Here is a 56,926-nt window from a genome sequence, read left to right as displayed (position 1 = left end):
TAAGAAATACGCGTTAGAGGCAATGGGTAAGTAATTACCTCTGCTTTGCATGTTTTGAAGCGGTTCCGGCCGCTTTTTTTTTGATCTATCGCAAAATATTATATAATATCAATTGTTCGATCAGCAATTAATCCACATTGTACGCATTTTTAGCAGCAATTTTTTGTATCTCATCCCAATATCTATACCTTCCTTTGAATACTATGATTCTGTCCTTTATTCTGTTTACTATCTTTTATCTATTTTTGACTATCATTGCACAGGTACAACACGTGGTAGCTTGATCACAAGGTCAAGAGGAAAGTCCGGGCTGCTGTAAGACAGGGTTCCATCTAACGGATGGCCGGCGCAAGTCGAGGGATAGTGCAACAGAGAGTAGACCGCCACCTGAAATGTTGAATTGTAAATGTTGAATGTTGAATTTTGAATGAATAAGCAATGTTTGCGATTTACGATGAATACGCTGAATAAGTGTCTATGAAAATGCCGAAAGCATTTTTGTACTTTAGTGGCCATAGCGGCCTCAGCGTAGGAGTAGGGGCTTTTGCTCCTACTCTGTTCAAACAGGTGGTAAGGGTGAAACGGCGGGGTAAGAGCCCACCAGTTCCTTGAGCAATCTTGGAAGCTATGTAAACCCAACCTGGCAGCAAGAAACAGATGGTTAGCGTCTTACATTGCTATTGTTTCGCTGGAGCTATATAGTAATATATAGAGTAGATTAATTGCCACATTAACAGAACCCGGCTTATTGTTGTACCTGCTTATAAAATACCTATTTTGGTTGTTCCTTCCTCTATTTTATTACCATACATTTCTTGATTTCCGTACAAAAAACAAATATTAAATAATATTTATGCACAGATACTTGTATAATGCATCATATATTTTATTAGAAAATATCCAGAATAGTTTGAAACTATTTCAAATTGCATAGTGTTTTAATAAAAATGAGAAAATGGAGTGATGATTTAATGGCAGAATGTAAAAACTGCAGTAAAACATCTTTTTCTAAACGTTGTCCGCATTGTAACGCTGAGCTGGCAGACCGTGTCCTTGGAAGAACAAAGAAGAAAACGTTTTTGGCACTCATAATAACTTTGCTGATTATATCATCTAATTCGAAGGTAGGCTCGATGAAGCTTTTGACTTATGATACAATCTCAAATACTATCGTGTGCTGATACAAAATCCTGAACGGTCTCTTTGAGAGTTTTCTGACAATTAGTAAGTAATCTCCCGCACTTAGAGAATCGTATATGGACGCCTCTGCACCCTGAATCAGGCGCTTTTGATTCTCTCTTATTGTTGAAAACAATACAAGCGTAACGGCTGGTTGCACAAAACCGTACCTGATTCTGTCCATGTTGAGTTTTGTTGAAGCGATTCATTATCATATGCGCTACCGGTAGAACCACTATAGACGGAAGTGCCATGTTGCCATCCTAAACAATCCATCGTTCCATCACTCCCGTCCCCTGTACTCCTAGTTGTTCCATTGGTTCTAACATTTGACCATACTGTATGAGGTGAGCCAATAATAGTGCCATACTCATCGTGATCGATAGGATTCTGAAGGGTACCGTCTGTAAGATCATCCCAGCCGTACGCCACCACTTTTCCGGCTGTGTTTTTGTAGTGCCAACCGCGATAGTGCTTCGCAAAGCGCACATGAGGCGCTGATGTGTCATAATCTGTGGCGAGCCAAGCCTTGAAGCTTCCCTCGAGGCCTGCAGCGTTAGCTGCCTGTTGGCAAATGGTGTCAGCACCCTGAACCCCACCGAGATTTCCTGTGAAAGTTTGCGAAGTTACGAAGACAACTTTATCCATGGAAACGGCTTCACAATACCCGGGAAGGGGTGCTCCGAGGAGAGCGTATATATAACAAATGTCTCCTCGTGCCACAGTGTCAGGCCCTGCCGGTCCCTCTGGACCAACTGGACCTTGCTCCCCCTGATGTCCCTGCGGACCAGCTATCCCCTGAGGTCCTTGTGGACCTGGGATCAATTGAATATTATCGATTTGTTGCTGTAACGCAGTATCAGCAGCCGTCAATCGTGTATCATTTTCATTAACACCGTTCTGTAGTGTACTGAAGTTGGCGTTGACTTCCGACGCTTTGGCTGTGGTGCCGGATTCAAAGGTGTATGGCAGGGTGACCTGACCGCCTGCAAGTGAAGAGGCTGCTAACAGGGAAACAACTGAAGAAAGTGCGCGATTGTAAGTTAATGAAAACATGATTAATCCTTTTTTTAAATTAAAAAAAGTAGTAGCGAATTATCCCCACCGGCCTTTATCCCATTCCATTTTGTCCCATTCTTTGCTTTCGGCGGGGGTGACACTGCTTGAATCTCCGGCCTCTCTGTCGCTACATCCTGTGAACAATGATATCATTGCAACGATCCAGCAAGAGGTTGTCATTTTGATTAAATCCTTCATCTCCATTTCCTCTATTTTTGGACTTTAAAACAGTATAGTCCAACCGAGCTTATAAATAATTTAATATAACAAAAAAATACAATATATATTTCTCGAATCAATACCAAGTTAGATCAATGTTCCTTGCCATAAACATTCATATATTGGCAGAGATAGTAAATTCTGATACAAAGAACAAATTTTACGCAAGCTAATAATTATAAGGTAGGTGTTTTACACACAATCGATGAATTCCTAAAGGGTAATCCCAACCTCAGAAACGGTTACAATAATAAACAGCTTAAAAGCTCGGACGAGGAGTTTGAGCTTTCCATGCCAAGAGACAGAGAATCCACTTTTGAACCCCAGATCGTCAAGAAACATCAGATGACCATTACCGACAAGATCATCGCCCGCGTCAAAGAGTGGTGGCAACGACTGCTAGAAGTTATCTATTCGTTTGTCATGCTCGACGCGATCCATTACAAGGTCAAGGAGAACGACAGGTATACTACCAAGGCTGTCTATATGATCCTGGGGGGGGGATAGGTGTAATGGCAGAAAAGAGGTGATGTGGCTTTACTTCTCCGAGAGCGAAGGGGCTAACTTCTGACTGTAGGTACTGACCGATCTGAACAAACGTAACGTCGGGGATATCCTGATTGCCTCGGTCGATGGGCTCAAGTGCTTTCTCGAAACCATCAACGCCATATTCCCCCAAGACGGAGATACAACTGTGTATTGTGCACAAGATGCGCAATTCGATACGCTGCATCGCCTCAAAAAACCAGAAGGTGTTCATCAGGGAGCTCAAAATAGTCTTGCAGGCTATCTACAAAGAGGCTATTGATGAGCAACTGGAACGGCTCGAAGACAAGTGGGTTCCAAATCGTCATCCAGTTGTGGCGGAACAAGTGGAAAAAACTCTCAAACTGTTTCAATTATCGCGTCGACATCCACCGCATCGTCTATGCGACTAATATTATCAAATCGGTCCATCGACAGATTTCTAAGCTCACCAAGACCAAAGGCGGCTTCCTCAATGAGAATAGCCTTCTGAAGCTTCTATACATGGAAATCCAGAAACAGTCTCAGTTTTTATAATTGTGATCCGCTATGATGTATCAAAATTTGTATTCATATTATTTAATACTATGTTATGGTACTTTTACAATTCTCCAAATCAGATATCAAAAATGCATCTAATCAGCAATCAGTGAATAGATTTAGCGTTACACGCTGCCTGAAAACCGGTCCAGTAAAGCTTAGCGGTATCAAAACCGTTTTGTGAAAGTCCTGCAAATATGTGTTCTCTGTCTGCAGGGTCTAAGACGGTGCCTTTTGAAAGAATCCAGAGTCGTTTTCGATCAGGTGAGGCGATGACACTGTAGCGGTAGTCGCTTGCCAGCATGATAATCCACTGCTCGTACTGTTCAAACCAGTTGTAATATACATCGAATTTACTCGTGTCGGATGCAGTCGCCAGCTTGATCTCTGCAGTATGCTCTCTTTTCAGCCGACCACTTCCGTCGTAACAGTTTCGTGTAAGCTTTAACGCATTGTTAAGATAGCGGTAGGTCAGGGTAGAACCGACGCAGCCACTGTTATGTATGTTTTTATAATAGGCCAGAACATTCCATGTGGTGCTAAAGCGTTGTTGATCAACACTTTCAACACTCTGGAGATGGTGGATGGATTGAGTGCCGCAGGCTGTAAAAAAAAAGAGTGGAATCAGTAAAAAAATCGCATAAAAAACTCTCATATTAACCAATAGTAATGCTTTCCCAAAAAAAGTCTAGATGCTTCTCAAACTGCGTAGATAGGGCAGTCGTAGGTTCATTATCTATCTTTAGCAGGGTAACTTGCAGCCTGAGGTAGAAAAGAGGGCTCAGAAACTCGTTCGCCATCAATTTTGGATCCCCTGAGCGGATAATATCCTCTTGCATCATCACAAAGAAGGCCTCAGAAAGCATTTTGATGTTGTTGTTGTGGAATTCATTCTTAAAACTCTCCCTGATGGTCTTATTCTGCAGCAGTTCAATCATCAGTATTCGAAAAAGACGTTCATTCTTGGCATCAAAAGTCATCAGTTTGTAGCCAACGATAAAGGAGAAGAGGAACTTTTTACCACCTTTGGCACGTTCAGCAATGCTTTTGTCGCTTTGAGAAGGTGATGTCGGCGTCGAGAACAGGGTGGCGGCAACGGCTTTAAAGATCTCTTCTTTGTTGGTAAAGTGGTTGTAGAGAGCACTCTCTCTAATACCTACTTTGGCTGCGATTTTGCGAACCGATGCTGCCTTGTAGCCATATTCGGAGAAGAGCTCCATACTCGCTTTTAGTATCAGATCTTTTGTGCTTTTGCCGCCGCTGCTTTGCTGCATGTTTTCCTCAAGTGAACAGTTGTTAATATGGATATAACTATATATGAACAACTGTTAACCTGCGCTTAAAAGCATATGAACAGTTGTTCATATACAGGTTCTTTTTGCACTCTCGGTATGAACAGTTGTTCATATTTAAAAATCCCTATAATAAGGGATTTATAACAGGTTTAAAAGCTGATATAGAACGATACTAGGGGGCATACAAAAGGCAGAAAAAAGAGGTGAACAGAGCGGCGATTTCCAGATACGTTAAAATAACAGAAGTTCTTATTTTTGAAGGTGGGGATCATGCGGATTTTCAGAGCTGTTCTTTTTACAGGGTTGCTTTCATTTTTAGTGGCCTGTTCGAATTCTTCGATCGGTATGCCAAAGAGTGGTCAATTACTGATCTCTAATGATCAGACGATGATCAACGTCAAAACGCCGATTGTGGAGAAGAGACGTATCAATTTAAGTGCACTCTATATCGATCAAAATATTCTAGCGGTTGATGAAGCACGTTGTCTTGTCTATGAAGATATTACGACTGCCGCAGGTTATCGGTTTAATCATGCGTATAAACGATCAATTGATTTGATCTTTAATGCCTATGATGTAAAAGAGCGTAAGCGCTATGGTAACCTCACACTTTATCGCTTGACCTTGCGGGATGAAAACAGGACCAAACTCAATCTCCTGGCCTTGACAGCTTCAAAAAAATCGCTGAAGCTGCTCTATGGGTTTAATGACGAGGAGTCTGCTGTATTGGAAAAAAGTCTCGATCAAAACAACACAGTTCTGCATTATGAACTCTCTAACAGTACGAATAAAAGAGATCACTGTATAAAAAGCATCTGGAAACCAAAAATTCAGATCATAGATAACCTGGTTGGAAAAGAAGGGGGTATCATACCGCGCATAGGCAAATAGTCTATGGCCCTTTAGGGGGTGCTTAAGCTTTACTCTCTTGTCGTCTTCGCATTTTATCTTTGTAATTCGTTTTGCCTAATGTACCATTGGATGCTTGATCGCACCGTTGTAAAATGGGGTGCATTCGGTCACTTTTTTGGAGATCTCTTTCGGCGTATCGGTCACTTTGGTAAGTGTTTTTTTAGTCGTTTCGCCAACGACCGGCGCATAGGCCGCTACATCGCCGACGACAGTGCCGGTTTTTTTGATGATGCCTGCGCCCAGATCAACAACGCTGCCGACGTTGCCAATCAGAGAGATCGCTGCACCGCTGATGATATTGAACCCGGTTCTTGCCAATTGGACCTGCGGATTGTCAAGGTCGCCCTCGATCTTTTCAACGAAATAGGCGCAGTTGCTGGGGTGGAGCAGACCGACATAGAAATTGTCAAAACGGCGGGAGTTCAAATTGATATTGCCGCGCATTGCTATGAGGTTCTTGTCCGTCGAGAGCGCGCAATCTTTACAGCGGAGCCTGCCCTTGTCGATATCCGTTAGAAAACGCATTGCTTTGAAGTGCGTGCTGTTGAGATCCGGGCCGGTCAGATCTGTTGGGATCTCTTTGAGCGTACGGACGATCGGAAGTTCCGAGAAACTGCCCTGAAACAGAGAGAGGTCCTGTGACTCACGCAGTGTTTTCAGCGATGCATCAAGATGAACGCCTTCGAGTATCATGTCGGAGATATTGATGTCGCTGATGCCGTGCAGAGTCGAGAGATTGCCATCAAGAAACGGCGAACCGGAAACGATGGAGACATTGGCATTGAGTCTGCCTTGCGTAATGGGGAGGTCTTGGGCGCTGAAAGCGATCAGTTTGGCAATAGCGACATTTTCGGCTTCGATTTTCAGTTTCTTATCGGTGAAATAGGCAGTCAGATTGCCGTCGAGCGTACTGCTTTTGAGTGTGGCATAAAGCTCGGGTCTGGTTCTGATATGACCATCGACCTCTGCCGTGCCGCGGTAGGGCGCGTTGGGATACGCTTTTAAGGTCAGTTTGTAACCTGCGGAGAGATTCTGCTCGTCCGGAGCGTAGCGGAGATCGTCGATATCGATCGTCTCCTGCTTGGTATCTATGTTGGCATTCGCTATAAAGAGATACCCCTCTTTGTACTTTCCTGACGCCTTGATATCTGTATCTTTCAGCCATAGCGCGGTTTTGAGTGCGCTGTTGAGTGCAAAGGTGCCGGATTCGGTGTCGAACAGCGTGTCATAGAGCGCCAGTCTGAGCAGACGGTTGCTGAGTGTTCCATCCAGATGAAGCTGCCCCTTCTGACGGTATGCGTGAAATGAAACGTTGGTATCAAGGTAGGTGGCGGCATCTTTGTCGAGTTTTCGGTGCCACTTTTTGGGCAGTTGAAAGGTCAGCAGATCAAGGGTGAAGAGCTGCTCCCTGTTCTGTTCAAATCCGCCGTGGGCGTGCAGCGTTCCTTTAAACTCTTCAGGCAGGATGAATGTGCTTTTGTCGAGGGCCTTGATGTCGAGTGCGTAACGGCTCTTTACCTCTTTGGTGGCAAGATCGGCGGCGAGACCGGTGAATGTGAGTGCCTCATTGGCGGTTTTGATGCTTGCCTGCCCTCTGTATTGCTGATCCTTATATGTGAGCGAAGTCCGGGCATCAAGGGGAAACGGACGTACGGTGCTGTTGTGCTCACCAAGGAGAGTGAGCTTGTCAGAGGTGACTTTTGCTTTGATCGCAGATCTCCCGTAGTGCAGATCATAGGCCAGGTCTCCCTTCATGAGAGGGGGCTGATCGCTCAGGCGCAGCAGCTCCTCTACCGGCAGCTCTTTGCCCGAGACCGTTAGCTGCTCTTTGCTGCGTACCATCGAGAGGCTGCCAAGCTGTTCGCTGATAAGCTTCAGTGTGCTCTTCTGCGGGGTGTAGTGCAGATGGCTTGTTGCGGAAAGCGCATATGTTTTATTAAGTTTTGCGAAACGGTCCAGGCGGTCGATGGTAAAGTCGATATTGCTTCTGATATCGTTTTTGGCATAACGCAGCGCGTTGATGACGACTTTTTCATGGGGTGTTGTCAGTTCTGTTTTGCCGAGTCTGTTCGTCTTTGCATCGAATGAACCCCGAAGGTTGAGACTGGAGGCGTTGTAATGCGGGGTTTTAAGCTTTTTGACATTGATATTAAAGAAGACTCTTTGTGACGATGCGACGTAGTGCAGGGCGCTTTCATTGATTGTCCCGGTATTGCTTTTAAGCGTCGGGCGCAGGCGGACGTCGCCCTTAGCGTCATTTTCGGCGCTCAGTGTCAGGTGTAGGTTATTTTCGAGGGCGATATCTTTGCGGTACCGTAAAGGCAAGGCAAGGTTGTCGCTCTTCAGTGAGGCTTTCCACAAAGGCGTTTCTGCAGCGAGGTCAGCCTGTGCACGGAGGGCGACACTCCCTTCGACAATGACGGGCCGATTAGCTGTCTCTTGAAGGGATTCTAAATTGATATTGTTTGATATTATTTCAATCTTTTTGTCCTGAAACGTAAGTATAACAGGGCCGTTTAGGGACTTTGAAGTCAATGAGAGCTTCAGCACCTTATCGGTATAGTCCACATCTCCGAAAAGGGCGTGGTCGCCCTGGAGATTGAACGGTTCGCGTTGAAGCGAGGTGAGGGTGTAGTCCATCTTGAGAGTGTTCGAAGCAAGATCATAGTGGAGGTCCCTGCTGTCAAAGCGATAACCGTCGGCCTGAAAGGCAAGGGTAGTGTTGATATCGTCCTCAGTGCGTGTACCGTTTAGATCGAGTGTAACGGATTTAAGAGGAACGGTCTTCTGATCGTGGTTCTGCAATGCAAGCTTGAGGGCAAACCGGTTTCGGTCAAAGTCATAGTCAAGGGAGTGGCTCCGAATATCAAGGAGCGCGCTTTTTACACGTAAATCGCCTCTGAAGGCATGGACGTCGACATCTCCTTTGAAGGCAAGTTCAAGCGCTAGAGGGTGCTGAAGTTCAGGAGAGACAAGGGCGGTGAGGTTCTCTTCAAGCTGCAACGCTCTGCTCTCTATATTAAAGCGGAACATATAAGGCGCTTCTATACGGCCGTCTCCTTTGGCCGAAAGCAGGCCTGTCACATACAGCGGTATCGGCTCACGCTGCTGCAGACGATACGAGGAGATGTTGAGATCGCGCAGTTCATAACCGTAGGTGGCTTTCTCGAGATTGATGAAACCGTTAAGCGCTCCCTTGAGTAAGGCGGCCTCGATTTTCACCAGACGACGCTCTGTGTGGAAGGTCGCATTGAGTTCAGTCGTAATGTAGGGAAGCTCTGTTCCTGTAAGTGCCGAGAAAGTGTGGAGATTACCTTCGTAGTGGAGTCTGGCAAAGGCTGAGTTGAAGGAGGTCGGCTTAATGAGCAGATGGAAAGTGTCGTTATTATCAAGCGTGCCGGAGGCATCAAAACCGCTGTAACCCACTCTGGCATAGGTAACGTCTGCATTGACATTTAAATAGCTGTTTACGGCCTTCTGTGTAAGAAGTTTGGTGACACTGGGCACAAAAATGAGAGAAAATGTGAGTGTCAGAATAACAAGAAGAGCAATAAAGAGATATTTTATTATGGGTTTCACAATAGCACTTTGTGTCAATTTCTTTACACTATTATACTCCAACATGCAGGAGGACCCCTGTGCTGCGGGTTGTTCCTTTGTCCCGCGCTATTGCACACTCTTTTTCACTGACTGTTTGTCAGATTTAAGGCTGCTTTTCTGAAGTAGGGCGTAGATATCGGCGATATCGGCTTTGAGGCGGTAGAGCTTTTCAACCTCTCCGCTTTCAAGCACACTGTTGAGTACGGAGAGCATCTGCTGGAGTTTTCCTTCGATACTAATTGATAATCGGTTAGGGGCTGTATCCAGGGAAGCTTCAGAGATGGGCTGTTCGGGCAGGGTGGCGAGCAGCTTTTCAAACTCCTCTTTAATCGGTCCGATGTTGTAGCGGTAGTATGTCTCTCCAGACCGTCCTTCAAATGCCTTGGCGATGCCGTGGGTAATAGCCTGTTCATAGGGGAAACCTTTTTGCTTGCTATGGTTGGCATCGCGGATCTTCAGTTTGTAAAGCAGCTTGCCGACGGTCTTGGCATCTATGTTGTACTCTTTACCGATCTGAGTCATCGTCTGGAACATAATAAACTCCTGTTGTTGAATATTATATATTAACTATAAATATTTTATCTTGTTATCAATATGGCACATTGTCATGTTTTTATAATGTATGAGTTTCGAGAACGTGTAGCAGTCATACGTAAAGTCGAAAGTAACTACAGGTGTTCCTCGCGGGCTGGAAACGGTACCGAGGTATATAAAGGAGGAGGAGCCCGGTGTTGTAAATATAATATTCAAGAGAATATACATTATGTTAACCATAGCACCGTCTTTTTGGAAATGGTACGATTGGTTGACTATATTATCAACCCTTACCGTACCAGCTGTTATTGATTGCCGATTAAACGGAAATGCTCCATAATCAAAACTTTCCGTATATGACTGAGCCCCTCTTGCGTGTATGGAAACTCATGTTTGCTGAAGTCAAGCCAACTGCCGGTGATGCGGCGTTTCAGATGGATGCGAAGCCGATCGCTCTCTTTAAAGATGTCGATACGAGTCGATACTTTGCTCTTGCCGTGATTTTCCGGAAACAACGGATCATCCGTAACATCTTCTATACGGTTAAGATAATGACTCTCCCGTACCCCGCTTCCCGGTTCACCCCATTCGAAATCGTGACGTTTTAACCAATCATAGAGATGTGTCAGGACCTTCTGCTTTAAGATAATCTGATCGTCTTCGACATCACCACTGAGCGATGTCTCCACAAAATGGGTATTGGAGTTGACGTCGATCTCGTTGATCAGTCTTTGTAGCTCTTCTTCCTGTGATACACGGTTGAAAGGGCGTTTAAAATAGAGCCTCTCCTCTTCCTGTTTTTTTACATTGTGCGAATGTGTCGTACTTACAAGCTCCCAGCCGTCAAGACCAAGGTAGTCCATCATAGCCTGCAGATAGGTGTCTCTTGGGTAGAGATCGTCAAGATACGCTATTACCCACCCCTCTTCTTCCGCTTTTATAAGGTTTATAATCATGTATTCAAAACGTTCAGCCATCTTCTCTCCTTTGATATCTTTTATTGAATTAAAATAACCGTACAGATCAAAATTATGTGTAACTATACACTCTTTTATATAGTAGCATAAGATGCAGATTAAGTGTATTGTGAACAAGGGTTTGTGCAATGTTATGTTGCATGATAGCCCAAGCTTTATTCCTGAGTAAACCGCTTTTGTTTTAGCTCACTATTACATTAACTGTGCTATTTTTTACCATAGAGAGCAGCTCTAAAGCAAGAAAGGTTTTAACGTTTCTTGTTAAAGTATTAAAAGGAGAGAAAATGGCAACGGTGACTTTGATCGACAACCGTGACGGCAAACGTTATGAGTTTCCGATATTGAACCCTTCCAAGGGTCAGGATGTGATCGATATACGTAAACTATATGCCGAAACAGGGATGTTCACCTATGACCCCGGTTTTACCTCTACCGCAAGCTGCAGTTCCGATATCACTTATATTGACGGGGAGAAAGGAGAGCTGCGGTACCGCGGTTATGCGATAGAAGAACTTGCAGACAGGAAAAGCTATCTTGATGTCTGTTTTCTTCTGCTTGAAGGGCGTTTGCCTCATCAAAATGAACTGATCGCCTTTGACAATGAGATTAGAAAGCGCTCTTTTATCCATGAAGGACTTAAAAACCTCTTCTTCTCTTTCCCCGACAAAGCGCATCCGATGGCGATGATGGCATCTGCCGTATCCGCCCTCTCTACCTTTCATTACGAGCATCTAGAACTCGAAACCGACGGTGATTACCAGGTGATGTCGAGAAGGTTGATCGCCAAGATCCCCACCCTCGCCGCTTTCACCTACCGCCGCTCGCTGGGCATTCCCTTCATCTATCCCGATATCGAACGCTCCTTTACCGAGAACTTTCTCTATATGATGCGGGCCTATCCGGGAGAGGACCTGCAAATATCCGAGGTCGAAGTACGTGCACTTGACGCCATCTTTACACTTCATGCCGACCATGAACAGAACGCTTCGACCTCTACCGTCCGCGGCGTTGCTTCGACCGGTGCACACCCCTACGCGGCGATCTCGGCAGGTATCAATGCCCTCTGGGGACGTGCCCATGGCGGCGCCAACGAGTCGGTCATCGCGCAGTTGGAGTTCATCGGCTCGCTGGACAATGTGGATGATTTTATACAGCGTGCCAAAGATCCGGAAGATCCCTTCAAGCTGATGGGTTTTGGGCACCGCGTCTACAAGAACTTTGATCCGAGGGCCCGTATCTTGAAGGCACTGCTCGATGAGCTTAAAGATGAGCTGGGCGTGGACAGCGAACTGCTGGCTATTGCCAAAAAAATCGAAGAAGTGGCGCTTAACGACAGCTATTTTATAGAACGCAAACTCTATCCTAATATCGATTTTTATTCCGGCCTTATTCTGACTGCCCTAAAGATTCCAAAAAATATGTTTACCAACATCTTCGTGATCGGTCGTACGGTAGGATGGATCACGCAGTGGATGGAGTTGAAACACGATAAAGAGATGAAAATTGCACGTCCGCGTCAACGCTACATCGGACCGATAAAGGAAATTATATAGATGAGTACAAAAGAAGAACTGATAAAAGATATTGAGACCTTGCTCAACAGCTATGACGGTGAGACGCCCCCGACTGTTATCAACCCCGCGCTTCTCGCGTTTATGGACGAGGAGACGCTTAGAAACATTATTGACTCCCTGCTGCGACAGAAAGAAAATGTCAATAAAGATAATCTGGAGTGGCTGGAACAGTTTAAAAAGTATGATTGATACGAATGACGGTAGGCAAAGAGAAGTATTTTTAGTTTCATTTTGTACTAAATTAAGCAAAATTATGAATTAAATAAAAATTTTAAAGTTAAATATAACAATAACATTTTATAATTCCAACGTAAAAAAACAATGTTAAAAGATACCATCGTTCTGAAATGTTAAAAAACAGAATGTAAACATATACTAAAGAGAGTTACTTATGGCAAATGTAGACTTGGTTCAGTTGACTGAACAGACAAAAAAACTGACAGCGATGGTTGTCGAAGATGAAAAAGTTGCAAATGAACTTTTAAGCTCAACGTTCAAAAACTTCTTTTCCGAAGTTAGTTCCGCCTTCAACGGTAAAGAAGCATTGGAAATGTATACAAAATCTCGTCCTGATATCGTATTTGTCGATATCATCATGCCTGAGATGGATGGTATCGAGCTTGCACGTCGTATTCGTGAGATCGACCCGAACCAGATCGTTATCGTGATCTCAGCATCGAACGATATTCAGAAGATTTCTGAAACTATCGAGATCGGTGTTAACAGCTTTATTCAAAAACCGATCGATACGAAAAAGATAATCGAACTTTTGACCAATGTGACGGCGTTGATCTCCAAAAAGAAAAAGGTCGAGACAAAAACTTTCTCGATCTCGCTACCGCTTGATCTTTATGAACTTGTAGATGCCAATGCAAAGTCAGAAAGCATCTCGAAAAATGCCGTTATTATTCGTGCACTGCGCGATTTTTATAACGAATAGTCACTTATGTGCTCTGCCCTTTCGGCAGAGCTGCTGCAAAAACATTTCTTCTCTTCCTTTTTAAACCCTAATCATTCCGCTTTCATATTGACAATAATGATCTGTTGTATCATATAAACTTTAAGCCGGTCCATTCATTTTATTTTTGATCATATACAGCTGTATCTATTGGTAAGAAAATATTGGCGAGTACTTTTTAGCGAAAGCGCATCCGTTTTTAGCATTATTTAAGAATATGATCTGTATACTTCCGGCCAAGAAGCAATTCTTACTAAATGGCTCCATCATCTAATGGTTAGGATTCAAGGTTTTCATCCTTGCCATAGGGGTTCGAATCCCCTTGGAGTCACCATCTTCAAAATCAAAAACCATCCTTGTTTTTACAACCGACACGCTGTTCAAACAATATAATCCTGCTATCTATTCCTTGACATCTTAAGCACTTCTATCCAACCTTTTATACTCTTAATCATGGATCGTCACAATCGTATTAACATGTCTCCAGAATTTACAATCCCCAAAGGGACGGTTGGCAAGCTAAAGCGTGCAACATACATATGTGTTAAGAATATTTCGCTAAAATTGCTTAAAAAAATAGGATAATTTATGTTACGTTTTGCCCCTAGTCCAACCGGTGATATGCACATCGGAAACCTGCGCGTCGCTCTTTTCAATTACATTGTCGCAAAGCAGCGCGGTGAAGAGCTGCTCGTACGTATCGAAGATACCGACAAAGAGCGTAATATTGAGGGTAAAGACAAAGAAATCCTTGATATCCTTGGACTTTTCGGGATTGAATACACGAATGTTATCCATCAGAGTGAACACTTGCGTTATCACCGTATGATGGCGATTCAGCTGCTGCAGGATAAACATGCCTTTAACTGCTTTTGTACCCCGGCAGAGCTAGAACATAAACGTGAGGTCGCCAAAAAAGCCCATAAACCTTTCCGTTATGACGATGCCTGTACACATCTGCCGCATGAACTGGTGATCGACAATGAAAACCCTTTTACTATCCGTCTACGCCGTCCTGAAGAAGCGGTTGTGGTCAACGACCTGATCAAAGGCGAGATCAGTTTTGCGCCCGAGGATATCGATGCGTTTATCATCATGCGCGCCGAGAAGTACCCGACCTATAACTTTGCCTGTGCCGTAGACGATATGTTAGGTGACATCTCCCTGGTCATTCGCGGTGAAGACCATATGAGTAACACGCCAAAACAGATAGCCGTGCGCAACGCGCTGGGTTATGAGAAAAAGATGGAATATGCCCACCTTCCAATTATCTTGAACGATGAAGGCAAAAAGATGAGCAAACGCGATGACGCCTCATCGGTGAAGTGGCTGCTTAAAGAGGGCTACCTGCCGTCCGCTATTGCCAACTACCTGATCCATCTCGGCAATAAGACACCGCAGGAGATCTTTACGCTTAAAGAGTCACTGGCTTGGTTCGACCTCTCAAGTATTTCCAAAGCCCCTGCCCGTTTTGATATGGACAAGCTCAAGTTCATCAACGGTCAGCATCTGCGCATGCTGGATGCAAAAGAGCTTTCACGCTATGTCGGTTTTGCTGATGAAGCCATCGGTGAAGTGGCAAAGATCTTCCTTGAAGAGGCACGCACGCTAAAAGAACTTCGTCCTAAGATCGAGGCGATTTTCGCAGAGAAGTCGATTCCTGAAGAGTTTACGGAACAGGCGGAGATCTTGCGCAAAGTCATTCTCGATGCACCGTACTTCGAGAGCTTTGACGATTTTAAAAAGCACTTGATGCAAGAGAGCGGCCTCAAGGGCAAAAACTTCTTTAAACCACTTCGACTGCTTTTAAGCGGTGCCGAACACGGTCCGGAGGTCGCTGACCTGTATGTCTATCTCAAAGACTTCCTTGGGGAGATCGTAAAATGAGTACGCTGGCCAGTATTATCATGGGTATCGGCGGTATTATCCACTCGCTGCTGACGATCTATATCTGGGTCATTATTATCGCGGCACTGCTTTCGTGGGTACGACCTGACCCGTACAATCCTATTGTGCAGTTTTTGACACGGATCACGCAGCCGGCTTATGATCTGGTCCGCCGTTTGATGCCGACGACCTTCAACGGCATCGATTTTGCGCCGCTGATCATTATTATCGGACTGCAGGTGATCGATATCATTTTGATCAATCTGCTCAATGCCCTGGCCTCCTCGATCTGATGCGTTTTTTTTCTCTTCTGCTTCTTTTAAATCTTTCTCTCTTTGCAGAAGTGACGCTCGATGCCATTCATGACAAGCCGCCTTCTTTGGCCAAAAACTTTATGATATGGCGATTTTTGCATCAGGACATCACCCCTGCAGAGGCAGACGAGGCTTTTTATCAGTTCAGAGACGTTGATACCCGTCTTTTTAAAGCCTACGCCAAAAAATCAGATCGCGAAGAGGTCATCTATACGGCAGAGTGCCTCTCAATGTCGACGCAGGAACTGTCAAAAAGTAATGATATCTCGTGCGTAAAAATGGCGTTCTCTCCGAGCAAAGCATTTGCGATGCGTGAAGAGGAGCGTAATCGTCTGGCCCGTCTGCTCGATGAGAATCGGACCTATACGTGGATAGAGATGATGGACGATCTGCTGCAGACCAAGCGTATAACGGATCTTAGAAAGTATAAACCTTCCACCTTTATGTATCTCTTTTTAAGCGGCGGCATGAATTTCAGGGAAACTTACCTCAATCGGCCGCTCCCCTCTTCCTACCTGCAGGAGATTCCGAAACATTGGGGGTTTGAGCGTTTCGTGGTTTTAGTGGTGACGGACAGCCGTTACGCAAAACTGCAAGAAGAGCTCTTGAAGGTCGGTGCCGATACGAAGATGAGTTCAGAAGCGCACTTTTACCTGGCAATGAATGCGCTCGAACATGAACAGAAGCAGAACGCTCTGGCGCATCTTAAAAAGGTCCATGAACTGGCCTACTACCGTTCGCACAAAGACAAAGCGCTCTTTTGGCAGTACCTCGTCACCAAAGACAGAAAGATCCTTGAGCAGCTGGGTAAAAGTGTGGACATCAATATGTATTCCCTCTATGCCAAAGAGAAACTGGGCGTAGAGGTCACCAACTTCTATACCCATCTGCCGACGCATGAGAACAATACGACCAAAGCCGATCTGACCGACCCTTTTGTCTGGAATGAGCTGCTTATAGAAGTGAAAAAGACACCCAAAAAAGACCTCAAAAAGCTTGCTGCCAAATATGCCAACGATGAGATGATGCCGCTCTACTCCTTTATCTATGAAAAAGCGACCGATTACAAAGAGATGGGATTTATTATGCCGTACAACAGATACATGCAGGACCTCTCTAATGACGACAAGGCGATCTATTATGCCCTGATGCGCCAGGAGAGCCGCTTCATTCCGGCTGCACTTTCTCGTTCATACGCCCTGGGGTTGATGCAGATGATGCCGTTTCTGGTCAAAGCGCTTGATAAAAGTTTCAAAGACGAACGTCTCTCTTATGATGAGATGTTCAATCCAGAGAAAAACATCGCCTATGCCAAAAAGCACATCAACTGGCTTAAAAAAAGCCTTTACCATCCGGTACTTATGGCTTACGCCTACAACGGCGGCATCGGTTTCACAAAACGTTACATCACGAAAGAGAACTGTTTTGCAAATGAAAAATATGAACCTTTTATGAGCATGGAGATGATGGCCAATTCTGAGAGCCGCGAATACGGTAAAAAAGTGTTGAGCAACTATGTGATTTATAAAAAGATACTGGGCGACAAGGTCTCTATTGTGGCTCTTTTTGATATGTTATTGCAGCCCGCTCAGTGTGATCGCTTTCGAGCACCAAAACAGGCGAAGCGCTAGGCAGTTTGTAGCGCACGTAATAGTAGCGGTTCCAGCCGATGTTGACCGGCATCAGTTCGCGCAAGGGATCGTTCATCTCCAACTCTTCAAAGTAAAGTGCATTTTCGCCGTTTAGCACCAGGGTGTAGTCACCGGCAGCGCAGACGTCTTTCTTGTCAAAACAGAGCGCGCTGTTCTTATCACGGGTGTAAAAACCGATCACAAAATGGGCAGAACCGTCTGCGTATTTCGGATAGACCTGATTGAGAAAGACCGCTGAGAGAACGGTCTGACTCCTGTTGTCGCGAAGCAGCCGCACATTTTTATAGCTGGTCATGACTTTCTCTTCTGAAGTTGAAGGCGTGTAACGCTCGGATGTGCTGCTGCACCCGCTGAAGAGGATGAGTGAAATAGTAAAAAGAGTTGTGAACTGTCTCAAAAAATAACCTGATTTATGGACACTGCCAACGTTCCAGTATGGACTCTATAGAGGATTCTTGGCGGCGCGCTTGTATTGATGACAAAAGTATAACCTATTCAGTATGAAACTCGCTTTTTCGGTCTTAACATACCCCGTTTTAGAATACACAACGGTACATATCCGGAGTAAAGATGCCGTTCTCTTGTTTCAGTTTTGCCGTGTTGAAAATGCCTCGAGCCGCCAATTCAACAGTTTTTTAATGACATTCGTCTATAATCTCTTAAAATTAAAGGGCAGCTCTGAAAACCCGTATGGGTGCTTGGAAGTGCCCTGTAGATGGATGTAGATGTGCGAAAACGTTTAGCAGTCGCTTTTACGGGCCCTTCGAACAGCGGTAAGACTACGTTGATCATTAAAGTGGCGAAAAAGTTGATCAATGAGCATGCAAAAGAGGTGGCGATCATAAAGAATGATCCCAAAGACAAGGCGCATTTTGATGTTCCGGGCAAAGATTCGCACAAGTTTTCGGAGACCGGTGCCGAAGTGGTGGTGACCTCACCGACAAGAACGACGATGTTCTCCCAGCGTCATAAAGAGCTCGACGAGATCATTGCGATGCTGGGCGATTTTGATATTCTTCTGGTCGAGGGTCTGAAAACCCTCCCGCTTCCGCGTATCAGTATCTTCCGCGACAAGATCGATGAGGAGTACTTTCCCTATATGAACGCCCTTGCGATCGATGAGAGCATTGATCTTAACAGCTACGCTTTGCCCAAAGGCGTACCTGTCCTGGATCTCAACAGCGAAGACGACGTGATAGCGTGGATATTAGATAATGCAAAGGCAGTGTAGATGAAAGAGATATTAAGTGCAATAGAACGTGCGGCAATACGTATAAAACATGAGATAGATACCAAAGATATTGAGTATTCACAGCAGATGAACTCGACGGGTGATACCCAGCTGCAGCTCGACATCAAATGTGACCTGGTGGTTGAAGAGGAGTTTACCAAAGCAGAGACCATCAACACCATCGTCAGCGAGGAGCAGGAACACTCCCTCGTAATGAATAAAGATGCAAAATACTTTGTCGCCTTTGACCCGCTTGACGGCTCCTCTTTGATCGATGTGAACCTGAGTGTAGGTTCGATCTTCGGCATTTATGACGGTTCGTTCTCCGTGAAAAACCTTGTTGCTGCCTGCTACGTCGTTTACGGCCCGCGTACCGAACTCGTCTTTGCTCACGACGGCGAAGTGAAGTTCTACCTGCTTCAGGACGGTGTCTTTGTCTTTGTCAAAAACATCGTGCTTAAAGAGAAAGGTAAACTCAACGCACCGGGAGGAACGCAGCAAAACTGGCCGCCGTACCACAAAGCGATGGTAGACGGGCTCTTTCAGGAGGGTTACCGTCTCCGTTATTCGGGTGGGATGGTGCCTGACCTGCATCAGATCCTGCTTAAAGGCGGCGGGCTCTTTTCGTACCCTTCTACTTCCGATAAACCGGAAGGCAAGCTCCGCATGCTTTATGAAGCGCTTCCTTTTGCGTTCATCTTCAAAACAGCCGGCGGGGATCAGACGGATGGGAAAAACGATCTTCTGACGATGGAAGCCAAACATATCCATGATACGACGCCATGTTTCTTCGGTTCGAAATATGAGATCGCCAGAGTCAAAGATGTCTACGCTGGAAACTGATATTTTCGAACAGCGACTTGACGAAGAGATCGTGAGAGTCAAAGCATGCCAGGAAGAAAAGAATGTCAAAAGCTGTAGTTTGTGTGCGTTTTATATAGGCTGTGAAATACGCCAGGCATACGTGCAAGCTGTCTATGACTCGATGTCCAAAGGCGAGACCGGCGGCTTTGAATTTTAAAACACAAGGGGTGTTCCATCCCTTGTTTACGCTGACGCCGATTTACATTCGGCGTGGAGCCCAGGCGCTTTGCGCTTTTGAATTTTACTATTGAGAGAACTTATGAGCAATTATTACACGACCCCGATCTACTATGTTAACGGCGAAGCCCACATCGGTCATGCCTACACTACATTTATCACCGACATGCTGGCACGCTACTCTCGTCTTAAAGGCGAAGAGACATACTTTTTGACCGGCACGGATGAACACGGCCAGAAGATAGAGGAGTCGGCACTCAAAGCCGGCAAGCCGACGCAGCAGTTTGCAGATGAGATATCGGCACTGTTCAAAAACCTCTGGGACGAGTTTGAGATCTCGTACGACCAGTTTATCCGTACGACGGATGAAGCCCACAAAAAAGGCGTGCAGTACGCTTTCAAAAAGATGTTTGATAAAGGCGATATCTACAAGGGTGAGTATGAGGGCAACTACTGTGTAAGCTGCGAGACCTTCTTTCCGGAGTCTCAGCTGATCGACGGCGAGTTCTGCCCTGATTGCGGCCGTACGACTACTACGGTCAAAGAGGAGAGCTACTTCTTTAAACTCTCCGCGTACGAGCAGAAGCTCCTGGACTTTTATGAGGCAACGCCTGACTTTATTCTGCCGAAATCGCGCCGCAACGAGGTGATCAACTTTGTTAAAGGCGGTCTGCACGACCTCTCTGTCACGCGTACTTCATTCAGCTGGGGCGTACCGATGCCCAAAGAGCTCAATGACGACAAACATGTGATGTATGTCTGGCTTGATGCCCTTCTCAATTATGTGACGGCACTCGGTTACGGTCAGGATGAAGCCAAGATGCACCTGTGGCCTGCGCAGATGCATGTTGTCGGAAAAGACATCCTGCGTTTCCATGCGATCTACTGGCCGGCATTTTTGATGAGCCTGGATCTGCCGCTTCCGCGCCATATCGCAGCCCACGGCTGGTGGACGCGCGACGGTGAGAAGATGTCAAAATCCAAAGGCAATGTGGTCTTTCCTAAAGAGGTCTCCGATGCATACGGTGCCGAGAACCTCCGTTACTTTATGATGCGCGAAGTACCGTTCGGCCAGGACGGGGACTTCTCCCAGCGTGCTTTTATCGACCGTATCAACTCTGACCTGAGCAACGATCTGGGTAACCTGCTTAACCGTATTATCGGTATGAGCGGCAAATACAGTGATTTTCTTGTCGACTCTGTTGATGTAGAAAAGTACCATGCTGCCGAGCTTGAGGAGATGTACGAGATATTGGACAATGTCGAGAAGTTCCTTGATGAAGTCCAGACACACCGTTTCCTGGAAGAGCTTTGGAAGGTCTTTACCATCGGAAATAGAGCGATCGAAGCACATGCACCTTGGACAAAAGTCAAAGAGGGAAAAACTGATGAGGCTCTGGCCACGGTGGCCCTGGTAGCGAATGTTTTAGCAAAAGCGTCTGTCCTGCTGCACCCGTTCATGCCTAAAACGACCAATACCATTGCCGATACTCTCGGCTTTACGATCGACACAGAAAGCTATAACAGTCTTCTAAAAGAGAAAAAACTGCTTGCCACCTTTACCATCAAGCCGGTCGGACCGCTCTTCCCTCGTGTTGACGAGCCATTGATCCCCGAAGCGCCGAAGGCGATGATGGAAGCAGAAAAACCGAAAGAGAGCAAAAAAGAGAGTAAAAAAGCTGAAGCGCCGAAAGAAGAAGCTGCCGGGTTGATCACATTCGACGAATTTTTCAACACAACGCTGAAAGTCGGCACTATCGTTGAAGCCGAAGAGGTTCCAAAAAGCAAGAAGCTTCTCAAACTTCAAGTGGATCTTGGCGAAGGTGAACTGCGTCAGATCGTTGCGGGTATCAAAGATTACTACAGCGCAGAAGAGCTGCTTAACACGCAGGTCTGTGTCGTGGCCAATCTCAAACCGGCAAAACTGATGGGTATTCTTTCTGCCGGCATGCTGCTGGCGGCTAAAGACGATGAGGGACTCTGTCTTGTTCGTCCGGAAAAACCACGTAAAGCGGGTGCCTCGATTGGATAACCCTTTCCTAACCCTATGAGACTTGAAAATCTTCTCGCCCTGACTCAGGGAACCCTGCAGAATCAGCCTTTCGTAAGCCGGTTTGAGGGTATCAGTTTCAATGCCAAAAAGGTGAAGCGCGGCAATCTTTTCATTGCTTTCAATAATGCCGAGATCGATGAAGCGATTCTCAACGGTGCCTACGGCATCATCTTTGACCGACCGACACAGATCGCCGATAACGAGATCGCCTGGATCAAAGTCGACGACGTTGACGATGCCCTGATGCGTCTGCTGCGCTTCCATCTGATCCAAAAAGAGCTTAACGTCTATGAGACGGATCTTATTACCATTAAGCTGGCCCGTCAGATCATGACGGACAGTAATCTTTTGGTCCTGGGCCAATCGATCAAAAATGACTTTATGACGCTTTGGAACGCCGATGCCAAGTCGAACGTGCTCTTTTGCCCGAAACTGATTGACAGGGACACTTTTGTCAGCTCGAAAACACTGCCCTCCTCCTATAAAGATGAGATCACGATCGTTGAACAGACGCTCTTTGAGACCTCGTTTATTTTTGACGATGTTTTTTACGAGAGGCAGCTGCTCTCGCCGTTTTTCATCTCCTACCTGGAACGGCTGCTAAACTTCTACAAGATAAACGGGATCGGCTACCGTCTGCGCGCATTTACGCCTATCGATAACTTTGAAGCGGTCTTTACGAACAAAGAGCTGAAGATCAAAGAGTTCGGTGCAAGCGACCGTGTGCTTATCTTTGAGCCGGATTTTGAGCTTGTCCCTTCGCAGATCTCGTTTTTGAAACGTCAGGCCAACTGGGCGAAGATCATCTATATCCTGCCCAAGGCAAAAGCCAAACCGTTTGAAAATATAGAGGGGATATTCACCTATGAGTCACAGCGGGATGTCATAGAAATTCTAAAATCGGCATCCTTCCATTTTGCCCTGATCGCTGAACAGGAGAAGAGCATTTTGCAAAACGGCGAAGTAAGCCGAAACAGTGAACAGTTAACACTTTTCTAGGAGAACATGTATTGAAACCTGTGCCCAGTCGGCGGAGTATTTTATCGACTATCTATGACCACCATGCTACCGCTATTATCGGTCTATTTTTTGCCCTTCTCACCTTTGTATTTCACTATTTAGGCAACCCTTATATGGCGACACTTTTTGCCGCCGTCAGCATCGCCCTGCTCTCGCTCACCGTTGCCGAAGCCGCGGAGGTGCTGGCTGAGCGACTGGATGAGCCTTACGGCAGTTTTGTCCTCACCTTTTCAGCCGTTATTGTCGAGATCATCCTGCTTTTTCTGATTCTCTTGGAAGCCGGGCATAACCCCGATGCGATGGAGACAGTCAAAGGGGGGATCATCTCCGCCGTCATCGTTGACATGAACGTTCTGCTCGGACTGGCAGTCTTCATCGGCGGTCTGGCATTTAAGGCGCAGGAACACAATGAAGACACATCAAGCACCTATACGACCATATTGCTGGTGGCTTCGTCTGCTTTGCTGGTGCCGAGTATTCTGCACTATACGACCGGCAATTCCGACGACCTTGCCAATGCAAGCTTGTTGATCGCAGCGGTCCTTTTTATTTTCTATATCGTTATCTTTATCTTTCAGACCAAGACGCACTCACACTTTTTCAAGGCCACTGCGAGAAGCCGTATTTTCAGGTTTAAAAATCGTCTGAATGAAAACGAGGAAGATGAAGAGGCGGACGAAGACCTTTTTGAAAAGATGAACACGCCCTTCAATTTTGTTGCGATCTTCATGCTTATCGCGATGATCGGCTATATTGCCGAGATATTCGCCAATGAAGGGATGCAGCTGGTTTCTGCCTACAATTTTCCTGTCGGTCTGGCCGGTCTCGTCATTGCGATCATTTCGGTTTCTCCCGAGATCATCACGGCCATCAAGGCGGCCAAAAATGACCAGATACAGCGTGTCGTCAACATCGCAATGGGGGCATCCACCGTATCGATCATGCTGACGGTGCCGATATTGCTGGCGATGTCCTATGCGACAGAGCACCCCTTGACGCTGGATTTCAACACTCTGCAGATCGGGGCGCTGATATTGACGATCATTCTTGCCTGGAAAACAACTGATGACGGTGAGACCAATTATTTTGAGGGAACCTCCCATCTGATCTTTTTCACCTGTTACGCCATCGTCCTGGCTTTTATGTGAGACCCGTGAAGAAAAAGCCAACTGCTTGGCTTTTTTAGGGTCGAAACCAGAGCTGATGTGCGCAGCACCAGCGACGGAGACTTTTTGAAAAAGCCAACTGCCCTAAAGAAACATCGCTATGCGAGCGGTATCCTTGTTTTGGCTTTTTTAGGGTCGAAACCGCCAAAGGCGTAAAGAACAATGCAAACTGCTTTGCATTGTTTAGCCGACGCGACGATGTGATGTGCTTCAGCACCACATTGGCAAGATGTGCGCAGCACCAGCGACGGAGACTTTGTGAGAAAGGTTCAAAACCGCCAAAGGCGTAACTAAAACAGAAATTGCTTTCTGTTTTTAACCGACGCTGCTTTATGGTGCGCAAAGCACCATCAGGGCAAGATATGAAGCATCAACGGCGGAGACTTTACTAAAAGAGGATAGATATGAGAAGAAGAGATTTTTTAACAGCGGCCGCTGCTACAACCGCCGCAGGGCTTTTAAGCGCCTGCAACGATTCCAACCGTCAGGCCATCGACTACTCCAAACATCCGGGTAAGAAGAGCGATGACGATAAGCATGTCAACATCAACCGCAACAGAAAGACCAAACTGACCCTGGCGACGTCGTGGCCGGCGCACTTTCCTATCATGGGGACCGGCGTCGACAGGTTTGCCGAAAATGTCAACAGGGCCAGCGGCGGTTCATTGGAGATCAAGGTCTATCCGAAGAACACACTTATCCCTGCCCTCGCCGTCTTTGATGCGGCCAGCAGCGGTCAGATCGACGCTTTTCATTCCGGCCCCTACTACTGGAAAGGAAAGAACTCCGCCTTTTCGCTTTTCAGCGGTATCCCCTTCGGGTTGACGGCAGAAGAGATCAATTCATGGATGCTCTACGGCAACGGGATGACACTCTGGCGAAAGCATTACGCCAAATACAACCTGCATCCCTTTATGGGCGGCAATACCAACATACAGATGGGCGGATGGTACAGAAAGCCGATTGCGTCGCTCTCTGACATGCAGGGGCTGAAGATGCGTATTCCCGGGTTGGGCGGCGAAGTCTTTTCCAAGCTCGGGGTCAACCCTGTCTTGCTGCCGGCCGGCGAGATCTATACCTCGCTCGAACGCGGTGTCATTGACGCGACAGAGTGGGTGGGGCCGGCGCTTGACCTCAAAATGGGCTTCTATAAAGTGGCACCTTATTACTACTCTGGCTGGCATGAACCGGGCTCTATTCTGGAACTGACCTTTAACAAGCATAAATGGGACAAGCTCGCCAGTGAACATCAGGCCATCATCGAGATGGCATCGGCACAGATGAACACCGATATGGCAAGTGAATTTCATTTCGAGAACATGAAGGCCCTGGAAACGCTAAAGGAGAAAGGAGTCGAGATCTACCCTTACCCTCAGGATGTCGTGGAGGCGGGTAAAAAAGCCCTGATCGATGTTATGCGCGAGCAAAGCGCTCTGAACGGGGACTTTAAAGAGGTCGCTGATGATATCGACAGTTTCCTTGCGCAGAGCAAGGCGTGGTCCAAAGCGAGCCTCCACTACTTTCTTAACATACGCGAGTAGTGATTGCAGCACTTTTCGAATGTTTTTTGACAATTCGGTTCTTCGCAGACCGACTGCGGAAAAAGATAGTGCGATACCCTGCCTGCCGCGGCATAAACTACTCAACTTCGATCTGACTAATCTTACGATTTTCTGACAAAACAGGATCTTCATCCATACCACTTCTTAGATTCAAAGCTCCAGTGTTATAATTTGTAATACTAATCAATCGAGTTCATATGCGCTTTCTGATAATTCTATTTCCCCTTTTTCTTATGGCCCAAGAGGTCGTTCTGGTGGACAAACACACCCGGGAACCGCTCCCCAATGCCCAATTCATCCAAAATTATACGCTGACGCGTTCCGATGCCAACGGCACGGTATCGTTTGATGCGAACCGCTCCAAAGCTGCACACGTCAAAGCCTATGGCTACCGTCCCTATCATTGGGACATCAACAGCTCTGCCGTAGAACTGGAGATCGAACCGCTCAAGGTCAAAGGGCTCTACCTTTCGTTCTGGGCAGCGAGCCCGAAAACAAAAAGCTTTAAAAATGCGATGCGGCTCATCGAAAGGACGGAGGCGAATGCGTTGGTCATCGATGTCAAGAGCGAACAGGGTCAGATGTCCTATAAGACGTCGGTCAAAGCAGCCAGCGCGATGGATGCACACTACTACCGCACTATCAAAGATATCGACAGCTATATGAAAAAGCTCAAAGAGAAGCATATCTACACCATCGCCCGTATCGTCTGTTTTAAAGATGAGCTGAGTGCGAAACACCATCCCGAGCGTGCTGTCAAGCGTCCTGACGGCACGGTCTGGCGCAATGCGGCCAAGATGGCCTGGGTCGACCCTTTCAACAAAGAGGCGCAGGACTACATCATCAGCATCGCTGTCGATGCGGCACAAAAAGGTTTCGACGAGATCAACTTCGACTATGTCCGTTTCCCGGCCAAGGCGGACCTGGTGTTTTCGCAGGTCAACATTCAGGAGAACCGTCTTAAAGCGATTGACCACTTTATCGAAAAAGCCGCCTACCGCCTGCGCCCCTACGGCACCTTTCTCTCGGTCGACACCTACGGATATGTCGCCTGGAACACTGACACCGACACCAACATCGGCCATCAGACCGGGGTGCTTGCCACGCATGCCGACTATCTGGCTCCGATGCTCTACCCTTCGGGTTTCAACCGAGGCATCCTGGGTATAGAGGACCCCTCGCTTGAGCCTTACCGTGTCATCAAAGCCTCGCTACTGAAGATGGAAGAGACCGTCGAACCGGTGCGCCTGCGCCCGTGGCTGCAATATTTTAAAGACTACGCCTTCTCGCGTAAGCACTACAATGCTTTTGAGATCAAAGAACAGATCCGCGCCAGCGACGACACCAACTGCAGCGGATGGCTTCTCTGGAACCCTTCGAGCCGTTATAACCGCGGCGGTCTGATCAACAACGAAACAGATCTCATCCGTTTTGGCAAGTAAGCGCTGAGACTACGCTCATTGCGGACGTTACTCGCAAATCAGCCTGCACCTTTATGTTTCTCTCCGCTTTTTTTAACCACCTTAATAAAATACATTGGCAACACTCTTTTCTGTATAGCAACAATAATTCGCAGATAACACTTCACTAATGCTTCTTCCGTATACTTTTGTTACACGTACAGATAAAGGAGAACACTATGAAAACATCTCTTATTGCTGCGTATTTGGCAGCAGGATTATGCGTTAATGCCGTTGCGGCAGATTTCAGCTCATATTCCACGGAAGAACTCCTGGATATGCGGGGAACTGTGCCGGTCGAAGAGAGAGCTGACTTTAAGACGGAACTTCAAAGCAGGATATCGGTCATGACGCCTGAAGAGAAGGCAACGTATGATATCGGCAACCAAAAGGGTCAAAGCGCAGGTCAAGCCGGAACGATGAAGCAGGAACAGGTACAGACACGTACCCGGACATCACTGCAGGAAGGTGAAGGCGAACAGTTTAAGGCGCAGATCAGAGAACAAAAACGTCTGCAGGAGAGATCGCGGAAAGATCAGATGAACCAGATGAATCAAATGCAACAGAGGCAGCAGATGCAGCAGATGCATCAAATGCCCAGAACCAAAGATACGGACACGCAGGGAAGACGTTAAAACCGACATCACAATAACTGAAAGAGCAAATCGTACACAAAAGGAATAGCGATGTTTAAAAAAACAATGATCACCTCGGCAGCCGTTGCCGCCATACTATTGACAGGCTGTAACAGCAGCGAAGAGAGCACAGCATCTGTAACGGATATTACCGTCGAACGAGGCCCGGTTCTGGGTGCACTGGTACTTGATAACAGCGGACAGCGCGGCGTAGCGGCCGGAAACGGGGTCTATCGCTTTGCCAAAGGGGTGCAGTATCCTGTAACCGTAAACGGGGGTTATATCGATACCAACAGAAACAACCGCATTGACGTGGGCGAAGCAAGGCTCGGTTTTGAGCTGGCGATCAGCAAGGGGAGCGCGGTGACACTGGTCAATACCGTTGCCAGCAACAGCGAAGTCAGAACGATGCTGCAGGAAAAATACGGTCTGGATGACGACAGGATCAACAACGCCACACCGGGCAATGACAGAGAGATCGCCGCGATTTCCGATGAACTGTACGCCTACTGTAATGAAAACGTGCTCGAACCGCTTAAGTTACAGACGAGTGACCTTGAACAGATCGATCTGCGTATCAAAGAACGGTTACGCGATTATAATGAGAGCGACAGCAGCGTTGCAGAGCTGGAAGAGGAGCTGATCGCCGAACTCGGTATTGAGACCCTGACCGAAGACGACCTGCCTCAGGCTGAAGCCGATCTGGACAATGCCGAACTTAAAGAGGGGAATGTGAGCGACACCCTCCCCGCTGGAGAGTTGAACGATGCGCAGAAAGAGGGGTTGGTCTTTATGGTGGAAGAGGAGAAGCTGGCCAGAGATGTATACGAGTATCTCTATACCAAATGGGACCTCACTATCTTCAGCAACATTGCCAAATCGGAGCAGCAGCATATGGATTCTGTCATCGAACTGCTTGAAAAATATGATTTGGATTATTCTGCGTCCCTGCAGACACGCGGAAGTTTTGAAAACGCAGAACTGCAATCGCTTTACGATACATTGACGATCAGGGGTGAGGCTTCAGTTGTCGAAGCGCTTGAGGTCGGCAAGCTGATCGAAGAGGTGGATATTGAGGACCTGGAAGGGTTGGTTGCCGCTGACATCCCCGAAGATCTCAAAGTCGTTTATGAAAACCTGCTCAAAGGGAGCTACAACCATCTCAGCGCCTTTACGAACCAGCTGAACAACTATTGATTCAAGTCGATAGGACCATCCTCTCTGCATCTAAGCAGAAACGTCTAGCCCGTTTTTAGGTGCTACTTTCTGTCAAAATGGTAGATCGAGCTGATCTTTTTCGGTCTCTTGTTCTCCCAGCTCAGGTAGGAGCTTTTGAGATGGTTGCCGTTGTCGGTGAGCTCATGGATGATCCGGTGGACATGGTCCTCGTCGGACTGGCACAGTTCGGTGCTCATATCGCAGTCAAAAACGAACCGTTCAGGAGTGCTTTCATCTAGGTTGGCGATGAACTCCGGCTGGTTCTGCTTGACGCAGTAGTGCGTCGCCTTGAGCGTTGTACAGGCGATATCCTTGCAGTGGTACATCGTGACCATCTGCTTGGCGGTGTTGGGCAGCAGGTCTTCCTGGAGCGTCGTTTCGGCACCGATCAGTTTAAAGGCGACGCCGGTGGCATCCGTACCGACCAGCGGCAGTACCGCCTTATGCTTGTACGACTCTGTCCCTGTCTGTTTCTGTGCAGGCGATAACACCCACTCCCCTTTGAGCGATGCTTCCATCCAGTCAAACAGATCCCATCCTTCGATCTCTTCCGCATGGCCAGAGGTGGCAATCAGGAGTGCGATCAGTGAGCAAAATAGTCGTTTCTTTATCATGTGGACTCCTTAAAACTATTCGAATATTATATCGGGTTACACTGCAGTTTGCGTTGGGTCATCGTGTGTGCCGCTGCCAGATGATCTCTTTGTCTTTGAGTACTTCACGGACACGGTGAAACGGAATGGTGACCAGTTCGCCCATCTCGTTTGTGAGCTTGAAGGAGAAGTGGTCCCCCTCTTCAAAACGGAGCTCTTTAAACGGCACGTAGACATAATGGTTTAGCTTATGGTCTTCATAGCCGATGACAAATGCCCCTTTGGCAAACTCTTTGTCCCACCGGATCCTGTTGAGCAAATCGACTATGCTTACCATGCCCTGCCATCCATACTCAATGCCGTATTCCGCCTGCAAAAGAGTTGTCCTCGCAATGCTATCATCTCTCTATCTCCCTTTATGGCGCCGGCTGGATCGCGAGATCAGCAGGCGACAAACGGTGCTCGTAGATCAACCCGTTCTTCGCGGAGAAAGATCTGAACACGACAGCAACATCCTTGTCGGATGAGGGGTTGAACACTATTTCGCCGAACATGTTGTTGTCGCCGCTTTTGCCATAGGAGTGGAGCGTTGTGGCAGGCCGCGGTATCTGCGGCGTACGATGCACTCTGGAGAGAGCTCCCGGCGTAAAATCGTAGAAGAGGCGGTCTTTGCCGATCGGCAGCTTATGGACATCGCTGCGATGGACGTCGCCGGAGATCCCGATCACGCCGGTGATGTTGTTCTCAAAGATGAAAGAGAAAAGCTTCTCGCGTTCATTGACATAGTACCTGCCGCCCCAGCTGTCATTTTTCTCCCTTGAAAACTGGGTGCCGGAGACAAGCACCTTGTAGCGGCTCTTCGAATTCTTCAGCTCCCTGCAGAGCCACTCGAACTGCCTTTTTCCCAGCATCGTCTTTTGACGCTTTCTCGCCTGGTACCGCCCGTCTAGCAGGAAAAACTCTGCGTTACCGACAACGAACGACGTGTAGATCCCCTTGTTGTCAGGCTGCCCGTATGAGGGGTTGGGCCAGTACTCTTTGAATGCGGCGAGCGCTTCATCGGCGTTCTTGTGTGTGCCGTCGCAGTCGTTCGGACCGAAGTCATGGTCGTCGTAGATCCCGTAGGTCGGTGTGGAGGCGGTAAGCTGCCTGAACCCGGGGACGCTTCTGAGCTTTCTGTTGCCCTCACGCACCTCCTCTTTTGCGCCCGTTTCGGTATAGGGGAAGTCGCCGATGAAAAAGACCAGATCCGCTTTGCGTGATGCCATCTCCATAAAGATGGAACGTCCGGATTTCATCCTGTTCTCTGCGTGCTTGTAGCCGTACCCGTAAACGACGCGGAGTGCCCTCTTCTTCAGGGCGGGGCCAGGTGTAGTGAACCGGCCTTCGTAACTTGAATCGTCAGCCTGGGCAATATAGCGGTACCGGGTATCGGGCTTCAGATCGTTGCAGTGGAAAACAGCGGTATTGTCGGAATTTTCGTCCGTTCTTATTCGTTGGATCAGCTCTTTTGCGAAGGGCCTGATCTCGGAGAGCCTGACGCTCACCCTGCCCGGTACGGTCGTCCGGAGCCAGATAGCGGCGGATCTATCGGTCACGGTGCCCAGCATCGGGCCGTGCGAGATCTTAAGGTCCTGCTGTGCATAGCTTGCGGAAGTCAGCAACAGGAGGCAAAAGAGCAAGTTATGAAAACGAACAACCATTACCTTCCCTCTCTTTATGCTGTCTATGCTCAAGAGAAACGGTTTAACCGTTCCTCATCTTTATTATACATCTTTCAGGAATCCTACAGCGGCTTCTTTGTCATCGGGTGGGAAGTGCTTCATCCCGACGTTCAAAACGGTCTTCGGCTTAATTGGCAACGGTTCTTTGTGTCAATGAGACCGGATAGTTTCTCTCCCGGCACAGTGATTCTGCGTACCGGCTGATCTGCTTGTCATCGAGTCTGCTGACGGTGGCAAAGTCTCTTTTCCCGTACACCCCTTTATCAACGTAGCCAAGGGTGATAAGCTGTTTTGTGATGGCATCGGCCATGGACAACACCGATGAGGCTTTGACGATCTCACACCTTGCATAATGGTCGTCGACAAAGGAGACGTCGGCTGCCCGCAGGCTGGCATCACGGCCTGGGATCTGCTGTGCACCGTAGAGCGGTTTGGGGACGACGCTTGCCTTCTCAAATGCGGGGATGTAGTGCGCCACATGGTTGATGGCCAGCCGTGTGCGTGTTTTGACCTCCGAAGGGGTCCACTCGTTGTCAATTTTGTCCAAAAACTTTCTGTCCAGTTGCGGCTGTGCGCTGTGCGCCGAGCTTCTGACCAGCCCCTCTTCAAAAAGCGTGATCGATTTTGTCATGCCGTGAAGCTGAAAGTAACCGCCGGGATACGGTGTGAACTGTGCCATCCCCTTGGGCGTACCGCGCTCGCCGAAAAAGATCACTTCCGGCCAGGTGGTCTTACACTCGTCCCACCGGCTGACATAGGCCGCTTTGAACTCAACGAGCCTCTCGCGTTTGAACCCGAGCAAATCGTCCAGTTTGCCCGTTTTGAAACCGGCGGCATTGATCAGAAAATCAAAAGCCTCGTGCTGTATACGGCCTTCATGCTGATACGTGACAAGCCACCTGCTCTTCTCAGCACTCTTCGCAATATCGGTCACTTTATGGTTCAACAGGAGCTGACAGTTCTCCTTTTGATCCAGGGAGAGTCTTGCACTTGAGGCGAGACGAAACAGGTTCAGTCCATACTCCTGCACCATGATGAGCGGAAACTGCACCTTCTCAAGGTCGATGTTTTTTGCGACAGGTATTATCCAGTCATCAAGATGCAGAGGCTTTTCAACGGTCGGCTGCTCTTTCAAGGCTTCGACCTGAGAGCGGTCATAAAGTTTGAAATAGTCAGCACTTTCACCCAGGACCTTATTTCGCGGATCATACTTAATCAACTTGGCATATTCGGCTTGCAGCTTTTTCAAACGCGGCAGCAGATCCTGCGGCCTACCGCTGTCGTCCGTCGGTACGGCGATCACGGTCGGGCGGTAATCAACGGCATTGGGGTAAAAACGTACAAGGTCGATCGACTCTTTGAGCAGTGTCAGACACTGCTGATCCGATATGTCGCGGTAGAGGTTGCCGCCCGCATGGAGGTGGCAAATAGGCGGCCCATTGACCAGACTGGGCCCTTTTTCGAACAGCGAGACGTTCAGACCGATCTCGCTGAGATAGAGGGCAATCGTCGAACCGGCAATGCCACCGCCTACCACCGCTATCTTGGGTTTTTCCGACACGACTTCAGGCATGGTGCTAGTGGACCTCACCCAAGAGTCCTATGATCTCACTAAAATCATGCACCACACTGTCGGGCGCATAGGTACCGATCTCTTCACCATAGTTATAGCCGTAAGAGACCCCTATGCTCTGCATATCGGCTGCGTTGGCGGCGAGAATGTCGTTTTTTGAATCCCCCACCATCACGCATTTTGAGGCACAGACATCCAGACGTTCGCAGACATGCAGCAGAGGCAAAGGATCCGGTTTGCGCTTGGCCAGGCTGTCACCGCCAAGACAGAACTCGAACAGGTCCGTCAGCTCCAGCCCTTCGAGCAGAGGCTGTATGAATGCATAGGGTTTATTGGTGACAAGCACCAGACGATAATCCTTTGCCTTCAGGCTTTTGAGTGTCGCCGCTACATTGGGGTATGTCACCGTGCGGACACAGAGGTTCCGCGCGTAATAGTCCAGGAAGATATCCAACGCTTTCGCAAACAGTGCGGGGTCGATATCGTCATCTATTACACTGCTGCCGGAGAGTCCGCGTTTTACCAGTGTCTGCGCCCCGTTTCCGACCCATGTCCGTATGGTTTCATGGCTGAACGTTTTGCGCTCCAGGGTCTCCAGCATGTGGTTTACGGCCAGTGCCAGATCGGGTGCACTGTCAACGAGTGTACCGTCCAGGTCAAATAAAATAACCTCTTTATTGTCAAATTTCAAATGTGTAGCCTTGCTATCGTTCTAGATCTTTACTTGTTTATACAATTTTTATTCCCGGAACTATATCTTTTTTGTCTGAAAAAAATTTGTGGTAATAATGGGTGCTGTAATGTTTAAAGCGCGGTGTAAACCCAATGTAAACAGAAGTGAAACGGGATTTTTGGAGAAGATCAATAGCATGATGATGGCCTGTCATCACCTCACGGATGCCAAAACCGGAGGCTTAAATACAGCGTCGACAACAGCAGCGCTTTTAGTTGTCCGAGTCGATGGCCGTGTCAGATGCTCTTTTGTGCATAAGAACCGATATTGCCAAACCGTCAGACAAGGCGATCAGCCCCCAGAACAAAAGTTCCAACGCTATTAGATGCAGCGGTTCACCAAACAGGTTAAAGGGGGTAAAGAACTCCCAGAAAAGAAATGTCATCACAAAGACCAGACCGCCAAACCGTAAGCCTCGGTTGACAATCCCTTTCGGCCACGTCTCGGACAGCCACCTGAACAGATAGGCGTGGATAATACCGAATATAACAATTCCGACAATGATCGGTGCGGGCGAATCTACAACAAGCGGGATCGGCTCGATCTCCGTCCAGACGGCAATGAGCTTTTTACTCTGGGTCGATGCATCCAGAAGGATGCCGTCCCCGTTGCTGCCAAAACCGAGAAGTCGGAAGGTCAGCAGCATGACGATGTTCATTGCCAACCCGCCTGCTATACCTGCGAGTACCGTTCTGGCATGTGTCGGTTTCATCCTGTATATCCTCCTGCATCTGACGTTTGATTGCTCTCCGGTGCTTCTGTAGGTTGCTACTAGTCTAAATATTACTCACTTTACAACTTTCAGCAATGTTATGATTTCTTTTTCATTGATATCATCGACAGAATATATTTTGATATGTCGCATATATTTTCCTTTGCCTTCAAATAGTTTTAGCTCTTCGTCAGTGAGCCCTTCAACCGAGAAACCAATATTGACGTGATCTTTGAGTCCTACAATATAGTATTTACATTCATACCAAGGGACACCATTCTTAAATGATTCCTCAAGATCAGGAAATGTCTCTACTATTATCTTCCTTATTTTTTTGCAAATTTCCTTTTGCGGCGAAGGCAGTTTTTCCAGATATGCTTTAACCTTTTCATGCATTGTCTGTTTTTTCCTTTGTAACCTGTCGTCTAAAATGAGCAATCAAAAAACCGCCCGCGGGTTTTCGATTGCTCTTCTTTGACTTGAAATAGGATTTTCCGGCTTTAAGGTCATCAATCAGCTTATCGGCAATCATTTTGCTTTCAGGTGTCTTGCATATGCTGCTTGTTCGCTTTCGGCAACAATGCATGAGGTCTGCTATTGCATCGGACCTTATTTGTTGATTTTAATGACATACGGCGAAAGCAGTGCGTTCGGGCTGGCTCCCGACGTCGAGCCCGGTTTTACGTAGGCGCGCTGCGTAATCGCCAGAGGCCAGCGCAGCGGCACTTCGGTCATGTTGATGTCAACACAATAGTCGCCCAGAGACGCTTCGCAATCTCTGGAGACGACTGAGGCATAGAGGATTGGAAGCTGCTCTTTGAGCTTTTGCGAGGCGCTTTCATACAGACCGTATGCCCGGAGTACGGCTTCGGCGGAGCCTGTCAAATACCCCTTGTCATATCCGGTTACACCGACATTGGTTTGCGAGATGCTGGCAACACCATGGAAACCAGCCATATTGTAAACAGCCAGACTGACATAGGTCGCCGCATCGTTCAATGTATGGTTCACGCCGGTTACGATCGCGGAGTGGTCGCGCTCAAGCAGGCCGATATATCCAAATCGGTATGCATCGGTGTCCTGATTGTCTCCAAGGCACTTGGTGCCTTTTGCAATGCACTCCTGACCAACAAGGCCTGCCAATTCTCCGGTCGACATATCGAGCTCGCTGGTATACATCTCCTTGCTCACCACCGGGAGTCCCGTTGACGTCTGCAGATGCGTTGCCAGCAGTGTTGTCAGCTCCACCAGAGAAGCATTGTATTCCGACTCGTCGACCGTCATTTTTTGCGTATATTCCGGGGTCGCAAAAGGGCTGAACTGCAGATTGTTTTTTGAAACCCTGTACACGAGGATGTTGTCATCTCTGGAAGCCTTCCAACGATCTGCCGCCGTATCGTCTTCGGGCAATGCATAGCGTATCAGGGTAATGAATTCATCGGCATTGCTATCTTCTCCGAGGATGGTAATGTCGCCTACGGGTTCGGTGAAAATAACCTGGCTTTGCAGCCCTGCAGAGGCGGCATCGGCGACCAGCACATCGGCAAGGGCCTGGTTTGGCGTCGTAATGTAGACCACGGCATTGCCGCTCCATGCGATATTCGCGCCGTTTTGTACGACAACGTTGTTGATATCGTTGCCCAGACTGCCGAATATTTCGGCCCGATAGGGATCGGGCGTGGTTTTGGGGTCGCTGGTCAGTGCGGCATAATAGGAGACATCCCGGCTGAACAGATAGGTTTGATACCCCATATAGGCCGCTTTCGGAGGCAGATTGACGATGGTCACCAGTGCGTCGTTTTCTCCAAGACGAAAGAACATATTGGTCCTGTCACCGTCCGGTCCGGTGGCATCAAAATCGTACGCGTAGTACGGGTCCACATACGTCTCTCCCACGGGAAGTTGCGGAATCAGGTAGGGTGCGGCCGGATTGTTGCCAAAACAGGTGCCGAATACGCTGATCAACTTGTCGCATGCAGCATTGTCCACCATGTAGACGCTTCCCTGCGTCACGTTGTACTCGCGTGTGCTGAGTGACTCGGCCCACGACTGCCAGGGTTTGATGGGTGCCTGGGCATCTGCTTGTTCAGACGAGTCACTGCTATTGCATCCGTATAACATCAGCACCGCGCTCAACAGCGCGCCGTATAAAGACAGCTTCATTGATTTATTCTCCTTTTTGGAGTAGCGTTGTAACCATAGGCATCTGTGCCCCATTGAGCGCTATTCTGCATCTAGCGCCGTTCGTATGTCAGTCAGTATAACATTTTTTTTAACTTCTAATTCAAAAAAAGAGACAAAATATATGGACCGAAAGAGTCTGCCCGATGAGCACCGGGCACGGATTCAGGAAGTACGCTTCCATTTTTTTAAAAACCATTCTGTGTTTTACTTCCCTATGGTTTGTTATGCATTTCCGCCGATAATTTCGTGTCCATACGAATTGTCGATGGAACACAACCAGGTTCCGTTCGCATCTTTGTAAAAAACGTAGGTTGCTTTACGAGTAATTTCCGGCATATTGGGAGCTGATATCACTGTATTGGCAAGAACCAAAGCCGTGTTTCCGGATTCAAGTACCTCGATACCTTTTTGCCTGACCTGCAAACCATTCTTGAAATAAACAGCGATGGCCTTAAATGCCTTTCTAATAGCATCTTTCCCTACGGCGTTCCTTCCGGGTTCAACAACCAATACCGCATCACGGGTATATATATCCATGAGAGTATCAAAATCTTCTGCAACGATTGCCCTATCTGCTTTTTCAATTTGCTTAACTACTGCATGCTGTTGCAATGTTGTTCTCCTTGTGCCTAACGTTTAAAATGAGCAATCAAAAACCCATTCACGGCATTTGATTGCTCATTATTGGTTGGTTGGCAGCTTGATAATAGGTTTTCAGATTAATATATGCCAGGAATCCATTTGTATCGTACCTGTTGTACATATGCTTTGTACCCTTTCAACTCTTCTTGAAGTGTTCTGTCTTCCAATTCCGTCCTGATCACGGCAATGATAATGGCTATGACCACTGGAATCAACGTCCACACCGAGCCTAAAGCAAGCACAATACCCAGAAGTGCCAACATATTCCCGGCGTAGCCCGGATGCCGTACTCTTGCGTAAGGACCGCTACTGCACACTTCATGTTCCCGGTCTTTCTGGATACGCACAAAAGTGGAAAAGAAACGATTCTCTATCAAGGCCCACGTGGCAAAGGCGTATCCAAATGCAATCAGAATAAAGCCGAGAAAACTCATCCAGACCGGGAAAAAGGGAGACCATGCGAAATGGTGATCGAGGCCGGCTACTATGACAATCGGAAATGACAGGCTCAACGCCATCAATGGGGCAATGACTTTATCCCAGGACTTTACACCTTGAGCCTTAGAATATTTAAACCGCTCAGCCAGAATTCCCGGATGTCTATGTTCTGCCCCTATGCGTCCCCCTATTCCGGCCGTAACGATCAGCACAAAAAAGACCCACGCCTGCCACCAACTGAAATCCCATCCGCAAACCAATAGAGTTATGGGTATGGAAACGTACGTTATGCTTATGCTGAACCATTGGGATGGTTTAAATTTAGTTACTGGCTTTTGGTCAACGATCATCGATACCTCATTTTTCTATGCAGATTATGTTTTTTTGTTTTCATTATGCAATAATTTTCCGGAATGAATTGGTCTGCCCAACGTCTAAGCTCACCAGTACATGCCCTGTATGGCATGTATTGGTGTGCAAAATATAGTTAGTATTTTTCCCTTTTCACCGCAACGACAGCAAACTCTGTGTGATCACCCGAATAGGTGGAACCGGCGACATCGTTATATATGGCGTTTATTGTCAATCCGGAAGCTTCAAACTCGGTTTTCAACATGTCAATACTATAGTATTGCAGCCAATTGTAAATGACATTCTTCTGTTGCTCTTCTATGATGGTATATTTATCAAGAACCACTTTTTCTTCTTCATACTTAAAAGTATTCAGAAAGCCGTAGTAATCATTGGCCGACCAGAAATGATTGAGCTGATTATGCTCATAGGTTACAGTTTCCTTCCTGATACCAAATCCCACTAATGAGTAGACATCCAGTAGCACAGCCCCGCCATCGTTTAACATCGTACGGAACTTCTCCAGCAACCTCTTTCGCTGTACAGGACTCAACGCACAAAAATCACACATGATCATCGTGATCAGATCATATTTCTCATCGGTTTGGTAGTCCAGATAGTTTTGATGGACATAGCGGATGTTCAGCGCTTCTTTTCTTGCAATTTCTTCTGCGTATTCAATGGAGTTTTTCGAAAAATCTATGCCGGTTACATCTGCACCGGTTTTTGCCAATGCCGATGTATAAAAACCTACCGCGCATCCAAAATCGCACAGTTTGCTTTTGTCATTGACAGAGAAGTTTGCAACGATCCAATCAACGGATCTATCGATAAACTTCTTATTTCGTGAAGCGACATCAATCTCCGTATCGAGATGATACTCTAACATCTGTTTCGACCTGTATTCGTCTGCCCAAAGGGCATCGGCCGTATAAAACTCAAACGCTTTAGGCTTCTTGTTTATCTCTTTTAATTCTGTGTACATTTCATCTCCAAACCATTCGTCATTGGGTGACAGGCATACAAATTTACGGTATCAGTCTGCCACTAACTTTTTCTTTTGTTGTTTTGCTAAATTTTTCGTAATACATAAAACACCTCCTATTATCGTTTGTATTGACTGTACGGTTTGAATACTCAACTTTCTACTACAACGTTTAAAATTAGCAATCAAAAAGCCGCTGGCGGGTTTTGATTGGTCTTTGTTAAACATTTGCCTTTTTAATGATGTTTACCGTGGTCTCAACTAGAACATCAATATTCTCAAGCTCTTTTATTCCCTGCTCATAAAGACCGGATAATGCATCTTCAGCTAATACCACTTTATAGTCTCTTTCACTGGCTTCATATATGGAAGTTCTCGGACAGTTTGGAAAGTTGCATCCGCTAAAGACAAGTGTGTTAACATTCAGACTTTTCAAATAGTCATCCAGCGGGGTATTGTAAAAAGCACCCCAGCGTGGCTTGTATATGATGACTTCATTATCCGATATTTTTTGTATGCCACCTTCAAGCAGGAGTTTTGTATTGTATCTGACACTGTCATTATCAAAGAGTTCACGAGCTAGTTCCGCCCCAATACTATCTTCTGCCAACAATGCGGCTCCATTTTCGACTAACTCTTTTCTGCATAAATCGACATTGGAACCATCGGGTTTGTAGATACGAACGATATGGATGATTGGCAATTGATTCTTCCTGTAAAAATCTAGCAGTATTTTCATTCGCGGCAATGCATCAGAGGTTCCCTTGATTTCAAGAGGTTGTCCTTCTAAAGTATCTCGTTGTGTATCTATGGTAATTAGTGCAGAAGTTTCAAAATTTGGTTTTGTGTATTTGTTCATTTTTGATCCTAATTATATGTTTAACGTCTAAAATGAGCAATCAAAAAGCCACCGGCGGGGTTTGGATTGGTCTCCTTTGGTTTGTTGGGCATTTTACGACCTTTTGCCTAAAACAGTCGCCTGATACCGGCCCAATAACTGCGGGTCTTCGATCGAGCCATGATGATGGACCTGTTTCCAGCGTCCCTCGATTCTTCGGAAAATTCGACTTGTTCGGATAGCAAGCGCTATCTCCTCGTCACCGAGGCGGAAATACCCCCGCTCCCTTCCTACGGCATAAAACATCTCTGCCGTTTCGTGGATGGAGTAATCGAAATACTCGACGTACACTTTGGCGGGACCATCAAAGATGCGCGCGTAAACCGGCTGGACTTCAGCCCAGCCGCGTTTGATGCCACCGAGTGGGTTGTCCATAGCAATGTCGTCGGACTGTGCCCAGTTCTGTGACATCATCTGTATATCGCCTGTATTAAAAGCGCAATAAAACTGAACGAGTGCCTGATACGGGGAAGATACATCTTCTAGGTTTTCCGTGCCGGTGATTACTTCTTTGGTTGTGTGCATATGTTTCCTTTGGCATGTTAGGACATGATTAAACACTTTCATCATGTTTTCTATTTAGCATTATCGCAAGCAACAAGATAAAAACTGGTGCAGTAATTGCCCATGGAAAACCGAGAAAAAGCAATTTATGTGAATATATCGGATAGAAATAAACGATAGTGATTAGCGGGGTTACAAGAACATGGGCAATAAAAGAGATTCTCACCCATCTTTCAAAACCAAATTTATTCAGCACAGGAATTGAAAACAAAGTTGCCAAGCCCATTGAAATGTAACCAATTGCATCGTAATTCCAAAACATGGAGTGAGGAGTTTGTTCTAGTATTTGAACCGCACCAGACGCATTGTTTATCTTCGAGGGAATCACCGTTGAAAGTTGAACGACATAATTCGCAATAACAAATACGGCATAGATTATCGTAAAGATAAGAGCTGCATGTGTCCAGTACTGCTTGTCTTTCTCCGTCAGATAGTGGAATGCGAGCATTTCAAGGATGAATGGTATGACTATGCAGAGTGATGTACTAAAGATCAGAATCTCATCAATTGGAAAATGTAGTACCCCCGCGACTTGTAAGATCTGAACAATATCATATGCAACAACAGCAGTAAATGCGGTGACGCCTGACCAGTATCCAACTTTGGTGATTTTTACGATCATGACGCCCTGCCTTTCTGACACAGTCTAAAGTTTAAAATGAGCAATCAAAAAGCCGCCCGCGGGTTTTTGATTGGTCTCCTTTGCTTTGTTAGGCCAGAAGCTATTTGAGTTCATCTGGTTTACCACTGACGGAGATCATCATCCATTCGTTACGGTCTTTTAGATAGACTTCACTCCATTTGCCTGTAACTCTCATGGCCTCTCCATCTTTTGGGAGGACAGTCGCCGCATAGGAATAGTGCACTACACCGACACGCCCATCATAGATCCGTACACTTAGTGGTTGGAGTATGTAATCTTGCAATATTGGTGAATCGTCTGTTACTGAACCGACTGCAGCTTCCCGATCATGTGGAAGTTGTGTACTGATATCCCAACCTACGTACTCAGGATGGAGCGTGGCGCGGACTTGATCTTTATCACGACCTCTAGACATTTCCCATAGCGATTGGACCTTCTTCCAAAGCTGACTTTGTTCGGGTGAGAAATCACGGATTGGTAACTGTATCTGCATGATTTTCCTTTATCGCTCACTATTTATTAGTGTACATTTTATAGTCATTGCCTTAAATTAGTACGATAGTTAAACACATATTTTATATTACTATTTAACATAATATGTCAAATTGCAAGAAAATGTCCTTTTTGTGAAATAAACATAAAAATTGATCTGATAGAGATGTTCATTGTAGAAAGAAATCTCTGATATCTGAACACTTTGTTTTACATTTGGATAGTAAGTAGCAGGTAGCTTGTAAGGGCTTACAGCGACGCGTTGAAACGTTTGAGCAGCGCCCTCTTCTCTCTGCTCTGCGGCAGGTGCTGTTCGACGAGGTCGTGGAAGGCTCTGGAGTGGTTCATGTGGATCATGTGGGCGAGCTCGTGGACGACGACGTAGTCGATGCACTCTTTGGGGACCTGTATGAGGTTGATGTTGAAGGTGATGACGCCGTTGCTGCGGCAGTTGCCCCACTGGCGTTTCATGTGGCGAAGACGCATCTCTGTCGGCTGCAGATCCATCCGGACGGCGAAGTACTCCAGGCGCTCCTGCAAAAAGGTTTCCGCTTCGCTTTTGTAGAACTGCTGATAATGCCGATGCAGCTTCTCCTGCGCGCTTCGTTCGCATTTCGTGCGTAGGTTGGCAAATGCGGGGTGGTAGTCGAGCGGGTAGATCTCGCCATAGTAGAGGATCTCTTCGCCCAGCCTGGCCTTCGGCTTCTCGGCAATGCTGCTGAGGGCCTTGGTGATCCACTGCTCTTTCTCGTCGATGAGGGCCAACAGCCGTTTTTTACTGAGGCGCGACGATTTGACGACCACTTTGCCGTCATCGCCGATGCGCAGGTAGATGTTCTTCATTCTGGCGTTGACGACATGCTCTATCTCGAAGCCTCTGTAGCTGTACTGCTTATTCAAGCTCGTCCTTGATCGCCCTGTAGCGCTCGAGCTTCTCCTCTTTTTTCATCGCGGCATGCGCCGGGGACGTCGAGGGGAGCAAGGTCGTCTCGATCTTGATATGTTTGAAGTGCTTCATGTAGCCCTGATAGGCCTTCTGGCCGGTAAAGAAGAGATGCCTGATGTTGGGGTACTCTTTTAGAAACGCGTCAAAATCATTGACCTGGAGTTCCTTGAGGTTGGCGTCGCTGGAGTTGCCCGAGCCGCGTTTCAGGGAGGCGTAGGTGTCCCAGAGAGCGATCCCCTTCTCCAGTGCAAAGGCACGTTTCGCCTCGTTGGTCTTTAGCGTCACGCCGAAGAGCTCCTCCATGATGGGCCAGAAGAGGTTTCTCGGGTGGGCATAGTAGAAGTTCTGCTCGAACGACTTGATGCTCGGGAAGGAGCCCAGTATCAGCACTTTGGAGTGTTCGTCGACAATGGCGTCAAAGGGGTGTTCGAGGCGCTTTTCAGGCATATTTACTCAATAATTTACTATATAGTGTTTACCGTTTTTCATACGGGATCGGATCTTCCACGCCGGCAAGCTCAAAGCCCCTCAGACGCAGGCGGCAGCTGTCGCAGACGCCGCAGGCCTTGTCCTCGTTTTTATAGCAGCTCCAGGTCAGCTCCAGGGGGACATGGTGGTTGACGGCGGCACGGACGATCTGCGACTTCTTGAGGTGGACGAGCGGCATCTCGATGGTGACGTTGGTCTCCTCTCTGGTACCGAGGTTGATGCTCTCCTGCATGCTTTTGATGTAGGACTCCCGGCAGTCCGGGTAGCCGCTGCTGTCCTCTTCGACCACGCCGATGCAGATCACCTCGGCCCCCTCCTTTTCGGCAACCGCCGCCGCCATGCTCAGAAAGATGCCGTTGCGGAAAGGGACATAGGTGACGGGAACCCCCTCTTCCAGCCCGCCGGTCGGCACGTCGATGTTCTTGTCCGTCAGGGCTGAGGCGCCGAGCTCTTTGAAAAAGCCGATGTCGAGATCGTACTTTTTGAGGGCGCCGATGGCGTCGGCAATGGCATGAAAGGCCTCGCGCTCTTTTTTCTCGGTGCGCTGGTCGTAGTTGAAGTGGACGGCGATGATCTCATAGCCGCTCTCTTTCATCATGTAGGCGCTCAGGGTGGAGTCCATCCCCCCGCTCATTATGCAGACTGCTTTTTTACTCATTGTTGCTCTTTTGTTTTTGCTTTACAGGCTATTTATTTTAAGTGTCTCATTTTATCAAAATGTGCTTCAAGGAAAACGATATAGCCGTAAGACGCAGTTTTTTGCCTTGACGATCTATTCTGCATATACTTCTTTTGAATTGAATTTGATTTGATAGTAGGTATGTCACTTTTTTCTTTGCGCGCACAAGTAGTAAACCATATAAGACTTTACTCATAATCAACCTGACATATAGTCAGCTTGATTGTGAGATATCCTGACGGAAAAAAGAAAGGAGCCTTATTGTCACAATACGTATTAGATTATTCGTAAAAGATGAGCGGAGGAGTTTAGAATGTGTTCGAAGAGTTTATATTTTTTGCGTTAGACCACCGATTCCGGCAGAAGTGACGGAATGCCATCTGTTGACAGGTGAAAGGTCCAGCAGTAGCTGTTGCCGTTAGGGTATAGCTCTTCTTCTTTTTCGTTAGGTTTTCTTCTTGAGCTAGCAAGAAGAAAAAGTGACATCCTACTATCAAATCCACTTAAAAAACAAACGATTTAAGACGCTTCTGCTTTGAACTTCTCTTTTAAAGTCTCATACGCCTCTTTGATAGCGATAAACTGCGCCGGATCGCTTTTGACCGTCTTGTCGGGGTGGTAGAGCTTGCTGAGCTCTTTGAACTGGCGTTTGACCTCTTCGAAGTTGGCTTCGTTCGAGAGGCCCAGAAGCCTGAACGCCTCGACGACCTCTTCAGTGTCGCCGTATAACCCTTCATAATAGGCCTCTTTCGTCTCTTTGGCCAACTGCTGTGCTTTTTTCACGATCGAGTTAAACATTGATCCTCATCTCTTTTAAAATTATATCGGCCACCCTGAAGGCGTTGGCGTAGATGGTCCAGGTGTAGGGGACACTGCCGCCGGTCGGCATAAAGCTGGCGTCGGTTACGTAGAGGTTGGCCACCTCGTGCGCTCTGCAGTTTGGATCGAGGACGGAGCTCTCGGGATCGGTTCCGAAGCGGCAGCCGCCGGCGACGAGGTTCGGCGGCGGCGCGTCGGAGATATTGGAGCTTATCTCTTCGCACCCCAGGGCTTCCAGGACCTTCTCCGCCTGCTTCGCGAGGTGACGCCCCACCTCGACATCGTGCGGATGGCCGTAAAGCCGGATCTTGCCGACCGGCATGCCCCACTTGTCTTTGACCCTGTCGTCCACACCGACAAAACATCTGTCGGTCGGCAGCCAGTCGTTGAAGACCTCGAAAGTCATCACCCGTGAGCGCATAAAGGTGTGTCTGAGCTTTTTCGAGAGGGCCTTCCCCCACACAAGGTCGTTGTTCTCATCGTAGACCTGGTCCAGGGCACGGGGGATGGCATTGGCGTGCTCGAAGAGAAAATCGATGGTGCCGCCTTTGACATTTTGACCGCCGCTCTCGTACGCATACCAGTCCTGCAGCGAACGGTTGACGAAGGCGCCTCGCAACAGCAGCGACTCCCGATGCTCTTTAGGGATCTTCTCGAAGTTCAGACGCCCCGTACCGCTTCCGCCGGCAGAGAAGATAAGGTTTTTCCCCACCTGATTGCTGTTGTTGGCCAGACCGTTTGGAAAGTCGACGCTTTTGGAGTTGAGCAGCAGGCGGGCACTCTCTATCGCCTGGGCAGCCAGGACATAGATCTTCGCCTCGATCTTGCGGCTTTCGCCCGCTTTGTCATAGTAGTAGACACCGACGGCGCTGTTCTTTTCGCTCTCTATCTTGTAGACGTATGAATCGGCCAATATCTCGCAGTTGCCAGAGGCGACGGCCTTGTCCAGCAGCGCCGACTTGGCGTGGCTCTTGGCGCCTGTCGCACAGCCGTAGCTGCCGCAAAGGTTTGAATAGGAGCAGCCTCTGCGGCCAAGCGCATCGTAGGGGAGGATGGCACGGGGCGTCGGCATGGCGTGGTACCCGAGCTCGGCGCAGGCGTTATCGATCCACGAGGCGACGGGATGCTCCCAGGTCTGCGGGTAGGGAAATTCCTCGGTAGAACGCGGTTCCCTGAAGGGGTGTTCGACCATCTTTCCGGAGACGCCGACCACCTCTTCGACTTTCGTATAGTAGGGTTCAAGCGTCTCGTAACCGATGGGCCAGTCGACGACGTTGGCCCCTTCGACCTCGCCGAAAACGGTTTTGAGCCGGAAGTCGTCGGGTTTCATGCGGTGAAAATAGCCGCTCATCAGGTTCGACGAGCCGCCCACCATCGAACCGTTCCAGAAGCTCCACCCCACCTCGCTGCCAACCTCTCTTATAATGTTGCCCTCTTCATCGTAGGTCTCGATGACATGCTGTTCGTCTTTTAGTTTCGGGGTGAAGAGACTTCGCCTGGAGACCGCGATCTCGTCTTTTTTGAAGTCATTTTCGCTGTAGAGCGGCCCTTTTTCAAGGACGGTCACCTTGAAGCCTGCCTGAGAGAGGGTGAAAGCGACCGGCGCCGCCCCTGCTCCGCTGCCGATGATGCAGATGTCTGTACGGCGTATCATATGGCCACCTCGTTCGGACGGGGGAATCCGGGGTGGTAATCGAGCCATTTCCACCCCTTGCCTTCGACATTGCCGCCGTAGACCGGGTCGGAGAAAACCGTTTCAAAATAGTAGCCCATCACTTTGTAGAGCCAGTTGTCACCCCAGCGCAGCATAGAGATCTTCTTGAGCAGCGCTTCGCGATGCTCTTTGTTAAGAGAGAGGAACGCCTTGTCGAACTCCTCCTGCGCGCTTTCGTTGAGCCAGCGCACACCGTTGACGAGGTACTCCCGCTCCTCGATATCGATGCGCTTGTCGGCCAGCACCGCCTTAAAGTAGCCTGTCACGTTGAGTTGGGAGGTGACGTAGCCGTCGGCGTCGTTGAAAAGGTGGTCGATGACAGCAGCAAAGGTCTTAAAGGTATCGCTGCCGGCATTGTGACTCAGTGCGTACTGTCTGGCACCGATACCGACCAGCACGGCAGCACCGACAATCCCGCCGTACTGAAAAAGTTCGCGTCTGTTTATCATGAGGTCATTTTAGCATAAGATGAGAAAACTAGGTGATGAGAGAGCCTACGTATTTAAGTAATTTTCAGTACCCTTTCGTCAATTTAATTCTTCAGGAATACCAATGCGACTGACTGTTTTTACCAATACCAAGATTATCACGCTCGAAGGCGGCGCCAAAGATATTTTTATGAACCTTGTCCTGACGCCCGACGAGAACAACCAGGTGATGCCGGTACAGAACTATGTTCCGGCAATGATGACACGCGTAAAAAACCTTACTCCGGGCAACGGCATGGATGACTTCATAAAAAACGAGATCATTGAGGCCTTTGAGGACCTTAAAGAGGGCGACCGTTTTTTGATGAACAAGGCATTTATCACCGACATAAAAGGCTCTGAAGCCGCTTATTACTGGCGGATCGTCGCCCTTCTGAACGACGGTTCGGAGCGCACCCCTAACGAGGCGCAGTCGGTAGCGAGAATAGGCGAACGGGAATTTAATATAAAACTAAAAGAGAACGAGTAGACAAAGCCTTCTTTGGTTAAAATACCGCCCATGATTGATATAGATAACAGAACAGACACAACGATAGAGACAAGCCTTCTGGAGCGTATCGCGCAAAGTCTCAGCGACAGAGATGTCGAACTGATCCTGGTGCATGACGATGAGATGGCGCAGATCAATGAAGAGACAAGAGCGATCGCCAAAACGACCGATGTTTTGAGTTTCCCTTATGCGGATATGCCGGGAGTGCCCCTGGGCAGCATCGTGATCTCTGAAGATTTTGTCAAACGCGGTGCTCAAGAGTACGGCCATAGTGAAGATGATGAACGCGCCCTCCTCTTTATCCACGGCATGTTGCATATTTTGGGATATGACCATGAGGTCGACAACGGCGAGATGCGCGTCAAAGAGAGTGAGCTGATCAAGGCTTTCGATCTTCCGGAGAGTTTAATCGTCAGAACAGAGGAGTCATAATGGATTTTGTTATATTTATCGTCGCGATGGGCGCGCTGATATACGGGGCCGATTTTATTATCAAAGAGTCGGAGCGTATCGCTTTTCACTTCAATATCTCTCACTTCGTCATCGGTGCGACGCTGGTCGCTTTCGGCACATCATTGCCTGAGATGGCCGCTTCGATGATGGCAAGTTATAACCACAAAAGCGACATGGCGATAGCCAACGTCATCGGAAGTGTCACCTTCAACATCACGCTTGTGCTGGGTGTTGTCTTTTTGATCGCCAAGAAGATGATGCCCAAGCGAAACCTCTTTGCGCTTGACAGCGCATGGATCATCATGCCGCCGATGATCTTGTTGCTGATGGCCTATGACGGCACGATCAGCCGTATCGACGGGATGCTCTTTGCCCTGATGATGGTCGCCTACCTCTTTTTCCTTTTTACCAGTGACAAAGAGGATCTTGTGGCCGAGATCGATGAGGAGCTTGAACGTGAAAAGTTCAACTGGCCAAAAAGTATCGTCTTGCTGATGATCGGTTTTGTCCTGACGATCGGCGGTGCGAACTTCGTTGTCGAGAGCGGCAGCAATATCGCACGGATGTTTGACGTGAGCGAATGGGTCATCGGTTTGGTGCTGATCGCTTTGGGCACCTCTCTTCCGGAACTTGTCGTCTCGCTTGTGGCTGTTAAAAAAGGGCATGCCGATATGAGTATCGGCAATATCATCGGCTCCAACGTTGCCAACTTTTCGATGGTGCTCGGCGGCGCCTCGCTGATTAACCCTCTATCGGTGACAGCTGCAGCGAGCTATGACGTCGCTATCATGGTCGGGGCTTCGATCACCCTTTTCTTGCTGCTTGCCAACAAACTGTACAACAAAGCCGGAGCGATCTTTTTACTGACGATTCTGGCCCTCTTTCTTCAAAACGCCCTGGCTGCTTTCTAACAACCGATTTGAGAGATCCTGCGATCTTCTCATCGCAGCCCTCTCTTTTGCGTCATTGCATCTTTCGTGTTTTAAGTGGGTGGGTATATAATTGATTATATAAAACCGTTATCTTTTCTTGAAGGACGCACAGAGATGAAACACCAGACGCAAAGAGCCTGAGGATGTCCAATCAAAAATACTTCCTGCTGCTCTCAACACTTTTTATTATCGAGTTTCTGATTCTTTCAGTATCACCTTACGACCGGGCGGACTGGCTTCTGGAAAATGTTCTGGTGCTGCTCTTCACCATCATCATGGCCATCTCCTATAAGAAGTTTCCGCTTTCAAGGATCTCATATACGCTGATTTTTATCTTTATGAGCCTGCATGAGATAGGGGCGCACTACACCTATGCGGAAGTGCCGTATGATCGCTTTTTGATGACCTGGTTTGATTTCAGTCTGAATGACTATTTGGGATGGAAAAGAAACAACTTTGACCGCCTGCTCCATTTTTTATACGGGCTGCTTCTGGCCTATCCGATCAAAGAGTACTACTACAGGGTTGCCGATACTTCGGGCTTCTGGGGATATTTCTTCCCCCTGGAACTCACCATGGCCTCATCGATGATGTATGAACTGGTCGAGTGGGGAGCTGCCGAAATATTCGGCGGCGAGTTGGGCATGGCCTATCTCGGAACGCAGGGCGATATATGGGATGCCCATAAAGACATGGCCTTTGCAAGCCTGGGCGCGTTCATCGCGATGAGCATCACGATGATGATCAATGTCATGATCCAAAAAGGGTTCTTCGAGGAGTGGAAGCTGAGTTTCAAGATCAAACACAACAGGCCGCTGGGCGAAGACGAAATAAGCAGGCTGCTGGATCAGCAAAAAGAGAAAAGAACATAACAGCCTGCCTGTCGAATGCCCTCTCCTTGAAGATCGCTACTTCCTGATATACCCGAATTCGATCATTTTGTTATAGATATCGGAGACCATGCCCCCGGCGGCGACCCCGCCGTGCCCGCCGTGTTCGACCAGTACTGTGACGATGTACTGCGGCTTGTCGGAAGGAGCATAGGTGGTGAACCAGGCATGCGAACGGGTGTAGTACTTCATGTCGCGCTCATTCATACGCTGTTTGACCTCTTGCGAGATACCGATGACCTGTGCGGTCCCGGTCTTTCCCGCTACGGGGATTTTGGCATGCATAAAGTTGACCGCCGTCCCCTTTTTGGCCTGGCAGACCTGTCGCATGGCCTGCTGGATGATCGGCAGTTTTTTGTGCTGTTCCGGTGTCAACACATCTCTGTACTCGGGCAGATACTCTTCGTCACCTATTTTTTTGGCCAGGTGCGGTGTTACAAGGTGCCCTGTCGCCATAAGCGCGGTAAACTGGGCTATCTGCAGGGGTGTGACCAGAAAATCCCCCTGCCCGATCGATGTGTTGAGTGTCTCTCCGATGTACCATGGCTGGTTGAAACGCCGGCGTTTCCATTCGCGGCTCGGCACAGTACCGATAAACTCGTTTGGAAGATCGACGCCGGTTTTGCTGCCCAGGCCGAACTGCTTCAGACCAAAACTCATATCGGCAATGCCGACTTTGAGACTCCCTTTGTAGAAGTAGTCGTCGCAACTCTCTCTGATCGCTTTTCGGATGTCGGTTGTACCGTGACCGTCATGTTTCCAGCAGCGGAAATTACGTTTGCCCAGCTTCATCGTCCCTTTGCAGTCGACGGTCCACCACTGGCTGATACCCGAACTCAGGTAGATCAGCCCCAGGCCTGTCTTGATCGTAGAACCGGGAGGATAGAGCCCGTTGATAAGCTTGTTGGTAAAAGGGGTGTTGATATCGTTGATCAACTCTTTCCACAGGGCAGATGAGATGCCTGATACGAAGGTGTTGAGATCATACTCCGGAAAACTTGCCGCGGCAAGGATCTCGCCTTCAACGCTCATGACGATGACCGCTCCTGCTTTCGCATCGAACCGTTCACTGACATATTTTTGCAGTTCCATATCAAGGGTGAGCGTGAGATTCCGGTTTTCGATTGCTTTGGTGTGGCTGAGCTCTTCGATGACCTCATTCTGGGCACTGACTTTTACCCTGCGTTCACCTGCCAGCCCCTCCAGGTAACTGTTGTAGTACTTCTCAACCCCGTTCTTACCCGTTGAACCGATCAGTTTAGCGAGTTCGTCCCGTTCGACGTCCTGTTTGTTGGCTTTGGCGACATAACCGATGACATGCGCCGCCAGATCATTATAGGGATAGTAGCGTTTAGGGGCAGGAATGACCGTAATATGGTCATCAAGGTTAAGCAGAGAGTAGACCGGCATGATCTTTTCGTACGAGATAAAGTCGACGACCCTGATATCATTGTGGTTATAGTAGGAGTCGTTATTGAGATAGCGCTTACGGATCTTGGTCGCATTCAGATCGGGCAGATAGCTTACCAGAACCTCGATGGTCTCGTTGAGTTCATCGGATGTCTTGTTGTGTTTTAAGTGTGGCTGCAGTTTGATGGAAAAACCAAGCCGGTTGATAGCGATGGGCAGATTGTTTCGATCGTGTATCTCTCCGCGTATCGGGGCGATCAGCTCTGTTTTAATGGTGTTGTGTGAGGAGAGTGTCTCATAATAGGTGTTGGACTGTATAGAAAGGTAAAAAACACGTATGAGCAGTGAAAGCCACACGATAGAGAATAAGGTGATCAGAAGGCGAGTTCTCATAACAGCGTCACCACAAAAAATTCAAAAGCAATGTACCAAAGCACATGCCAGTCAAGCGTCGGCAATTCCATCCACAGAACCTGCTGCAGCAGCAGGGTGAAAACCCAAAAACCGATGTAGGCGAAGAGAACATAGATAAAAAGCATACAGCGTTTGCATTTGATCATCTGTTGCAGCTTTGGAAGAATAAATTTGTAGACAAAGGTAAAATAGACCAGGGAGCTGAAAAGAAGATACCCTTTATCCGCCTCGTAAAGCAGCAGCATCGATGCGACAAGCAGCAAACTTGAGATCTCCTGCTTGTCCAAAGCACGTATAAAATAGAAAAAAAGCACACCGAACAGAGGCGGCAGGAAAAGATAGATGGTACTGAGGCTCTCATACAGCAGGTAGAGCGTAAAAAGCGAAAGCGCTTTTATATAGAATGGATAAGTGATACTTCGTTGCATACAGGAAAGTGTTTACAGTTGATACAATCTGCCCAGATCTTGTGTTCAGGCAGGGACTCCTTTGGGATCTCTTTGAAATCAAGATGTTCAAAAAAGGCTTGCTGGTAGGTCAAGGCCAGCACCTCTTTTAGTCCAAGTTCTTTGGCCTCTTCCAGGGCGCGTTGAACAAGCCCGGTCCCTATTCCCATGCCTCGCATAGATGCATCGACAATGAGTGAGCGGACCTCTCCCAGCGTTGTTGTATGGATGTGCAAGGCACAGAATCCGACAAGTTTTCCGTCCTCAAAAGCCAGCTGATAAGAACGGATATTGGTCGCCACTTCGTCGTTGTTGCGTTTTAAGATGACCCCGCTCTCTATTTCGGGCGACACCAGAACCTGCATGGCAGGGATATCAAGAAGCGTGGCTTTACGATACGTCAGTGGCATCTTCACCCTCTTTTAATGTATGGTAGATAATCGAGACCAGTTTGGCAATGCCCCGTTTTTTTGAACTGGAGACCATGATCGCTCCGGGAAATTCCCGTAAAAGCTTACTCTGCTCTTTTTGATTGAGTTTGTCGATCTTAGTGAATACACGTACGATCTTTTGGTCTTCACGGCAGATCTGACCCAGGAACTCATCAACAGAGCGGTCGATCTCAAGATGAGGGTGACGACAATCAACAAGATGTAAAAAGAGTTTGATCTGTTTGCGCTCAGCGACAAAATTCGTCAGATTCTTTTCCCAGTCCGATTTGATCGACTTCGAGACTTTTGCATAGCCGAAACCGGGAAGATCGACCAGCATCGCCAATACGCGTTCATCGCTTTCGCGGTCCAAAATAGTCGCGTCAAAGAAGTTGATAAGACGGGTCTTTCCCGGTGTAGCCGAAACCTTGGCCAGACTTTTGCGATTGCTCAAGGCATTCAGAAGCGAGCTTTTACCGACATTGGAACGCGCCATGAAGACCACTTCGTTGAGATATTCGTTTTCAGGTGCCGATTCTACGTTAGGAGCCGATGTCACAAAAGAGGCGTTGATGATCTCTATCATTTTTTCTCCTCGCCTTCATCGATCTCAAAGGTCATGATGACCGGGGTCTGATCGCCCCCTTTGGCCCTGGCTCTGCCTTCAACAGTGCTGACGACGACCTCTTCGCCGTTGATCTCTTTTTTCTCGTTGATCTGTTCGATGTGGACATTGGTGTAAAAATGGTACTCTTTTTTCGACGGAATAAAAATGGCTCTTTCCGCACTTCCCCTGTAGGTGGCGTTGTTCTCTGCTTCGATGAAAAAAGAGACTTTGCCCTGGGCTTCGTATTTCGTCGGTTTTCGTTTGGCGTCGGTATAGACTGTCACGACGTCGGCATTCAGCTGATCCGACTCTTTTGTGATCTTGACGTTACCTCGAAAGACAGTTATGCCTCTCTTCTCGTCACCCTCAAAACTCTTGGCTACGATTTTAAGCTGTGCAGCCTGGAGTGAAAGGAGTAAAAAAAATGATAATAGATAAAAAAGTTTCAAACTGTTCCCTTATTTTAATTCAAATATGCCGGTGACATTTTTAGCCTTTGAGAGACCGTTTTTTCTGTCATAGAACAGATCTGTTCCGACAGCGCTCTCGCTATTCTTATGCAATGTGAACGGACCGGCGGCATCGATTGTCTCATCTTTCTGATGGATGACCGCTCTATCTGAATTGAAATTCAGACCATCTTCGCGATAGTAACGGACATTGCCTTCAAGGGTGATAATTTCTCTGTTGTTATAGCGTCCAAAGTCAGCCTGAATATTGTTTTGAAGCGACCGGGTGCTGTCTGTGTAATCGATGTCCCTGATCTCGATACGGTCATCAAAACGGAGGCCGTGGCGGCCGATCATGATATCTTTAAGACCGTCGACGCCGAGTTCATAAAGGGTGAAATTGAGAAGTTCCAACTGAGCGACCTCTTTATCGATACGTTCTTCTATCTCCATCGGTTTGAAAAAATAGAGGATGGCTGCCAGTACAAAAGCGACAGTGATAAAAAAATAGTTTGCGCTTACTGCCATAATGCTAAAAATTCATCCACTTCGTCGTTGATCACAAAAAGCTCTTCGATCATTTCACGAACAGCCCCCTCGCCCCCTTTGGCTTCACACACCTTGCTGACCATAGCCTTGATATGGCCTGATCCGTCCTGGGGTGTAAAAGAGAGACCTACCATGGAGAGCATCTTATAATCATTGAGATCATCACCAATGGCCGCCATATTGCGCAGTGCGATGCCGGACTCTTCGCTAAGCTTTCTAAGTAGCGCAGCCTTGTCCTTGACCCCCTGGTGGAACGCCGTAATACCGAGCTCTATGACACGTCTTTCGAGCAGATGGGAGTGTCGCCCAGTGATGATAACCGCCTGATGGCCCAATCTGATCCAGGAACTGATCGCAAGGCCGTCTTTGACATTAAACGCTTTTGTCTCGTCGCCGGAATCGGAGTAGATGATCTTGCCGTCTGTGAGACAGCCGTCTACGTCCATAATGATGAGATCGATCACAGGACACCTTTGGTGCTGGGAATACCGGTGCGTTCGTTTTTTGTAATCGCACGGCGCAACGCAACAGCAAAGGCTTTGAATGCGGCTTCAAGAATATGGTGCTTGTTCCGTCCGCGTTTGAGCACGATATGGGTGCTGATGCGCGCATTGAGTGCCAAAGCATGGAAAAACTCCTCGGCTAGCTCCGTATCAAAGCTGCCTACTTTGCCGTTAACGTCAACGTCATAGTGGAGGTAGGGACGGCCGCTCAGGTCCATGTCGCACTCGACACAGGTCTCGTCCATCACAACGCTCGCATTGCCGAAGCGTTCGACCTTCTCGATCGGGTAGATCGCCTCTGCAAGGGCCTGACCGATAACGATCCCGACATCTTCGACGCTGTGGTGATCATCGATATGCGTGTCGCCCTGACAGACAACGTTGAGATCGATCAGGGCGTGTTTGCTGAATGCTTCGAGCATATGGTCAAAAAAACCGACACCTGTGCTGATGCTGCTTTGGCCTGAACCGTAGAGCTCCAACTCTACGGAAATGTCTGTCTCTTTGGTTACTCTTTTTTTAGATATCATATTTTATTCCCCAACTATAAATGCTTTGTCAAACGGTGAATCCGATTTAAAATCGCGTGCCTCCGCTTCGGACTTGAAGCCGCTGAGCCAGACACGGAAAATTCTTTTGTTATTATACTCAGTATCTTTGATGACCGTATGGTAACCCCGGAAGTTATCGTATTTTGCCTGGGTTATAAGTGCGCCTTCAATCTTGGAGAATGAACCGATCTGCAAAGCATAAGTACTGCCTGAGACCATCTCCTGCGGGCCGCTTCGCAGCTCTTTTTTGGAGGCGATATTCTTGCTCTTTTTGCCTTCAAAGCCAAGAACTTCGAGACGCACGCGCGCCGTTCCTTTGTCGACCATGTCGATTGCATGAGCGGCTCTGTTGGAGAGGTCGATAATGCGTGTTCCCACAAAAGGGCCGCGGTCATTAATACGCACCACAACATTTTTGCCGTTATCGAGATTGGTCACCTTGACCACCGTGTTCATCGGCAGCGTCTTATGCGCTGCCGTAAGCGCGTGCATATCATAGATCTCCCCGCTTGACGTCGCCTTGCCGTCAAAATCGGGACCGTACCAGCTTGAAATACCGGTAAACTTCTCACCGACCCGCACTTTGGTCGGGTAGTAGCGTTTGCCGAAGACCGTATAAGGGCGCATCGTCGGATGGACATAGCTGCTGCCTTTTGTTGTACTTGCAGTTTCGTAATGTTTTGCTGCCGGTCTCGTACTGTGGATCTTCACGCCGCGGGTGCTGCACCCCGTAATAATCGCTGCAGAGAGTGCAACAGAGATGATCTTAATATACACGTAACTTCTCTCCGACTCTGATCACATCAGATTGTTTGTTGTTTCTGGCTTTGAGGGTCTTGATGCTGACCTTGTAACGCTTGGCAATAGCGCTGAGATTATCACCTGCTTTGACCACATACGCATTTTTAGGCAACGGCAAAGGCGGAACAACAAGTTTCTCGCTGACGCGGATGACACTGCTTTTTTTATTGTTCAGCGATTTTATCTTCTTTACACTGGTCTTATAACGTTTTGCGATGGCGAGAAGGGTGTCGCCGGGACGCACGATATAGCTGTTTTTTGCAAAGCTGAACTTATGCTTATTGAGCAGCGCGGGTGTGGTCGGAATGATCAGTTTTTGTTTGACACGAAGATAGTTTGATTTGAGTTCGTTGAACTCTTTGATGACACGGTAAGGCACATGGTATTTTGCCCCGATGCGCGAGAGGTTTTCACCGGATTTAACGATGTGGACAAGATAGATCTTCTGCAGATCACAGGGTTCATACTCCTGCTTGAAACGGTTGAGTTTGTTGTAGGGAATGTAGACATTGCATTTTTTTGAAAACGGCGGTACAAAGTCATAGGTCAGATGGCGGTTGAGCCGGCGCATCTCTTCCACGTCGATATCAAGCATTTTCGCAACGCGGCTGATCTTCTCTCCCTTTGGAAGGTTGATCGTGGCGATGGAGTTCAGACTGGCGCGGTTCAGGAGGTAGCTGTAGTCGGTAGAGATCATATCATTCTCATCGATTCCCATGAAACCGTAGGCAACGATCTTGCGGATATAGCGACGGGTTTCAGCGGGAAGGTACCTTCTCTTTTCATCCAAAAGAGTGAAGATGTCATCTTTTCCATCCGCTTTCGAAATGGCGTTTAAAACACACCCTTCGCCGCAGTTGTAGGCCATAGCGGCAAGGTACCACTTTCCGAAACGGTCATGAAGCGAATTGAGATACTTTACGGCTGCCTCTGTCGATTTGATGGGATCGCGTCTCTCATCAAGATAATCGTCTATATGCAGACCATACTGTTTGCCGGTAGCCGGCATAAACTGCCAGATACCGGCAGCCTGTTTTTTGGAGAGTGCTTTGGTGGTAAAACTTGACTCCGCCATTGCGAGATAGATGAACTCTGCCGGAACATTTTCATCATGCAGGATCTTTTTGATTGTGGGGATATAGAGCCTGGCCCGCTGCATCGCTTCGTAATAGCGTTTATACGCATTCGGCTTTTTTTTGGAAAGTATCATTTCATTGAGTTTCTCATCATGGATGTAATTGGGATCGATGTCAAATGATCGCAACAGCATGATCTGTTTGTTATGATTGCTCTCAAAGCCCAATCCGGCAAAAAGAACAGTAGGTCCGAAAAAAAGTAGAAAAAAAGTAAAAATATAGTTCAAACAGCAACCCCTATTATAAGGGTTGTATTATAGTAAAAAAGCGTGTTAAAAACAAAATAAGAGAGAAGAAGTGAAAATAATCGGCTGATTTGCGCTGAATTTTCAGATGCACGGAATAATATTATAAAATATTAAACAGTTGTTGGGCATTTTTGGTGGTCAATTGTTCAATAAAACCGCTATCGAGCTCCAGCAGTTCTGCCATCTTGTCACGAACGAGTGCGGTGTAGGCAGGCTCATTGCGTTCACCGCGGTGCGGATGAGGCGTAAGGTAGGGCCCGTCTGTTTCGATAATGAGTTTCTCCTTCGGAATTTTAGGCAGGACATTGACCAGTTTCCTGGCGTTCTTAAATGTCAGT

At 47.7% G+C, this 56,926-nt stretch carries 64 protein-coding genes, 1 tRNA gene and 1 other RNA gene (2 of these 66 cut by a window edge); 26 read left to right on the top strand and 40 right to left on the bottom strand.

Features of this window, described 5'->3' with window-relative positions; translation table 11 throughout:
• Both WCY20_RS07525 and rnpB read left to right on the top strand, forming a co-directional pair.
• Positions 1-34, top strand: the 3' portion of a protein-coding gene (locus WCY20_RS07525) for a 2-oxoacid:acceptor oxidoreductase family protein (protein WP_345974018.1). It extends 521 nt beyond the left edge of the window; 34 of the gene's 555 nt are visible here — the last part of the coding sequence; its start codon lies beyond the left edge, outside the window; the stop codon is at positions 32-34.
• A 226-nt stretch (positions 35-260) separates the two neighbouring features.
• Positions 261-764, top strand: an RNA gene (gene rnpB / locus WCY20_RS07520) — RNase P RNA component class A.
• Positions 765-1,299: 535 nt separating this feature from the next.
• Here the strand turns inward: rnpB and WCY20_RS07515 are convergent.
• Positions 1,300-2,235, bottom strand: a complete 936-nt coding sequence (locus tag WCY20_RS07515) for a hypothetical protein (protein WP_345974016.1) — start codon at positions 2,233-2,235, stop codon at positions 1,300-1,302.
• Positions 2,236-2,595: 360 nt separating this feature from the next.
• On the opposite strand from WCY20_RS07515, the gene WCY20_RS07510 reads away from it, so the two are divergent.
• Together WCY20_RS07510 and WCY20_RS07505 are read left to right on the top strand one after the other, a co-directional pair.
• The gene (locus WCY20_RS07510) at positions 2,596-2,964 is read left to right on the top strand and encodes a transposase (RefSeq protein WP_345978235.1); all 369 of its coding nucleotides are present in this window, start codon (positions 2,596-2,598) and stop codon (positions 2,962-2,964) included.
• A 300-nt stretch (positions 2,965-3,264) separates the two neighbouring features.
• Positions 3,265-3,519 carry a transposase gene (locus tag WCY20_RS07505; RefSeq protein ID WP_345974015.1) on the top strand — a complete coding sequence of 85 codons (255 nt, stop codon included), beginning with the start codon at positions 3,265-3,267 and terminating at the stop codon, positions 3,517-3,519.
• A 109-nt stretch (positions 3,520-3,628) separates the two neighbouring features.
• Here the strand turns inward: WCY20_RS07505 and WCY20_RS07500 are convergent, their stop codons facing one another.
• Both WCY20_RS07500 and WCY20_RS07495 read right to left on the bottom strand, forming a co-directional pair.
• Complete coding sequence (locus WCY20_RS07500; RefSeq protein ID WP_345978234.1) at positions 3,629-4,177, bottom strand: lipocalin family protein; 549 nt, start codon at positions 4,175-4,177, stop codon at positions 3,629-3,631.
• Between the two features lies 1 nt (position 4,178).
• Entirely contained in the window at positions 4,179-4,847 is a 669-nt protein-coding gene (locus tag WCY20_RS07495) for a helix-turn-helix domain-containing protein (RefSeq protein ID WP_345974013.1), read from the bottom strand.
• Between the two features lie 240 nt (positions 4,848-5,087).
• Between WCY20_RS07495 and WCY20_RS07490 the strand changes: the two genes are divergently transcribed.
• Positions 5,088-5,708: a hypothetical protein gene (locus WCY20_RS07490; RefSeq protein WP_345974011.1), complete on the top strand. Its 621-nt coding sequence runs from the start codon at positions 5,088-5,090 to the stop codon at positions 5,706-5,708.
• A 75-nt stretch (positions 5,709-5,783) separates the two neighbouring features.
• Here WCY20_RS07490 and WCY20_RS07485 read toward each other — a convergent pair whose 3' ends face one another.
• From WCY20_RS07485 to WCY20_RS07475, 3 genes are all read right to left on the bottom strand, one after another.
• Entirely contained in the window at positions 5,784-9,308 is a 3,525-nt protein-coding gene (locus WCY20_RS07485) for a hypothetical protein (protein ID WP_345974010.1), read from the bottom strand.
• Between the two features lie 87 nt (positions 9,309-9,395).
• The gene (locus WCY20_RS07480) at positions 9,396-9,863 is read right to left on the bottom strand and encodes a hypothetical protein (RefSeq protein ID WP_345974008.1); all 468 of its coding nucleotides are present in this window, start codon (positions 9,861-9,863) and stop codon (positions 9,396-9,398) included.
• A 305-nt stretch (positions 9,864-10,168) separates the two neighbouring features.
• Positions 10,169-10,840, bottom strand: coding sequence for a hypothetical protein (locus WCY20_RS07475; protein WP_345974006.1), 672 nt, complete (start codon positions 10,838-10,840; stop codon positions 10,169-10,171).
• A gap of 284 nt (positions 10,841-11,124) precedes the next feature.
• On the opposite strand from WCY20_RS07475, the gene WCY20_RS07470 reads away from it, so the two are divergent.
• From WCY20_RS07470 to WCY20_RS07440, 7 genes are all read left to right on the top strand, one after another.
• Positions 11,125-12,393 carry a citrate synthase gene (locus WCY20_RS07470; protein ID WP_345974005.1) on the top strand — a complete coding sequence of 423 codons (1,269 nt, stop codon included), beginning with the start codon at positions 11,125-11,127 and terminating at the stop codon, positions 12,391-12,393.
• Positions 12,394-12,603 (top strand): hypothetical protein, encoded by a 210-nt coding sequence (locus WCY20_RS07465; RefSeq protein WP_345974004.1) that lies wholly within the window; start codon positions 12,394-12,396, stop codon positions 12,601-12,603.
• A 202-nt stretch (positions 12,604-12,805) separates the two neighbouring features.
• On the top strand, positions 12,806-13,354 hold the full coding sequence (locus WCY20_RS07460) for a response regulator (protein ID WP_345974003.1): 549 nt from the start codon (positions 12,806-12,808) through the stop codon (positions 13,352-13,354).
• A 277-nt stretch (positions 13,355-13,631) separates the two neighbouring features.
• A tRNA-Glu gene (locus WCY20_RS07455) sits at positions 13,632-13,706 on the top strand.
• A 254-nt stretch (positions 13,707-13,960) separates the two neighbouring features.
• Positions 13,961-15,259: a glutamate--tRNA ligase gene (gene gltX / locus WCY20_RS07450; RefSeq protein WP_345974001.1), complete on the top strand. Its 1,299-nt coding sequence runs from the start codon at positions 13,961-13,963 to the stop codon at positions 15,257-15,259.
• On the top strand, positions 15,256-15,552 hold the full coding sequence (locus WCY20_RS07445; RefSeq protein WP_345973999.1) for a YggT family protein: 297 nt from the start codon (positions 15,256-15,258) through the stop codon (positions 15,550-15,552). Before gltX ends, WCY20_RS07445 begins: the two co-directional genes overlap by 4 nt.
• Positions 15,552-17,204, top strand: a complete 1,653-nt coding sequence (locus tag WCY20_RS07440; protein ID WP_345973997.1) for a lytic transglycosylase domain-containing protein — start codon at positions 15,552-15,554, stop codon at positions 17,202-17,204. The genes WCY20_RS07445 and WCY20_RS07440 overlap by 1 nt, the downstream gene beginning before the upstream one ends.
• Here the strand turns inward: WCY20_RS07440 and WCY20_RS07435 are convergent.
• Positions 17,125-17,622, bottom strand: coding sequence for a hypothetical protein (locus WCY20_RS07435; protein ID WP_345973995.1), 498 nt, complete (start codon positions 17,620-17,622; stop codon positions 17,125-17,127). The two genes, WCY20_RS07440 and WCY20_RS07435, sit on opposite strands and share 80 nt — an antisense overlap.
• Positions 17,623-17,952: 330 nt before the next feature.
• On the opposite strand from WCY20_RS07435, the gene mobB reads away from it, so the two are divergent.
• The 10 genes from mobB to WCY20_RS07385 all read left to right on the top strand — a co-directional run bounded on the left by mobB (position 17,953) and on the right by WCY20_RS07385 (position 28,590).
• Positions 17,953-18,456, top strand: coding sequence for a molybdopterin-guanine dinucleotide biosynthesis protein B (mobB, locus tag WCY20_RS07430; protein ID WP_345973993.1), 504 nt, complete (start codon positions 17,953-17,955; stop codon positions 18,454-18,456).
• Complete coding sequence (locus tag WCY20_RS07425) at positions 18,457-19,299, top strand: class 1 fructose-bisphosphatase (RefSeq protein WP_345973992.1); 843 nt, start codon at positions 18,457-18,459, stop codon at positions 19,297-19,299.
• On the top strand, positions 19,280-19,477 hold the full coding sequence (locus WCY20_RS07420; protein ID WP_345973990.1) for a hypothetical protein: 198 nt from the start codon (positions 19,280-19,282) through the stop codon (positions 19,475-19,477). Before WCY20_RS07425 ends, WCY20_RS07420 begins: the two co-directional genes overlap by 20 nt.
• 102 nt (positions 19,478-19,579) lie before the next feature.
• Positions 19,580-21,529, top strand: coding sequence for a methionine--tRNA ligase (metG, locus tag WCY20_RS07415; RefSeq protein ID WP_345973988.1), 1,950 nt, complete (start codon positions 19,580-19,582; stop codon positions 21,527-21,529).
• A 15-nt stretch (positions 21,530-21,544) separates the two neighbouring features.
• A complete protein-coding gene (locus tag WCY20_RS07410; protein ID WP_345973987.1) occupies positions 21,545-22,549 on the top strand; it encodes a hypothetical protein in 1,005 nt (334 codons plus the stop codon).
• 20 nt (positions 22,550-22,569) lie between these two features.
• Positions 22,570-23,718, top strand: coding sequence for a sodium:proton exchanger (locus tag WCY20_RS07405; RefSeq protein ID WP_345978232.1), 1,149 nt, complete (start codon positions 22,570-22,572; stop codon positions 23,716-23,718).
• Positions 23,719-24,140: 422 nt separating this feature from the next.
• Positions 24,141-25,277, top strand: coding sequence for a TRAP transporter substrate-binding protein DctP (gene dctP, locus WCY20_RS07400; protein WP_345973986.1), 1,137 nt, complete (start codon positions 24,141-24,143; stop codon positions 25,275-25,277).
• Positions 25,278-25,495: 218 nt separating this feature from the next.
• Entirely contained in the window at positions 25,496-26,740 is a 1,245-nt protein-coding gene (locus WCY20_RS07395) for a putative glycoside hydrolase (RefSeq protein WP_345973985.1), read from the top strand.
• Positions 26,741-26,937: 197 nt separating this feature from the next.
• On the top strand, positions 26,938-27,393 hold the full coding sequence (locus WCY20_RS07390; RefSeq protein WP_345973983.1) for a DUF1104 domain-containing protein: 456 nt from the start codon (positions 26,938-26,940) through the stop codon (positions 27,391-27,393).
• Between the two features lie 51 nt (positions 27,394-27,444).
• Complete coding sequence (locus tag WCY20_RS07385) at positions 27,445-28,590, top strand: DUF2202 domain-containing protein (protein WP_345973981.1); 1,146 nt, start codon at positions 27,445-27,447, stop codon at positions 28,588-28,590.
• A gap of 62 nt (positions 28,591-28,652) precedes the next feature.
• Here WCY20_RS07385 and WCY20_RS07380 read toward each other — a convergent pair whose 3' ends face one another.
• The 22 genes from WCY20_RS07380 to WCY20_RS07275 form a co-directional block, all read right to left on the bottom strand.
• A complete protein-coding gene (locus tag WCY20_RS07380) occupies positions 28,653-29,225 on the bottom strand; it encodes a hypothetical protein (protein ID WP_345973980.1) in 573 nt (190 codons plus the stop codon).
• Positions 29,226-29,283: 58 nt separating this feature from the next.
• Positions 29,284-29,580 (bottom strand): DUF504 domain-containing protein, encoded by a 297-nt coding sequence (locus WCY20_RS07375; protein WP_345973978.1) that lies wholly within the window; start codon positions 29,578-29,580, stop codon positions 29,284-29,286.
• 40 nt (positions 29,581-29,620) lie between these two features.
• The gene (locus WCY20_RS07370; RefSeq protein WP_345973976.1) at positions 29,621-30,907 is read right to left on the bottom strand and encodes an alkaline phosphatase D family protein; all 1,287 of its coding nucleotides are present in this window, start codon (positions 30,905-30,907) and stop codon (positions 29,621-29,623) included.
• Positions 30,908-31,055: 148 nt separating this feature from the next.
• Positions 31,056-32,501, bottom strand: a complete 1,446-nt coding sequence (locus WCY20_RS07365) for an FAD-dependent oxidoreductase (protein WP_345973975.1) — start codon at positions 32,499-32,501, stop codon at positions 31,056-31,058.
• Between the two features lie 4 nt (positions 32,502-32,505).
• Entirely contained in the window at positions 32,506-33,192 is a 687-nt protein-coding gene (locus WCY20_RS07360; protein ID WP_345973974.1) for a phosphoglycolate phosphatase, read from the bottom strand.
• A gap of 253 nt (positions 33,193-33,445) precedes the next feature.
• Positions 33,446-33,946, bottom strand: coding sequence for a hypothetical protein (locus tag WCY20_RS07355; protein WP_345973972.1), 501 nt, complete (start codon positions 33,944-33,946; stop codon positions 33,446-33,448).
• Positions 33,947-34,021: 75 nt separating this feature from the next.
• Complete coding sequence (locus WCY20_RS07350) at positions 34,022-34,342, bottom strand: DUF1801 domain-containing protein (protein WP_345973970.1); 321 nt, start codon at positions 34,340-34,342, stop codon at positions 34,022-34,024.
• 213 nt (positions 34,343-34,555) lie between these two features.
• Positions 34,556-36,109, bottom strand: coding sequence for a hypothetical protein (locus WCY20_RS07345; RefSeq protein ID WP_345973968.1), 1,554 nt, complete (start codon positions 36,107-36,109; stop codon positions 34,556-34,558).
• 243 nt (positions 36,110-36,352) lie between these two features.
• Complete coding sequence (locus WCY20_RS07340; RefSeq protein ID WP_345973966.1) at positions 36,353-36,742, bottom strand: SgcJ/EcaC family oxidoreductase; 390 nt, start codon at positions 36,740-36,742, stop codon at positions 36,353-36,355.
• Between the two features lie 107 nt (positions 36,743-36,849).
• A complete protein-coding gene (locus WCY20_RS07335; protein ID WP_345973964.1) occupies positions 36,850-37,560 on the bottom strand; it encodes an isoprenylcysteine carboxylmethyltransferase family protein in 711 nt (236 codons plus the stop codon).
• A gap of 137 nt (positions 37,561-37,697) precedes the next feature.
• Positions 37,698-38,546, bottom strand: coding sequence for a class I SAM-dependent methyltransferase (locus WCY20_RS07330; RefSeq protein WP_345973962.1), 849 nt, complete (start codon positions 38,544-38,546; stop codon positions 37,698-37,700).
• A gap of 51 nt (positions 38,547-38,597) precedes the next feature.
• Positions 38,598-38,774: a hypothetical protein gene (locus WCY20_RS07325; protein WP_345973961.1), complete on the bottom strand. Its 177-nt coding sequence runs from the start codon at positions 38,772-38,774 to the stop codon at positions 38,598-38,600.
• Positions 38,767-39,405, bottom strand: a complete 639-nt coding sequence (locus WCY20_RS07320) for an isochorismatase family cysteine hydrolase (protein ID WP_345973959.1) — start codon at positions 39,403-39,405, stop codon at positions 38,767-38,769. Before WCY20_RS07320 ends, WCY20_RS07325 begins: the two co-directional genes overlap by 8 nt.
• A 93-nt stretch (positions 39,406-39,498) precedes the next feature.
• On the bottom strand, positions 39,499-39,969 hold the full coding sequence (locus WCY20_RS07315) for a nuclear transport factor 2 family protein (protein WP_345973957.1): 471 nt from the start codon (positions 39,967-39,969) through the stop codon (positions 39,499-39,501).
• Between the two features lie 28 nt (positions 39,970-39,997).
• Complete coding sequence (locus WCY20_RS07310; protein WP_345973956.1) at positions 39,998-40,630, bottom strand: hypothetical protein; 633 nt, start codon at positions 40,628-40,630, stop codon at positions 39,998-40,000.
• Between the two features lie 100 nt (positions 40,631-40,730).
• Positions 40,731-41,144 carry a nuclear transport factor 2 family protein gene (locus WCY20_RS07305; protein ID WP_345973954.1) on the bottom strand — a complete coding sequence of 138 codons (414 nt, stop codon included), beginning with the start codon at positions 41,142-41,144 and terminating at the stop codon, positions 40,731-40,733.
• Between the two features lie 248 nt (positions 41,145-41,392).
• Positions 41,393-42,043, bottom strand: a complete 651-nt coding sequence (locus WCY20_RS07300) for a SprT family zinc-dependent metalloprotease (protein ID WP_345973952.1) — start codon at positions 42,041-42,043, stop codon at positions 41,393-41,395.
• Positions 42,036-42,536 carry a DNA-deoxyinosine glycosylase gene (locus WCY20_RS07295; protein WP_345973951.1) on the bottom strand — a complete coding sequence of 167 codons (501 nt, stop codon included), beginning with the start codon at positions 42,534-42,536 and terminating at the stop codon, positions 42,036-42,038. Before WCY20_RS07295 ends, WCY20_RS07300 begins: the two co-directional genes overlap by 8 nt.
• 28 nt (positions 42,537-42,564) lie before the next feature.
• The gene (gene queC / locus WCY20_RS07290) at positions 42,565-43,236 is read right to left on the bottom strand and encodes a 7-cyano-7-deazaguanine synthase QueC (RefSeq protein ID WP_345973949.1); all 672 of its coding nucleotides are present in this window, start codon (positions 43,234-43,236) and stop codon (positions 42,565-42,567) included.
• Positions 43,237-43,776: 540 nt separating this feature from the next.
• A complete protein-coding gene (locus tag WCY20_RS07285; protein WP_345973947.1) occupies positions 43,777-44,055 on the bottom strand; it encodes a J domain-containing protein in 279 nt (92 codons plus the stop codon).
• The gene (locus tag WCY20_RS07280) at positions 44,048-45,730 is read right to left on the bottom strand and encodes a GMC family oxidoreductase (protein ID WP_345973945.1); all 1,683 of its coding nucleotides are present in this window, start codon (positions 45,728-45,730) and stop codon (positions 44,048-44,050) included. The genes WCY20_RS07285 and WCY20_RS07280 overlap by 8 nt, the downstream gene beginning before the upstream one ends.
• On the bottom strand, positions 45,727-46,239 hold the full coding sequence (locus WCY20_RS07275) for a gluconate 2-dehydrogenase subunit 3 family protein (RefSeq protein ID WP_345973943.1): 513 nt from the start codon (positions 46,237-46,239) through the stop codon (positions 45,727-45,729). The genes WCY20_RS07280 and WCY20_RS07275 overlap by 4 nt, the downstream gene beginning before the upstream one ends.
• A 103-nt stretch (positions 46,240-46,342) precedes the next feature.
• Here WCY20_RS07275 and WCY20_RS07270 point away from each other — a divergent pair, with 103 nt between their 5' ends.
• From WCY20_RS07270 to WCY20_RS07255, 4 genes are all read left to right on the top strand, one after another.
• Entirely contained in the window at positions 46,343-46,747 is a 405-nt protein-coding gene (locus WCY20_RS07270) for a hypothetical protein (protein ID WP_345973942.1), read from the top strand.
• Positions 46,748-46,777: 30 nt separating this feature from the next.
• Entirely contained in the window at positions 46,778-47,200 is a 423-nt protein-coding gene (gene ybeY / locus WCY20_RS07265) for an rRNA maturation RNase YbeY (protein WP_345973940.1), read from the top strand.
• A complete protein-coding gene (locus WCY20_RS07260; protein WP_345973938.1) occupies positions 47,200-48,132 on the top strand; it encodes a calcium/sodium antiporter in 933 nt (310 codons plus the stop codon). Before ybeY ends, WCY20_RS07260 begins: the two co-directional genes overlap by 1 nt.
• A 164-nt stretch (positions 48,133-48,296) precedes the next feature.
• Positions 48,297-49,025 carry a DUF2238 domain-containing protein gene (locus WCY20_RS07255; RefSeq protein WP_345973936.1) on the top strand — a complete coding sequence of 243 codons (729 nt, stop codon included), beginning with the start codon at positions 48,297-48,299 and terminating at the stop codon, positions 49,023-49,025.
• A 36-nt stretch (positions 49,026-49,061) separates the two neighbouring features.
• On the opposite strand, the gene mrdA is transcribed toward WCY20_RS07255, so the two are convergent.
• From mrdA to WCY20_RS07200, 11 genes are all read right to left on the bottom strand, one after another.
• Positions 49,062-50,846 carry a penicillin-binding protein 2 gene (gene mrdA, locus WCY20_RS07250; RefSeq protein ID WP_345973934.1) on the bottom strand — a complete coding sequence of 595 codons (1,785 nt, stop codon included), beginning with the start codon at positions 50,844-50,846 and terminating at the stop codon, positions 49,062-49,064.
• Positions 50,843-51,295, bottom strand: a complete 453-nt coding sequence (locus WCY20_RS07245; protein WP_345973932.1) for a hypothetical protein — start codon at positions 51,293-51,295, stop codon at positions 50,843-50,845. Before WCY20_RS07245 ends, mrdA begins: the two co-directional genes overlap by 4 nt.
• Positions 51,262-51,723 (bottom strand): N-acetyltransferase, encoded by a 462-nt coding sequence (locus WCY20_RS07240; RefSeq protein WP_345978194.1) that lies wholly within the window; start codon positions 51,721-51,723, stop codon positions 51,262-51,264. Before WCY20_RS07240 ends, WCY20_RS07245 begins: the two co-directional genes overlap by 34 nt.
• A complete protein-coding gene (gene yihA, locus WCY20_RS07235; RefSeq protein WP_345978192.1) occupies positions 51,704-52,330 on the bottom strand; it encodes a ribosome biogenesis GTP-binding protein YihA/YsxC in 627 nt (208 codons plus the stop codon). The genes WCY20_RS07240 and yihA overlap by 20 nt, the downstream gene beginning before the upstream one ends.
• Positions 52,327-52,800, bottom strand: a complete 474-nt coding sequence (lptA, locus tag WCY20_RS07230; protein ID WP_345978191.1) for a lipopolysaccharide transport periplasmic protein LptA — start codon at positions 52,798-52,800, stop codon at positions 52,327-52,329. Before lptA ends, yihA begins: the two co-directional genes overlap by 4 nt.
• A gap of 9 nt (positions 52,801-52,809) precedes the next feature.
• The gene (locus WCY20_RS07225) at positions 52,810-53,328 is read right to left on the bottom strand and encodes a hypothetical protein (protein ID WP_345978190.1); all 519 of its coding nucleotides are present in this window, start codon (positions 53,326-53,328) and stop codon (positions 52,810-52,812) included.
• Positions 53,319-53,813, bottom strand: coding sequence for an HAD hydrolase family protein (locus WCY20_RS07220; RefSeq protein WP_345978188.1), 495 nt, complete (start codon positions 53,811-53,813; stop codon positions 53,319-53,321). Before WCY20_RS07220 ends, WCY20_RS07225 begins: the two co-directional genes overlap by 10 nt.
• Complete coding sequence (gene hisB, locus WCY20_RS07215) at positions 53,810-54,382, bottom strand: imidazoleglycerol-phosphate dehydratase HisB (RefSeq protein ID WP_345978186.1); 573 nt, start codon at positions 54,380-54,382, stop codon at positions 53,810-53,812. Before hisB ends, WCY20_RS07220 begins: the two co-directional genes overlap by 4 nt.
• A 3-nt stretch (positions 54,383-54,385) precedes the next feature.
• Positions 54,386-55,180: a septal ring lytic transglycosylase RlpA family protein gene (locus WCY20_RS07210; protein ID WP_345978185.1), complete on the bottom strand. Its 795-nt coding sequence runs from the start codon at positions 55,178-55,180 to the stop codon at positions 54,386-54,388.
• Positions 55,170-56,567, bottom strand: a complete 1,398-nt coding sequence (locus tag WCY20_RS07205; protein WP_345978184.1) for a LysM peptidoglycan-binding domain-containing protein — start codon at positions 56,565-56,567, stop codon at positions 55,170-55,172. Before WCY20_RS07205 ends, WCY20_RS07210 begins: the two co-directional genes overlap by 11 nt.
• A gap of 121 nt (positions 56,568-56,688) precedes the next feature.
• Positions 56,689-56,926: the end of a TatD family hydrolase gene (locus WCY20_RS07200; RefSeq protein ID WP_345978183.1), read on the bottom strand. The gene runs 539 nt beyond the window's last position; only the last 238 of its 777 coding nucleotides appear in the window; its start codon lies beyond the right edge, outside the window; the stop codon is at positions 56,689-56,691.

The sequence above is a fragment of the Sulfurimonas sp. HSL3-7 genome (genome assembly GCF_039645985.1).
GTDB classification, from domain to species: domain Bacteria; phylum Campylobacterota; class Campylobacteria; order Campylobacterales; family Sulfurimonadaceae; genus Sulfonitrofixus; species Sulfonitrofixus jiaomeiensis.
This window is presented reverse-complemented; position numbering and strand designations above follow the sequence as displayed.

Coding starts and splice junctions, on each gene's coding strand:
- WCY20_RS07515 (WP_345974016.1), bottom strand. CDS start 2,235: ATGTTTTCATTAACTTACAATCGCGCACTTTCTTCAGTTGTTTCCCTG.
- WCY20_RS07505 (WP_345974015.1), top strand. CDS start 3,265: ATGAGCAACTGGAACGGCTCGAAGACAAGTGGGTTCCAAATCGTCATC.
- WCY20_RS07500 (WP_345978234.1), bottom strand. CDS start 4,177: ATGAGAGTTTTTTATGCGATTTTTTTACTGATTCCACTCTTTTTTTTT.
- WCY20_RS07490 (WP_345974011.1), top strand. CDS start 5,088: ATGCGGATTTTCAGAGCTGTTCTTTTTACAGGGTTGCTTTCATTTTTA.
- WCY20_RS07480 (WP_345974008.1), bottom strand. CDS start 9,863: ATGTTCCAGACGATGACTCAGATCGGTAAAGAGTACAACATAGATGCC.
- WCY20_RS07475 (WP_345974006.1), bottom strand. CDS start 10,840: ATGGCTGAACGTTTTGAATACATGATTATAAACCTTATAAAAGCGGAA.
- WCY20_RS07470 (WP_345974005.1), top strand. CDS start 11,125: ATGGCAACGGTGACTTTGATCGACAACCGTGACGGCAAACGTTATGAG.
- WCY20_RS07465 (WP_345974004.1), top strand. CDS start 12,394: ATGAGTACAAAAGAAGAACTGATAAAAGATATTGAGACCTTGCTCAAC.
- WCY20_RS07460 (WP_345974003.1), top strand. CDS start 12,806: ATGGCAAATGTAGACTTGGTTCAGTTGACTGAACAGACAAAAAAACTG.
- gltX (WP_345974001.1), top strand. CDS start 13,961: ATGTTACGTTTTGCCCCTAGTCCAACCGGTGATATGCACATCGGAAAC.
- WCY20_RS07445 (WP_345973999.1), top strand. CDS start 15,256: ATGAGTACGCTGGCCAGTATTATCATGGGTATCGGCGGTATTATCCAC.
- WCY20_RS07440 (WP_345973997.1), top strand. CDS start 15,552: ATGCGTTTTTTTTCTCTTCTGCTTCTTTTAAATCTTTCTCTCTTTGCA.
- WCY20_RS07425 (WP_345973992.1), top strand. CDS start 18,457: ATGAAAGAGATATTAAGTGCAATAGAACGTGCGGCAATACGTATAAAA.
- WCY20_RS07420 (WP_345973990.1), top strand. CDS start 19,280: ATGTCTACGCTGGAAACTGATATTTTCGAACAGCGACTTGACGAAGAG.
- metG (WP_345973988.1), top strand. CDS start 19,580: ATGAGCAATTATTACACGACCCCGATCTACTATGTTAACGGCGAAGCC.
- WCY20_RS07410 (WP_345973987.1), top strand. CDS start 21,545: ATGAGACTTGAAAATCTTCTCGCCCTGACTCAGGGAACCCTGCAGAAT.
- dctP (WP_345973986.1), top strand. CDS start 24,141: ATGAGAAGAAGAGATTTTTTAACAGCGGCCGCTGCTACAACCGCCGCA.
- WCY20_RS07395 (WP_345973985.1), top strand. CDS start 25,496: ATGCGCTTTCTGATAATTCTATTTCCCCTTTTTCTTATGGCCCAAGAG.
- WCY20_RS07390 (WP_345973983.1), top strand. CDS start 26,938: ATGAAAACATCTCTTATTGCTGCGTATTTGGCAGCAGGATTATGCGTT.
- WCY20_RS07385 (WP_345973981.1), top strand. CDS start 27,445: ATGTTTAAAAAAACAATGATCACCTCGGCAGCCGTTGCCGCCATACTA.
- WCY20_RS07380 (WP_345973980.1), bottom strand. CDS start 29,225: ATGATAAAGAAACGACTATTTTGCTCACTGATCGCACTCCTGATTGCC.
- WCY20_RS07370 (WP_345973976.1), bottom strand. CDS start 30,907: ATGGTTGTTCGTTTTCATAACTTGCTCTTTTGCCTCCTGTTGCTGACT.
- WCY20_RS07365 (WP_345973975.1), bottom strand. CDS start 32,501: ATGCCTGAAGTCGTGTCGGAAAAACCCAAGATAGCGGTGGTAGGCGGT.
- WCY20_RS07355 (WP_345973972.1), bottom strand. CDS start 33,946: ATGAAACCGACACATGCCAGAACGGTACTCGCAGGTATAGCAGGCGGG.
- WCY20_RS07350 (WP_345973970.1), bottom strand. CDS start 34,342: ATGCATGAAAAGGTTAAAGCATATCTGGAAAAACTGCCTTCGCCGCAA.
- WCY20_RS07345 (WP_345973968.1), bottom strand. CDS start 36,109: ATGAAGCTGTCTTTATACGGCGCGCTGTTGAGCGCGGTGCTGATGTTA.
- WCY20_RS07335 (WP_345973964.1), bottom strand. CDS start 37,560: ATGATCGTTGACCAAAAGCCAGTAACTAAATTTAAACCATCCCAATGG.
- WCY20_RS07330 (WP_345973962.1), bottom strand. CDS start 38,546: ATGTACACAGAATTAAAAGAGATAAACAAGAAGCCTAAAGCGTTTGAG.
- WCY20_RS07325 (WP_345973961.1), bottom strand. CDS start 38,774: ATGTTTAACAAAGACCAATCAAAACCCGCCAGCGGCTTTTTGATTGCT.
- WCY20_RS07320 (WP_345973959.1), bottom strand. CDS start 39,405: ATGAACAAATACACAAAACCAAATTTTGAAACTTCTGCACTAATTACC.
- WCY20_RS07315 (WP_345973957.1), bottom strand. CDS start 39,969: ATGCACACAACCAAAGAAGTAATCACCGGCACGGAAAACCTAGAAGAT.
- WCY20_RS07310 (WP_345973956.1), bottom strand. CDS start 40,630: ATGATCGTAAAAATCACCAAAGTTGGATACTGGTCAGGCGTCACCGCA.
- WCY20_RS07305 (WP_345973954.1), bottom strand. CDS start 41,144: ATGCAGATACAGTTACCAATCCGTGATTTCTCACCCGAACAAAGTCAG.
- WCY20_RS07295 (WP_345973951.1), bottom strand. CDS start 42,536: ATGCCTGAAAAGCGCCTCGAACACCCCTTTGACGCCATTGTCGACGAA.
- queC (WP_345973949.1), bottom strand. CDS start 43,236: ATGAGTAAAAAAGCAGTCTGCATAATGAGCGGGGGGATGGACTCCACC.
- WCY20_RS07285 (WP_345973947.1), bottom strand. CDS start 44,055: ATGTTTAACTCGATCGTGAAAAAAGCACAGCAGTTGGCCAAAGAGACG.
- WCY20_RS07280 (WP_345973945.1), bottom strand. CDS start 45,730: ATGATACGCCGTACAGACATCTGCATCATCGGCAGCGGAGCAGGGGCG.
- WCY20_RS07275 (WP_345973943.1), bottom strand. CDS start 46,239: ATGATAAACAGACGCGAACTTTTTCAGTACGGCGGGATTGTCGGTGCT.
- WCY20_RS07270 (WP_345973942.1), top strand. CDS start 46,343: ATGCGACTGACTGTTTTTACCAATACCAAGATTATCACGCTCGAAGGC.
- ybeY (WP_345973940.1), top strand. CDS start 46,778: ATGATTGATATAGATAACAGAACAGACACAACGATAGAGACAAGCCTT.
- WCY20_RS07260 (WP_345973938.1), top strand. CDS start 47,200: ATGGATTTTGTTATATTTATCGTCGCGATGGGCGCGCTGATATACGGG.
- WCY20_RS07255 (WP_345973936.1), top strand. CDS start 48,297: ATGTCCAATCAAAAATACTTCCTGCTGCTCTCAACACTTTTTATTATC.
- mrdA (WP_345973934.1), bottom strand. CDS start 50,846: ATGAGAACTCGCCTTCTGATCACCTTATTCTCTATCGTGTGGCTTTCA.
- WCY20_RS07245 (WP_345973932.1), bottom strand. CDS start 51,295: ATGCAACGAAGTATCACTTATCCATTCTATATAAAAGCGCTTTCGCTT.
- WCY20_RS07240 (WP_345978194.1), bottom strand. CDS start 51,723: ATGCCACTGACGTATCGTAAAGCCACGCTTCTTGATATCCCTGCCATG.
- yihA (WP_345978192.1), bottom strand. CDS start 52,330: ATGATAGAGATCATCAACGCCTCTTTTGTGACATCGGCTCCTAACGTA.
- WCY20_RS07225 (WP_345978190.1), bottom strand. CDS start 53,328: ATGGCAGTAAGCGCAAACTATTTTTTTATCACTGTCGCTTTTGTACTG.
- hisB (WP_345978186.1), bottom strand. CDS start 54,382: ATGATATCTAAAAAAAGAGTAACCAAAGAGACAGACATTTCCGTAGAG.